Consider the following 52,031-nt stretch of genomic DNA (forward strand, 5'->3'; position numbering starts at 1 on the left):
ACCTCGCCAGGTCTATGCAAAGCTGCTGAATGCAGTAGAGAGCGGTCATATATCCTTTGCGCAGGCCACCACATTCAATCTTGACGAATATTGCGGTCTCGCTGGTTCGCACGCGGATTCTTTTGCGGCCTATATGTATCGGGAATTGTTCGACAAGGCGGACTTCGATCAGCAAAGGATCAATCTGATTGACGGAGCTGCGCAGGACGAGACTGCGGAGGCGGCGCGTTATGCACGTCTGCTTGGCGAAACCATGATAGACTTGCAATTGCTTGGTATCGGCTCGAATGGCCACATCGGTTTTAACGAACCAGGATCAGTCCGAACCAGCAGGGTGCGGGTTGTTCAACTGTCCGAAGAAACGCGCGCCGCCAATTTGCCGACACTAATCGAGCTTAAGACTGTGCCGACGCGCGCCATTACTATGGGTATTGCCGATATTCTCGACGCGAGTGAGATTGTCATTCTCGCGACCGGACAAGCCAAAGCGGAAGCGGTGCGGAAAAGCATTCAGGAAACACCAGGGGACAGTTGCCCGGCATCACACTTGGCCAGCCATGCTAACGTTCACTGGTTCCTGGACTATGCTGCGGCTAGGTTGCTTTAATCTTTAACCATATTATCAGCCGCTAAACGGCAATCATTTCAAGCACGCTTCGCGAATTGCCCCGGACCTACGTACAGGATCATATATTCGGAAAGAGTGGGCTATGCCGCAATCAATGGGCCCTTGAGATGAACTGATCTACCAGAATCCACTGCGCTTATAGAATCTCAAACATATCAAAGACTGGTTATCTGAACCAAATTTCCAGATCGCGCAATGATCCTTGACCTTGCCCCGTTGAAATAATCCATTTTGAAGTAAGCTCTGGCCCATTTGAGGTGCTCCCCGATTTTGGGCCATCGGGAGCTGGAATTTTCCGGGGTTTTGGCTCAGGTCGGCGTGAGGGCCGATGAGCCGTTCATGAGCGAAATCGGCACCTTGTTGCCGATCGCGCTATGTGGCCGGAACTCGTTGTAGTCTCTCCGCCAATCCTCCATCTTCGCCCGTGCGTCGTCAAGGCTCATAAACCAATGAGCGTTTAGACATTCAGCCCGGAACTTGCCATTAAAGCTCTCGATGTAGCTGTTGTCCGTGGGCTTGCCCGGCCGCGAGAAGTCGAGCACGACGCCTCTGTGATATGCCCAGAGATCAAGATCACGAGAGATGAATTCGCTGCCGTTGTCTACCCGAATGGTGGCTGGGTAGCCGACCTGGCGACATACCCTCTCAAGCGTCTGAACGACATCCTCACCCTTGTAACTGAAGCGGGCATCGACTGCCGGCGAAAAGCGTGAAAATGTATCAACCACTGTCAGAATCCTGATTTTGCGGCCGGTAGCCAATTGGTCGTGTACGAAGTCCATCGCCCAGACATGGTTAGAATGGGTCGGTTCCGTGCGGTCGGCTCGTAGCTTAGCCTTGACCCGACGCTTGGGAACCTTGTTGCGGAGCTGGAGGTCCATCTCCTTGTAAAGACGATAGATTCGCTTCGGATTAACAGGCCATCCATCACGCCTGAGCAGGACATGGACGCGACGATAACCGTAGCGCACGCGCGTTTGGCAGATGTCCCTGATCTTCAGCTTTAGTTCGGCCTGCTCGCCACGTCTGGACTTGTAGACATAGAGCGACCGGTCAATCTTCAACACCGAGCATGCACGCCGGATCGAAACCTTCCAGTCCGCCTTGACTGTGTCGACAAGCTTGCGCTTGCGGGCAGGCCTCAGAGCTTTTTTGACAGAACATCCTGGAGCATGGCCTTGTCCAGTGAGAGATCCGCCACAATCCGCTTCAGCTTGGCATTCTCCTCCTCAAGCTGCCGCAGTCGCTTCATCTCCGAGGGCATCAGGCCCGCGTATTTTTTACGCCAATTGTAGAACGTCGCATCCGAAATGCCTGCCTTGCGGCAAACCTCACCAATCGGTGTTCCATCCTCCGCCTGCTTCAACACAAATGCGATCTGCGCTTCCGAAAATTTGGACGCCTTCATCGAATTCTCCTCTTCTTCCCGTCAGGGATCATAAGTGGAAAATTCCAGTTCAAAATGGCCTAATTTATTGGGGGCACGTCACATTGAGAGGACCAGAGAATGAAGCGCAACCGTTTTACAGACGAACAGATCATCGGCATTCTGAAGGAGCACGAGGCGGGCACGCCGGTCTCGGAGCTCTGCCGCAAGCACGGCGTCAGTGATGCGAGCATCTACAAGTGGAAGGCCAAGTTCGGCGGCGTGGACGTATCCGAAGCCAAGAGACTGAAGACGCTGGAAGACAAAAACACGAAGCTGAAACGGCTCCTGGCAGATGCCATGCTCGACAACGCCGCTTTGAAAGACCTTTCGGGAAAGAAGTGGTGACGCCCGCAGCAAGGCGGAAAGCTGTCGCTCATCTGATGGATCACCACCAGATGAGCGAACGGCGGGCGTGTAAAGCCATGGGCTTTTGCCGTATGACGATCCGTTACGAAACCAGGCGCAACGATGACCATGACCTTCGCGAGCGGATGAAGGCGCTGGCGCATGAACGTCGCCGCTTTGGATATAGACGCCTTCATGTGCTGCTCAGGCGTGAGGGTCACCTTGTGAACCACAAGCGGCTCTTCCGGCTCTATTGAGAGGAGAAGCTGACGGTACGCAAGCGTGGCGGGCGTAAGCGGGCGATAGGCACCCGAGCGCCGATGTTGATCCCGACGGCTGCCAATGACCGCTGGTCGCTGGACTTCGTGTCCGATCAGCTCACCGATGGCCGCAGGTCACCCGCCCCCGCCCTCTCCCTGCAATCGGAGAGCTGGTTCGGTCGGGGGCTGATCCGCGGTGTCAGTGTGGCATGTCTGAGTAGACGAGACGACTCAATTGGACATTTCTACTTTGCACAGCGGCGGACATTTCAACTCCTCTGCCACATTGTATGTAGCCGGGGTGGGTTCAAGCTTGAAGTGCGACTTGCGAATGATACCAATGGGTTATCAGTCACAAGGAAGATGCAATGGAACGCTCCTAATCCCATATTGATCTCGATGAACGTCGTAAGAACGCCCGCCGGCGAACGCCCGCCGGCGAACGGCCGGGCTGAGTGTTGATGCAATCGCAGAGCAGCTCGACCGGCATCGCTCAACGATCTTTCGTGAGATCAAACGCAACACGTTTATCGACAAGGTCGTGCCAGATCTGACCGGCTACTACTGCATGACTGCGCACGACATGGCGTGCGAACGACGTGCGAAACTGCGCAAGCTGCCGCGGTTCTCTCACGTTCGACAATCGGCGATCGAACGTATCATGCATGGTTGGTCGTCGCAGCAGATCGCTGGCCGTAGCCCAGGATCACGGAAAACTCAGCACCGGTTCCAGCTGAAATATCAACCTCGATTGATGCAGACGACCTTGGGCTGAGTCATTTCCTCATAAGCGAAGCGAACGCCTTCGCGTCCCATGCTGCCGTATTTGAAGCCGCCGAAGGGCATGGCATCGAAGCGATAATCGGAGCTATCGTTGATCATCACGCCACCTGCCTCAATCCTGTTTGCCGCGTCGAGCGCAACGTTGATATCGCTGGTGAAGATGCCGGCATGTAGGCTGTATTCGGGGTCATTCGCCATCTCGATGGCTTCGTCTATGGTCTCGAACGGAGCCAGCATCACAACTGGCGCGAACACTTCCTCACTCCATAGCCCGCAGGTCCGGGGCGTGCCTTCGAGCACCGTCGGATGATAAAGCGACCCTTCGCGACGATGACCGCAGAGAAGAGTAGCTCCAGCGGCAATCGCGTCATTGACAGCAGCTTCAGTCCGCTCGGCTGACTGGCCGGAGATCATCGGACCGACATCGGTGTCGTCGCGCAACGGATCGCCAGCCTTGAGCTTTTTGGTCCCAGCAACGAAGGCATCGCGGAAACGTTCATAGATAGCCGTCTGCACCAGGATGCGCTGGGCGCCGATGCAGTTTTGGCCAGCCGCCCAAAACGCGCCGGAGACGCAGCCCTCGACCGCTTTATCGAAGTTACAGTCATTCATCACGATGACGGGGGCATTGCCGCCCAATTCCATCGCCAGCTTTTTCAGCCCAGCCGTGCGACTAATGGCTTCGCCGGTGGCAAATCCACCTGTAAACGATACCATGCGCACATCGCGGGATGTGATCAAGGCAGTGACCAGTTCCCTGTCACCGTGCGCAATGGTGATGACATCGCGTGGAAGGCCGGCTTCGAAAAGGGCATCGACGAGATTGATGGCGGAGAACGGCGTCAAATTCGACGGCTTCAGTAGCACTGCGTTGCCGCCTGCGATTGCCGGACCGAGCTTGTGCGCGACCAGGTTCAGCGGATCGTTATAGGGGGTGATGGCGGTGATGATACCGAGCGGTTCCCGCGTGAACCAACCCTGGCGCTGTTCTGATCCGGCAAATGCATCGAAGGGGATGACCTCACCTGCGTTGCGCTTTGCCTCCTCGGCAGAGAGTTTTAGCGTATTGACGCAGCGACTGACTTCCTTTCGTGCCTGAACGATCGTCTTTCCGGCTTCGCGTACGATCGTCTCGGCAAAGGCATCGCGGCGGCGCTCGATAAGTTGTGCAGCACCTTCGAGGATGCTTGCCCGCTTGTGCCGCGGCAGGTTGCGCGAGAGTTCGGCCCCGCGACGGGCACGAGCGATGAGTTCGTCGACGTCGGATGCCTCCGTTGTGTCGATCGATCCGATCAGAGAGCCGTCAAACGGACTGTAAACAGATATAGGCGGCAGGCCCGCTTTGATATGAAGTTTGGCAGCGGTCATAGGCCAACTTCCCTTTCCCTGATGAAGCGCCGGCATGAGCGGCGGGTATGGTCTTCGGGCAGGGTGAGGTCTTATCCCCGCCCTGTGCCCTTTGATGTGGTCGACAATGACAATCTGATTGCGACTGGCTGTTCAACGATGGCCTGGAAAACGCAAGCCGCTCTCGGTCAGAGCTTCTGGCCGTCGCGCACCAGTTCGTCCATGACCGAGCGCACGGCCTTCTCGGCAATCAAGACGATCTCGTCGATCTCTTCCTTGGTGGTGACCAGTGGCGGTGCGAAGCCGAGGATGTCGCCATGCGGCATTGCACGGGCGATCAGACCGCCCTCGCGAGCTGCCTTCGAGACGCGCGCCCCCACCTTCAGCGACGGATCGAAACGGGTCTTGCTTTCGCGGTTACCGACGAACTCGATGGCACCCATCAGGCCAACACCACGCACCTCGCCGACGATCGGCAGCTGAGCGAACTTCTCCTTCAGCTGCGCCTGGAAATAGGCGCCCACGTCGCGAGCATTGCCGGGCAGATCTTCCTTCTCGACAATATCGAGTACGGCGTTCGCCGCGGCTGCGCCGATCGGATGGCCGGAATAGGTATAGCCATGCGAGAAGGCGCCGACCCTGTCGGCCCCGTCTTCCAGCACCTGATAGACCTTCTCGCCGACGATCGCAGCCGAGAGCGGGAAGTAGGCAGACGTCAGGCCCTTGGCAACCGTGATCAGATCCGGCTCGATGCCATAATGCTGCGATCCGAACATGGAACCGGTGCGGCCAAAACCGGTGACGACTTCGTCGGCGATCAACAACACGTCATGCTTCTTGAGCACCGGCTGGATAGCCTCCCAATAGCCTTCCGGGGGCGGCGTAATACCGCCTGTGCCAAGCACGGGTTCCGCGATGAAGCCGCCGACATTATCAGGGCCAAGCTGTTCGATGAGCTGGTCGAGCTCAAGGGCTCGGCGGGCGGAGAATTCCCGCTCGGTCTCGCCAGGATTGGCGCCCCAGTAGTGATGCGGCACGCCGGTATGGGTGATCTGCGGCAAGGGAAGGTCCATATGGTCATGATAGAAGCTCATGCCGGTCATCGAACCGGAGACGACGCTGCAGCCGTGATAGCCGCGATCGCGTGAGATGATCTTCTTCTTCGTAGGCTTGCCGCGCAGGTTGTTATAGTACCAGACGAGCTTGGCCTGAGTTTCGTTGGCATCCGAGCCGGACATGCCGTAGAACACCTTGCTCATCTTGCCCGGTGCCATCTTCACCAGACGGTCTGACAGAATCGCAAGTTCGTCGGTAGTATGGGCGGCATAGGAATGGTAATAGGCAAGCCGGTAGGCTTGGCGCGAGATCGCCTCGGCCACCTCGGTTCGGCCATAGCCGACATTAACGCAGTAAAGGCCGGCAAAGCCATCAATTAGCTGATTGCCGTAGGCGTCCTGGATCCGGATGCCCTTACCCGTCTCGACAATCGTCGGCTCGCCAAGCTTGCCGCTGGCAAAGTCCTTCATCTGCGTGAACGGATGCAGGACCGAGTTGCGGTCCTTATCGGCGATGTCTTTGATGTTGATGGTCATTGTGAGCCCTTCCGTAGCAAGATGATGTGAAGCGGCGGAAGGCAGCGTGATATGCTCCGCTGATTCCCCGATCGATATTGAATGGTGGCAATATGCTCCCAGATCAACGCAGATTGACGGCGGATCTGATGCCGTCTATGCAGAAAATCGGCAAATATGAACGCCAGCTGCAGGATTTATCGCCCATGGAACTCGACCGCGCAGACCTTTCGCTTCTCAACGCCGTTCAAAAGAACAACAAGCTCACGTCCGAGGAACTCGCAGAACGAGCGCACCTATCGCCGACTGCCTGCCAGCGCCGGCTCAAGCGATTGCGCGCCGAGGGCGTCATCGAGGCTGATGTTTCGATCGTGTCTCCGAAAGCCGTCGGCAGGCATGTAACGGTCGTCGTTCTCGTATCGCTTGAGCGGGAGCGGGCTGACATTATCGATCGCTTCAAGGCAGCCATCAAGAACACGCGCGAAGTGATGATCGGCTACTACGTGACCGGCGATGCGGACTTCCTGCTTGTAGTTACTGCAAAAGACATGGAAGACTACGAACAGTTCACGCGTCGCTTTTTCTACGAAAACAATGACATCAAAGGCTTCAAGACGATGGTAGTCATGGACCGCGTGAAAGCCGGGTTCGCCTTCCCGATTGAAGACTGAGAGCGTTTCTTAAACGGGCCTAAATGTCGTCTTGTCATGCCCCGCGCTCGTACAGCCTTATGCCCATCGCCAGAGAGAACTGCCGCCGTTGGCGGCATCAAGCAGTGGGGATCGGCCGTGAGGGCTCCCGGCGCAGACTAGGGGACTATCTCGAGATGAAGTATCTTTTCATGGTGGCCAATAGCGACAGGATGGCGGGCAGGCGAAGGATGTGAGGACGGGCAACTTTCGCACAAAAAGTGACTGCCGTTGGGACCTGTCCAACGGCAGCCTAGTCGCTTGGGAGACGCTTTGTGTGCTCCGTCAAAGGCAACAATAAACTTGACCGAAACCGATCATACTTCGAGCTGACTGACACATGGCGGCGTTTTCGGTGTAAATGATGCGTAAACCTGTATTCTTTCCGGCAGAAACGCAGGGTTCCGCTCCGGCGTATTGTCAACTCGCCGGGAGCCTTTCCCGGCGTATCTAGTCTGAGCGTTGGTCATCTTTCTCGGACCGTTGACTTGGAAGTAGTCACCGGACAATGGCTAGGCGTTTCGTTCCGTCTTGGCAAAGTGCGGCGGCCCAATCGGTCAGTGCACGATCAGATCCCGATCGCCTCATAGGCTTCAGCGATCTGCCGAATCGAGGCGACATAAGCCGCAGTCCTATAATCGCCAAGTCCGACTGCTTCTCCAAGAGATCCCCAATCCGTGCCCAAGTGCTGCGCATGACGTCTTCCAGACCCGAACGAACGAGGTCAATCTCCGCGCCGCCTTCGAGGAACTCGTCACACCTCTCGGCCGCAAACTTCTTTCCGGTGATGCGTTCGAGCGCTGTAGCGATTGTCTGGTTACGCCGCTCGCGCCGGCACCGTTCCATCAGGCAGAGGGGAATATGCGTCAGGTTCTTAACCCGCTCGAAGTAGCTAACGATGACGCCACCGGCATTAACACAGATATCCGGAAGAATGGTCAAACCACGGGAGCGCAGGATCTTGTCCGCCTCGAAGCTGACGGAACCGTTAGCCGCCTCCACGACTAGGTGTGCCTTGATGCGTTTTCGACATGAATGGCATTTTCCATCGCCGCTGGAATGAGAATGTCACAGGGCTGTTCGATGCCGGTCATATCGCCGACAAAGGAGTTGGCACCTTCAAAGCCGAGAATGCTGCCAGTGCGGATTTAATGCTGCTTGAGCACCTCGATGGGGAGACCCTCGGTATTGGCGACATAGCCGTCTCGTTCAGCAACAACGGTGATGCGTGCGCCGTCCTCTTCGGACTGGAACTTGGCGGCGTGATAGCCGACATTGCCGAAGCCTTGCACGATGACCGAGACACCCTTCAGATCGCGTTGGCCGTCGAGCCCGACTGTGCGAGTGTCGCGAAGAAAGCTCTGGATGGCGAATTGGACGCCCCTGCCCGTGGCTTCCGTGCGTCCCGCGATGCCGCCTTTCGACAAGGGCTTGCCGGTGACGCAGGCGCGCGCATTAACGACATCGGTCGGATTGGCACGACGGAACTCAACCATCATCCAGGCCATTTCGCGTTCGCCGGTGCTGATATCGAGAGCCGGAACGTTAACGCCAGGACCGATCAGGCCGCGCTTGTTGAGCTCCTGGGTAAAGCGGCGAGTGATGCGCTCGAGTTCCTGAGGTGTCCACTCGCGGGATCGACTTCAGCGCGTCCTTGGAACCGCCGAAGTGAACGTCGACGAGCGAGCATTTCAGCGTCATCAGTGCGGCCAATGCATCGACCTCTTCGGCATCGGCATTGGATGCGTAGCGGATACCGCCCTTGACCGGTTCGCAATGCTCGCTGTGGACCGAGCGCCAGCCGATGAAGCTGTATGCGAGGCGATCGCCCTCGCAATCCATGCTGCTGTGTTTGAAGTCGCCGAAGGGCATGGCATCAAAGCGGTAGTCAGAGCCAGTGGTGGGCAAGCCCTTTCGAATCTCGCATCGGCTAGTTTCCAAACCACCCCGTCGGCAGACGCTTCGTGAAGAGCCAGCGTACGTTAGACGTGCAAGAGCTCCAAACAATACCGGATAGTAAGCTCTGTGGTGGGGATGAGAACCTTATCAGAAACTCCAAAGGTAGGGGTGTGCACCCCAGTCTCATTGCCTGGCTCTCGGCTGCCAAACCAGAAATAGATCGATGGCACGCAAGCAGAGTAGTACCCAAAGTCATCGCTGCCCGAGGTCGGAGGCCGTTCAACATACCTATCTTCGCCCTCTCGTTGAACGACGAGTTTTCGGAAGCGTTCAACCATAGCTAGATCGTTGAATACGAGAGGGTCCCCGGATTGGGAGGTGAAACTTGCCTTGCCTCGGTGCATGACGGCGACGCCCTCCGCCACCTCCCGAACCCGTCGCACCAGCAACTGACGTCGTTCCAGACTACTTGTTCGGATTGTTCCTGACATGACCACAGACGGGCAGATTATATTCGATGCCTCTCCTCCTCTAATTGTGCCGAGAGTAACGACCGCGCCGTCGTCAACCGGCATTTCGCGGGAAACCACCTTCTGGACCTCGTTGATAAAGGCACCTGCCATAGATATGGCATCAACACCGAGATGCGGCTTTGCGCCATGCGCCATAGTTCCAATCAGTTCGACTGCAAACTGATCGGCCGATTTTGTAACTGCTCCCGCACGTGCGCCGTAGGATCCAGCTGGAATCTCCGTATTGACGTGAAGTCCGACCGCCGCATCGAATCCTTCAAGCAGTTTTTCCTCCACGACGGTACGGCCACCAAGCGGTTCGGCCTCTTCTGCTGGCTGAAAAAACACGCGTACTTTGCCGGAAAACGCTTGCCGCATGCGGTGGAAGGCAAGAGCGGTGCCCAAAGCGATCGAAGCGTGCATATCATGGCCGCATGCATGCATCACCCCCGGTACCTGCGATCTGTACGTCAGGTCATTTCGGTCTTCCTGAATTGGCAAGGCATCTATGTCTCCTCGTAGGGCGATCGATCGGTTTGGGCCGGGGGAGAGCCCAACAATATCAATGTAAACTCCGGTCCCATGAAACGTTTTCGCGCCGGTCAGGCCGAACTTCTCAAGAGTTTCCAAAATCCTCTTTTGCGTTTTCCATTCCTGGTTCGAGAGTTCTGGTTCGCGATGCATCGCATGACGCATCGCGCAGACCGCTTTGCGTTCTAGTTCTGCAAGCACGTTGTCGGTGGTCACGTTCATGATAATCTCGCCGTCAGTTTGATTGGGCATCACGCTTTTTGCTCCCATCAATTATCCGCAAGGGCGATCTCAGCCAATACTGCTTCGTCCAAGGGCGTATCGTAGGTGTTTAGTATAAACCCCAGCACCGAATAGAAGCCGACCGTCGCCATGAGGTCTAATACCGCCTGGACCCCCATTGATTTGGACAGTGCGCTCTCAATATTTGGAGGTAACTGGGCTCGGTCGAATAATGCATCGACAGCTCCGGCAATCATTCCGTCCTCTCCGTCGGGCGAGCCTTGCATAGACAGAATTCGCGCGTCGGAGATTCCAAGCTTGCGGGCTCGGCTCACATGATGAGCCCACTCATAGCCTGAACCAATCCGGTGTGCTGCCCTCAAGATAACGAGTTCGGACCGTACCTGCCCCAGGGCGCTCTCTTTGACGATATGTTGGCGGAGCGGGGCCCACGCTTGCAGCAGCGCTGGGTGGTGGGCCATGGTGCGATAGACGTTCAGTTCGCCTGCGAACCCAGCGTTCATATTTGCGATTTCGGCGGGCCAGTGGTCGTCACTAATCGGCGCACAGCGAGATGTCATGGGGAATTCCTTCTTGGCCCAAACCCTTATCCTGCAACGGCCGCGTCTATTGCTGCAGCAAGCCGATCAATAATCATGTCGATCTGCTCAGCTTCGATGATATATGGTGGCGCGAGCAAGACATGGTCACCATGCACCCCATCGATAGTGCCGCCCATTGGGTAGCACATCAGCCCTCGCCGCATCGCCTCCTTCTTTATCCTCGAATTGATCTTGCGAGCGGGATCAAAAGGCTGCTTTGTGTCCTTGTTCGCCACAATCTCGATCCCACGAAAAAGGCCGCGACCGCGCATATCGCCGACGTAAGCAGATTGGCCGAGCGCCGCATCAAGGCCAATCTGTAAGCGATCTCCCATCCTAACGACGTTTTTCATCATTTCTGGACGCCTCAAGATCTCGACAACTTTATTGGCTGCCGCGGCAGCAACCGGGTGACCGATGTATGTATGCCCGTGCTGAAACAACCCCGACCCCTTCGCGAATGCGCGATAGATCGTATCTGACAGCATCACCGCGCCAATTGGCTGGAAACCGCCCCCTAGGCCCTTAGCGATCGTCATCAGGTCGGGGACGATGCCTTCTTGCTCAAACGCAAACATGGTGCCGGTGCGACCCATACCGCACATAACTTCGTCGAGTATAAGCAAGATGCCGTATTTATCGCAAATTTGTCGAACCAGCTTGAGGTAGCCGGCTACAGGCGTCACGGCACCCAGAGTAGCTCCCACCACTGGCTCAGCCACGAAAGCCATGACTGTGTCCGCTCCGAGCTCGATAATCTTCGCCTCGAGCTCTGCAGCAAGACGCGCCCCATAAGCTGCGGGCGTTTCGCCCGTTTGCATGTCGCGATATGCATAGCACGGCGAAACATGGTGGGTTTCCGGCAAGATGGGCTTAAACTGCGCGCGACGCCAGGCGTTGCCGCCAGTTGCTAAGGCTCCGATTGTATTTCCGTGGTAGCTTTGTCGGCGCGCAATAATATGACGACGCTGGGGCTGGCCGATTTCAACAAAATACTGGCGAGCCATCTTCAGTGCAGCCTCGACAGCTTCCGAACCACCTGAGACCAAGTATGCATAGTCGAGCCCCTTCGGCGCTAGCTCAACGAGTTGTTCGGCAAGCTCTTCCGCCACATCAGTCGTGAAAAATGATGTATGAGCGTAAGCTATCCTCGCCATCTGCGCCTTCATCGCGTCCAACACCTCAGGATGGTTGTGGCCGAGGCAACTCACAGCGGCCCCGCCGGACCCGTCTATGTAGGTGCGGCCATCGCTATCGGTGATGTAGATTCCTTCTCCTGCTACGGCTCTTGGCATTGGCGAACCGATGGTTCGATGGAGGAGTTTCGTCATCGTTTTCTCGCGGATTGGATTCAGCAGGCGTTCCGGTTCGCCTTCCACCAATTTACATACTCAAAAGCGGTATGCAACAAATGTTTTAATTTCTCAAAATATGATACATTTGTGTTTGTGAATTGCGCGGTTCTGCGGCTGGGGCCAAAATCGCTACCCATTCGGCATATCATTTGACTTTCGCACCCATCAACGAGATGGTTCGGATGACTTACTTCATCAAAAACGAGGCAAATGTTGCAAAAGGGACCACTCCATAATTTGATTGTCGAGCGATTTGACGATATGTCGATACAGTTGCAGCAGGCTGCCCGACACATTCTTGAACATCCGCAGGACGTAGCATTGGTGTCTATGCGTGAGCTCGCCCGGAATGCAGACGTGCAACCTTCCACGATGACGCGCTTGGCTAAATTTCTAGGTTTTTCCGGGTATGAAGACTTTCGCGGTCAATATGCGGATGTCATTCGGGTTGGTACAGACGGTTTTGCGGTTCAGGCCTTGCAGCGGAACGGCAGCGTCACGGATGGTGAGGAACTGGCGCAACGGATGCTTCAAAGTCTGTCCGCTCAAATTGCGCGCCTGAACGAACCCGGTACCCTTTCGCGGCTCAGCAAAATCGCCGATCACTTGAGCGGAGCTCGAAAGATTTTTGTTCTCGGTTTACGCTCTTGCCACTCGGTTGCTTGGCATTTCCATTACGTAATGACTTTGCTTGGTGAAAAGACCATTCATCTCGACGCACCCGCCGGCACGAGCGGCGATGCACTCATGCGCGCGACCGCCGAAGATGTTTTGCTGACTGTTTCGATAAGCCCCTATTCACTGCATACTCTTGAACTCACTGAGGTTGCCCGCGAAAAAGGGATGGGAATAATTGCAATTACTGACAGCGAGGTCTCACCTTTGGTGGCAATCGCCGATCACGTGGTCTTCTTCCCGACGGAGAGCCACACATTTTTTCATACGCTCACACCAGCCTTGGCCGTTTCAGAGGTTCTTTGTGGTTTGCTGGCAAGCAAAGACCGCACGGCGGCTCTTGATGAACTTAGACGCGCCGACAGCCATTTATCCGCGATGAACACATACGCATCGGTAATTCCCCGACGGAAAATCTGATTGTTGGCCGTACGAATGCACTTGTTGACTTGTTAACTTACGTTCTGTGGGACGCGCGGCAGGTAGAAGACCGCAGCAATTCCCTGATTTGCCAGATCACCTGCTTCATCCTCGGAGCATGATGCTAAAATCGTCATTGGACGAGCTCACGCCGGTGCGGTCCCCCAGTGCAAACCATTACATCGGAGACGACCGGCTAATGGTCAATCCTCGGAACTCATACGAAGCGAAGAGTGCGCGGATATTCGCGCGATTGGCTGATCTTGCGGTCGGGGGCGGTCCAGTTCCGGTCAACTATGATTTGGACTCGCTGAGCGTGTCCGGACCAATTCAACCGAAGCTTTCGAATTGTTTCGAGCTGCTAAGCACGAGTCTCGCTTCATTCTATCACACCATTCATTCTGATCACCCCAACGCCATTCTCGAAAGCAATCCGTGTGCCGTAAGGTTCGGAAAGTTTTTGCAGGCGATCTAAGATCATCTCAGCTTTCGCAGCAGATGCGAGACTAGGAATTCCTCGGTTCGCGAACCTTTTGGAGTGACCGAGTTCAACGGGGTACAGGCGCAACTCGGCGAGTCTGTTCTCCTCGAAGCGACTGATCGCTATGACGCTTTCGTAAAAAACTGGGTCGCTGAAACCGGGTGAAGTTTCGTAGCCCGATGACATTTCGGACACGGTCACGTCAGCGTCTGTGGCGTCGATCAAGTCCTTGTCATAGACTTCGTACATGTCAGCGCCCACAGGGGTCCGAAGATCGTCCATCATGAAATTGCCAAGGCTATAGAATATCGGCCGACCCTTATAGATTTCGATACCCCGCAATCGGTGCGGTCCGTGTACGATGTAAGCATCAGCCCCTGCATCGACAGTACGATGTGCGAATTCTCTCTCGTAATCCGCCGGTTCTTCACTCCAATTTCCCGGTTCATGCCCGTGATTTGTAAAGATGCAGAAGTCAGAAAACTGCTTGCCGCGACGAATATTTCGGAGGATGTTCGCGACGTCCCTAGAATTAGGCTCATAGGAATACCCGGGCCGCTCACCGGCTCTGAAAGCCACATTCGCAACCTTAACTTGGTCTGACTGTCTACCGGATCGCCCAAAGTTCGGCAGTGAATCGCGCACAATCCGGAGGCTGTCGAGCATTTTGGGCTCCACAACGATACTCCTCGCCAATCGGAGAGTGTTGATCCCAGGCCTGCCCGGAGCTTCGCCCGCTGCGTCGCAGGCACGTGACAAAGGTGTGAACGTGGATGCGGACGATACCAACCCTACCCGTCCTTTGGTTGTTTCTACAAAACGTGCGGCACCAGCCTGTGACAGATTTTCGCCAACACCGGCGTAGGCAATGCCATTTTCCTCGAGCGCGCGGCACGTAAGGCGCATGCCTTCTACGCCCCAATCGAAAGAGTGGTTGTTTGCGCAGCTGACCAGATTGAACCCCATCGTCCTTAGATCAGGCCCAGTTTCTGGCAAGCTGACATGATACGCTCCGCCATACTCTGCTTGCGGGCTTCCTTCGAAAGAGCGAATGTCGAAGATGTTGGTTTCCAAGTTACCGAACGTCACATCTGCAGCTTGCAAGATCTCAACAATTTGCGCAAAGCCTGGGTGGCAGCTGTTTGTTAATCGACGCGACACAATAAGGTCGCCCACTGCGACAAGCGTAAAGCCGTCCGCGATATTGGTTTCGAGAGAACCCGCCACGTCGTAGCTGTTCAGTTCCGGCCCTTGTTCGTCTCTATCTGCATTTTGGTCCGCGTTCATACATTCTCCTGATAGCCTGCACACTAGAGGCGCCATAGAAATATTCTGGTGTGATTTGAGGGCGTCGAGGGACGTCCCCTATCGCTGGTCACTGACTAAGGAGCAGTGCCTCGGTTACATTGTCAGAATTCTCACGAATGGGAGCCCGTACATGACATGCGACAACTCGACCATCTGCCACCGGATTCAATGTCGGAACGTCCCGCATGCATCGGTCGACTGCTAATGGGCACCGTGGGTGAAACGCGCATCCCGTCGGCGGATTCACGGGGCTTGGAACTTCTCCTTCCAGGCGCGCTTCCAGACCGCGGTGAGTTGGGTCAGGCACCGGAGCGGCCGCGATCAATGCTTCGGTGTAGGGATGCACAGGATTTGCAAATAAATCTTCGCACCTGGCGAGTTCCACGATGCGCCCCAGATACATAACTGCCACCTTGTGACCGATATGCTCGACGACGCCAAGGTCATGCGAGATAAAGACGAAAGCAATGCCTAGCTCTTGCTGGAGATCCATAAGCAGGTTCAGGATCTGCGCTTGGACAGAGACATCGAGAGCCGAAACCGCCTCGTCGGCTATGATGATTGCCGGTTTAAGGGACAAGGCCCGTGCTATGCCGAGACGCTGGCGTTGCCCTCCCGATAGCTCGGAGGGAAGCCGGTGCATGATCTCCGGAGCAAGACCCACCTGTTGCAAGAGCTTTGCCGCCAGCGCCTCGCGCTGCTTTCGGCTCAGGCGCTCGAAGTTCTCAACTGGTTCAGTGATGATCTGGCCAGCCGAGAGCCGCGGGTTTAGCGATGAATAGGGATCCTGGAACACCATCTGCATTCGACGACGTTGATTTCGCAGCTCGTGTTTCTTCAGGCTTGCAATGTCGACGCCTTCAAGAAGCACACGGCCTTCGGTTGGGTCGATAAGGCGCATCAGGAGCCGTGCGATCGTCGACTTGCCGCAGCCGGATTCACCGACGATGCAGAGGGTCTCCCCTGCATCGACGGAGAATGAGACGTCCTGGACAGCCCTGATGACCGGAGCGTCTCTCTTCGAAAAGCCGCCGCTAAGCGGATAGTGCTTCGTCAAGTTCTCGACCGTAAGCAGTGGACCTTTCATACGCTCTGCACCTTCTCTACATGCCAGCAGGCGGCGGCGTGACCCGGCCCGTGCTCCTCCAGAACTGGCGTTTTCTCCCTGCAGATGTCCGTCGCAAACGAACACCGCGGGGCAAAGCTGCACCCGATGATAGGGGCACGCAGACTGGGTACGATCCCTGGGATTTCCGGCAGGCGACGTTCCTTTCCCCGACGCCTGTCGGGAACAGAACGCATGAGTGCCTTGGTGTAGGGATGCATGGGTCGCGCAAAGAGATCGATGACCGTCGCCTGCTCAACAATCTGCCCGGCGTACATCACAATGACGCGCTGACAGGTTTCGGCGACAACGCCGAGATCGTGAGTGATGAACATCACCGAGGTGCCGGTTCGTTCTTTGAGATCGACGATCAACTTCAGGATCTGCGCCTGAATCGTCACATCCAGAGCCGTCGTAGGCTCGTCGGCAATCAACAGCTCCGGTGAACAGGCAAGCGCCATGGCGATCATTGCACGTTGACGCATGCCGCCCGACATCTCATGCGGATAGTTCTTCAGCCGGCGCTCGGGGTCCGCGATACGGACCAGACGCAACATCTCCTCAGCCTTCGTCATTGCTTCAGAACGCGAAACCCGAGTGTGTATCTCAACGGCTTCGGCGATCTGTCGCCCAACAGTGTGAACCGGGCTCAGGCTGGTCATCGGGTCCTGGAATATCATGGCAATCTTGTTGCCACGAATTTTTCGCATTTCACGATCTGAAAGCTTAAGCAAGTCTTGTCCGTGGAACCGAACCTCGCCGGCAACCGTCCGAGCAGTGATCTTTGGCAGCAGGCGAAGTATGGACAGAGAGGTGACGCTTTTTCCGCATCCCGATTCGCCAACGACTCCGAGCGTTTCGCCTTTGCGGACCTGAAAGCTCACGCCACCGACAGCGCGGGTGATGCTGTCTTCGCCAAAGAAGTGCGTTTCAAGATCGCGAACGTCAAGCAGGACGTCGTTGTCAACAATATTCAGTAATTTCATATCAACGCCTCCGCTTCGCGCGCGGATCGAAAAGATCGCGCAAGCCGTCCCCGAACAGGTTGACAGCCAGCACAGTGAGGGCAAGGCAGATGCCGGGGGCAAAAAGCGTCAGCGGAGCAATGGAAAGATAGAGGCGCGAGCTGGAAATCATATTCCCCCAACTTGGAATCTCGGGCGGCACGCCAATGCCCAGGAAGCTTAAGCCGGCCTCGGTCAATATTGCATTTCCGCAGACAATTGCACTTTGAACCATGAGTGGCGGAAGAGTGCTTGGAACAACGTGGCGCCATAAGATCTTTGGAAGACGAGCGCCACCGCAAACAGCCGCCTCGACGTATGGTCGCTCCCGCACGCTTAGAACAATCGAGCGAACAAGCCGGGTCACGCCCGGTATTTCGGGAATCGCGATTGCCAAGATCAAAATTCCAATTCCAGAACCAGTTAACGAAATTAGCGCAATTGCCAGGAGAATGGTCGGAATCGACATCAAGGCGTCCATGAAGCGCATGACCAAATTGTCAACGGCGCGGGTGTAGCCAGCCACAATGCCGATCATCAGCCCAGCCAGGGCTGCTGCTAGGGCTGATGCCAGCCCAACCATGAGCGATATACGCGCGCCGTAGATGGTCCGGACTAGAACATCACGACCGAGGTTATCGGTGCCCAGCCAATGATCACTGGATGGGGGCTGCAGGCGAGCGAAGGGATCCATTCTCCCCGGATCACCAACATAGAACGGAGCAAAAAGTGCAGCAAGGATCAGGAGAACAAGGAGCCCACCGCCAGTTAGGACCAGAGGGTGGCGTCGCGCAAGCACTGAGATACGAAATCGTTCTTGCGCGCCAGGTTGTGCTGGTGATGTTGATATAGCCATGTCAGTACCGGATTCGCGGGTCGATGAGCGTGTAAGCAAGATCGACCATGAGATTGATCAGGACATAAAGGCCCGAGACGATAATTAGAACGCTTTGGATGATGGGATAATCCCGCCCGTTGATGGCATCGACAACGAGGCGACCGATGCCCGGTATGTTGAAGACGGTTTCCGTGAGGACGACTCCGCCGACGAGACCCGCGAAACTCAATCCAACTGCGGTCAGGATTGGCACTCCAGCATTTTTCAAGGCATGATGAAACAGCATGGCATAGGACGACGCACCTTTGGCTGCGGCCGTTCGCATATAATCTTCTGACAATACCTCAAGCATGCTTGAACGGGTGATCCGGGCGATAAAAGCAATGTAGGCAAGGCTCAAGGTTAGTGTAGGCAGGATTAAATGTATGAACCAAGCTGTCATACCCTGACTTATCGGTTTATACCCCTGTACAGGCAGCCAATGAGTCTGGATTGCAAAGACGTAGACGAGAAAATAGCCGATCACGAATACCGGCACAGAAAATCCAACGGCCGAGAAACCGATGAGAATGCGGTCTGCTAAGCCCCCTGCCCGCCACGCGGCAAGAACGCCGAAGGAAATCCCAACGATAACGGAAAGAAATACCGTCAGCAGTGATAGCGAGATAGTGGGCTGAAGGCGTTGAGCAATTAGCTCAATAACAGGACGTCCAGAAAATATTGAGGTTCCGAGATTGCCGCTAATAATTTCCTGAACCCAACGCATGAACTGGGCCGCCAAAGGATCATTCAAGCCCATCTGGTCGCGGATGCCGGCGACCACCGCTTCTGTTGCAGTTGGACCGGCGATAATGACGGCGGGATCGCCTGGCGCAAATCTGACGAGCAGGAAAATAAACGCTCCGACCATCGCCATGACGGCGATGGCCGAGATCATCCTGCGGATGATGTAGAATACCATGGACTCACGCCTTTTCCATGTTCCACAACGCGACCCGGTTGATAGGCATCCCGACAATGCCGGTGAGTTCCTTGCGCCGGGCGACGGGCCTCAGTTCTTGTCCGAGTCTGATATCGCCGACGAAATCCCACCAGATTTTCTGCATTTGCCGGGCCAACACTTTGCGTTCCTCAAGCGTCTCAACATCCGGCCACTTGGCGCGAAGTGTCTCGTACTCCTCGTTCTTCGGCCAGCCATACCAAGCCTTTTCACCACCGGCATTCATGAAGATCTGCGATGTCGGATCGCTCATCAGGAAGTCGGTGTCGGTGGTCATAAACATGCTCCAACCGCCGCTATCAACGGGGCCCTTGTTTGTTCGGCGCTTAGAAAGCCCACCCCAATCGCTTGCACCGAGTTCAACATTCATCCCGATCTTCCGAAGGGAGTCTGCAAGAAGTTGCGAGGCATCTCTGTGTGCTGGCTGGGTAGAGTCCTGAAGAATCACGACTTTTTCGCCCGCATATCCCGACTCTTTTAGAAGTTGCGTCGCTTTTTCCGAGTCGCCTCCCTTCTTAAACCAACCGGTATTTTCGTCGTTCGAGTAGTGCGTGCTGTTGCCAAAAATCGACGTTACGGGAGTGCCGTAGAGCGGATCCGGAGCGATTACGCGCAAGAACGCTTCTTGATCGAGCAGGTGGAGAACCGCTTGCCGCGCTTTCACGTTGTTGAATGGCGGTTGAAGGAAATTCATTCGCAGGCACCAGTCCAAGCCGGATTCATTCAACACTTGGAGCTCTAGGTTCGGGTCAATTCCAATAACTGGAAACAGATCTGCGCTGGGCCGTTCGATGAAATCTATTTCACCTGCCTGCAGAGCGCCTACAGCAGTCTGAGGATCTGAGATTTGATCCCAAACGACCCGATCTACTTTTGCGATCCTCGCGCCTGCGTATCCGTCCTGCGGTTCTTTCCGCGCCACGTAAGCCTCGTTGCGATCATAGGTGAAACTGGCTCCAGGTCGAGCGAGATCCGTGTTGAATTTGAAAGGCCCCGAGCCGATATTTGCGGTCACCTGCTCAGTAGCAGCCTGTTTTGCATCCTTCTCACGCATTATAGCCAGGTAGTAGCCGCTGGATGCTCCGAGGATGTCTATCAATATTGGCAAGGGCTCCTTAAGAACGATCGAAAAGGCCTTATCGTCTTTCTTCAAAATGTCCTGCGCCCGCGACATGATCAACTGTCCGCCGGCATCGACCTGGGCCCATCTACGGACCGAAGCCACGCAATCGCCCGCGGTCACTGGTGTGCCGTCATGCCACTCCAGGCCCTCCCTCAGCTGAAACGAATAGGTCTTTTTGTCCTCAGATAGGGTCCATTTCTCTATCATCTGGGGCTGCGCCTTAAGCTGCGAGTCCAAGGCGAACAGCGTATCATAAATGGCCATAGCATGGCTGGCCGTGACGTCACTGGACGTGAAGATTGGGTCGAAAGCAGTTAGGGCGTCGCCCATAACCATTCGGATGTTTTTCGGGTCAGCTGAAGTTGTCTGCGCGCGGAGGATGGACGGGAGCGAGAGCGATGCTCCGGCTGCCATACCCAACTTCAGCGCGCTGCGTCGAGATATAATCATTGTTCATTCCCCTTTTTTCGTTGAAAGCTTTATATGCACTTTTTGATTGCATTGTTCTGGCAAACACTATGATGCACCAGTTGGTAGCTCGAACGGCCCTCCCTTCAATAACACTTGCCACCGCCCCGCGGCTTCTAATCTTGCTGCACTTTTTGGTCTGGAAACTGCATCTGTCGCAAAGCCATAACCCTCTTTATTGATATTTGCAACGCTTGTTTCATAATCTATTTTCTCGAACAATCGTTTCGAAAGCGCTCGATGGTGAGCCGCCTTGTACTGCAGACATCGATCGCCTCAAGCGTCGTACTCTGTCCGCCGCTGGAGCGAAAAGCATCGATTTAGGTGCAATCGCCTTGCGTCTGTTCACTGACCCAACGCGCCACTCTTCTTCGCTGTCCACGTGGCAATATAGTCCATGAGCGCAGGTGAGAGGCAGTCGTACGGTTCCAAACCGAGATCTTTAAACCTGCCTCGGATCCCGCTCATTTCGGACGGGTCGACACCGCCTTCTATAACCGATGACACGAAAGCGGCAAATGTCGGTTGCGGCCAGCCGTCGTTCTCAAACAATTCGGGGTGAATGAACGACAACCCCTGAAAGGCGTGCTCCCGTTCAACCGGACCATGCATGTGCGTTCCGCAAGCGTCGCATGCGTACCGCTGGATGAGAGCCGTTTTGTCGACGACGGCAAGTTTGTCGCCATTCTCAGCAACCGAGACGTTTTCGGTCGGTGCCACTGCAACAACTGAGAACGCGGCACCCGTTGGTTTCCAACATTTCGTACATCCGCAGGCGTGGTTATGCGCAATGCCGCCCACGACTTTGACCTTCACTGGCCTCTCTGAACACTTACAGACGAGAATGCCACCCTGATTATCGCTATCATGCCTGTGGATGTCGTTCTCGATAGACGGATGAAGAAGCCGAACGTTCATAGTTTCCTCCTGGTTGCCGCGAGCGCGGCTTGGTTATGCTTAGTAGACGATTACCGACCGGATCGATTTACCCTCATGCATTAGATCGAAGGCCGTGTTGATCTCTGGCAGTGGCATTGTGTGCGTGATGAGGTCATCGATGTTGATTTTGCCATCCATGTACCAGTCGACAATTTTCGGAACATCTGTTCTCCCCCGAGCTCCGCCAAAGGCGGTGCCTTTCCAGACACGGCCGGTCACGAGTTGGAAGGGGCGTGTTGAGATCTCCTTGCCGGCTTCTGCGACGCCGATGACAATGGATTCACCCCATCCTCGATGACAGCACTCCAGCGCCTGGCGCATGACATCCACGTTGCCTGTAGCGTCAAAGGAATAGTCTGCACCGCCGTCAGTTAAATCTTGAATCGCTTGTACGACCTTGTCGTTGCCGACCTCTTTGGGATTGACGAAGTGCGTCATTCCAAATTTTCTGGCAATTTCGGCTTTCGTCGGATGCAGGTCGACTCCGATGATCTTGTCGGCGCCGACCATGCGCGCGCCCTGAATGACATTTAGACCGATGCCGCCCAGGCCGAAGACGACAACATTTGAGCCGGCCCGCACCTTGGCCGTGTAGATCACTGCTCCGATGCCGGTGGTGACGCCGCAGCCGATATAACAAATCTTGTCGAAGGGAGCGTCTTCGCGAACCTTTGCGAGCGCAATTTCGGGCAGAACAGTAAAGTTTGAAAAGGTCGAGCAACCCATGTAGTGGAAAATCTCGCCGCTATCACAGGAGAAACGCGTGGTTTTGTCAGGCATAAGTCCCTGACCTTGAGTTGCTCGAATTGAGGTGCAGAGGTTGGACCGCTGGGAAAGACACGTTTTGCATTGCCGGCACTCTGGGGTGTAGAGCGGAATGACGTGGTCACCCGGCTTCAGTGTTGTGACCCCCGCGCCAATCTCACGGACAATGCCCGCACCCTCATGACCAAGAATCGCTGGAAATTTTCCCTCGGAATCAAGGCCAGAAAGCGTGTAAGCGTCCGTGTGACAAACGCCGGTCGCCATGACTTCGACCAAAACCTCACCCGCCCTTGGGCCGCCGATCTCGATGGTTTCGATCGAAAGAGGTCTATTGGCCTCCCACGCAACGGCTGCTCTGCTTTTCATCGATGGGGTCCTTCGGATTCAAAAGTGTCTGAATATGGCGTCTGCCAGTCCCACAGCCAACCAATTATCGCGATGCTGTGGATCTGCGTGGGCTGGTGAGAAGGTGCGGATCAGCCGTTTGCGCTATCAGATCCTCCGGAAGGTCGGGGTGCCTGGCGAGGACCTCGCGGATAGTCTTCCCGGAATTCAGCACCTCCTTGGCCAGTTCAGCGGCCCGCTCATAGCCGATCGCCGGCGTGAGTGCTGTGGCAACGGCAGTACTTGCTTCGAGGTGCTTGCGGCATGTCTCAATGTTAGCGGTGATTCCCGTCACACACTTTGTTCGGAGCACGTCGACGGCGTTGGTCAGAAGCTCAAGTGAATGCAGAATATTATACGCAATTACCGGCTCCATCACATTGAGTTGCAACTGCCCCGCTTCGGAAGCAATTGTAACAGTGAGGTCATAGCCGATGATCTGGAAGGCAACTTGGTTGACGACCTCTGGAACGACGGGATTGACCTTGCCCGGCATGATTGACGAACCCGGCTGGAGTGCGGGCAAGTTAATCTCGTTGAGGCCGCCCCGCGGTCCGCTGGAAAGCAATCGCAGATCATTGCAGATCTTCGAGAGCTTGGTGGCGGTTCGCTTTAACATTCCTGAGAAGAGGACAAATGCGCCGGTATCCCAACAAGCCTCGATCAGATTGCCGGCGGCAACGATTGGCAGTCCACATACCAATCGTAATTGAGCAACAGCTTCGGCCTGATATTCAGGACCCGTATTTATTCCTGTTCCGATTGCCGTTCCGCCAAGGTTCACCTCGTGGAAGAACGCGCCGATTTCACCAAGACGTGCAACATCCTCGCGCAACGTCGTTGCGAACGCCTGGAATTCTTGTCCCAAGGTCATTGGGACGGCGTCCTGAAGCTGGGTTCTGCCAAGCTTGATCACGCCCGAAAAGTGCTCCGCCTTGCTTTCTAGCTCGCTCGCGAGTTGGCCAAGAGCACGCTGCAGCGCTCCTTGGGAGAGTAGGATCGCCACCCGGATCGCCGTGGGGTAGACGTCGTTCGTAGATTGGGCGAGGTTGACGTCGTTGTTTGGGTGTAGGTCGGCATACTGTCCCCGCGGCAGCCCCATGATTTCAAGGCCCCGGTTTGCGATGACCTCGTTGACATTCATGTTGGTCGATGTGCCCGCCCCGCCCTGGAAGACATCGAGAGGAAATTCACCCATATGGTGCCCGGCGACAATTTCTTCACAAACCGCGCATATCACATCGGCTTTAGCGGCATCGAGGTCGCCGAGTTTCGCGTTTGCTCGCGCCGCTGCCATCTTGACGTAAGCCAGTGCCCCGATAAAGTTTGGGAAATGACTGATGGTGATGCCTGAGATCGGGAAGTTAGCAATTCCTCGCGCCGTTTGCGGCCCATAGTAGGCAGCCGCCGGAATGGATACGGGACCAAGCGAATCTTTTTCGATACGTTCGATTGTAGGAGCGCGGGTCATATGCTTGGCCTTTCGTGAATGGTCATCGGAAAATCACGTTTAGCGTTGCAGGATGACGACCGGTCCTCCTGCTACCCAAAGCGGTCGAAATGCCAGCGCGCAAATGCTTTCAGCGGCAGAAACTAGGCTGCCTGCGTCGATTGGCCATCTGCCTGACGCCGAGTGCGTATGACCTCTAAAAGGCGGTCAATGTCGGAAGCATTGTTGAACATTCCAAGCGAGATCCGCACTCCGTCACGTTCCGGCGAGACGCGGACGTCGAGGGATGTAAAGTAGTCCACCCATTCATCTGCAGGGAGTGCCGCCACATAGATGTGGGGCGCGCGAACGGCTCGGTCGCGAGGTCCTACCAATGGAATGTTCAATGCATCGAGGCCGGCAATGAGCCTGTCTCCAAGCTCGAAACAATGCGCCTGAATATTCTCCATCCCAATTTGGGCGATCAGATCAAGAGCCGCGTCGAGGGCGTGGATACCCGGAAGATTGAAATTTCCGATTTCGAATCTAGTGGCCGTGACCGCGACCGCCATGTCGTCGGGACGTGCGATGAAATCGGCAGGCGGATTCTTGAGACTAATCGCCGCCAGATAGGCCGGCTCCAATTCGGTCCGCGTTCGATCCCAGTAGAGAAGGCCCAGACCTTGAGGAACAAGCAAGCCTTTATGAGTGCCGCAGCCGATGAATGTTGCTCCAACTTTCTTTGCGTCAATAGGAACCACGCCGACGGCCTGCATAATGTCGATCGCGAAATAGAGGTTCCTTTCCTTGCAAAGGCTGCCTACGCTTTCGATGTCAAAGCGATGTCCGGCGTGAAAGGTAACATATGACATCGAGATCGCTTTTGTATTCGCATCAATCGACGCGCGAAAGCTGTCCGCATCGACCGTCTCTGTCATTTCGATGAAGCGAACCTCAACGCCCTTTTTCTTGAGGTTCAAGAATGCATAGGCATTGTTCGGGTGATCCCCATGGATCATCAGAACGTTATCTCCAGCCTTTAGCGGCAAGGCGTTGGCGGCGATGTTCATTGCCTCAGACGTGTTCTTTGTGAAGGCGATTTCTTCTGGCACCGCATTCAGGAGCTTGGCGACTTTGGCCCGGGTTGCCTCCATGCGCTCGATCCAGACGGATTTCGGGCCGGCCGTCTCGTAGCTTTCGTTCAAGAAGGCTTCAAGCGCGCGCTTGACGGGCGCGCACATCGGCGTCTGGAAGCCAGAGTCAAGGTAAGTCATCCTCTCGACGGCGGGGAACAACTTCCTCACCGCGGCTACGTCGTAGTGCTGCTTCATTTAATTCTCCGACTGGCAGGCAACCGCAGGCGGAGCTAGCCATTACATCCGTGCAAATTTGTCCGCCCCATCGGCGCCTCAAGTTTCGAGACAAGCGCCGAATTTTCGAGAGCGACACTCGGAGCATATTCGAAACCCTTTTTTGGTCTATAAATATATCGTAATATGGATTTTTTTGTTCCGTTTATTGAGAATTACATAGTTGCTGCCTGCTGTCGGGCCGCCGCGAGTGTGTCTTTCTAACTTTGTGGCGATGGCGTATGGCTCGACGCCGTGAGAAAGGCCGTTTGCCGTCACATTGGCAACGCGCGGCATTCTCAAACCGGTTTATCACTGCTATGATCGAAAATCGGAAAGGTTCTTTCCATTTTTCGATTTCCATCACTACGAAGCGGCGTATTAATGACTCCAGATATTCAAACCGATGGTCCGCTGGACAGGGCCTTCGCCATCCTCGACTTTGTCGCGGCTCAAATTAAAGCGGTCACAGCGGCAGAAATTGCCAAGAATCTCGATCTGCCGTTGCCGACTGCGCATCGGTTGATCAGCAATCTCGAGTTGCGTGGACTGCTGCAGCGTGCGGCGGGAACGAAACGCTTCGTGGTCGGGAACAACCTCGTGACCCTGGCAGGCAAGACGATAGGATCAGCGTTTCGAACAGCCCGACGACATGCCGTTCTGCAAAATGTTGCCGTAGAGATCGGCGAGCAATGCGAGATCGGGATCGTCAGAAATACCGCCGTCGTCTATGTCGACAGCGTCCGAGTGAAAGCCCCGCAAAGCCTACAATTTGACCCTGGTCACAGCGCTCCTCTTTACTGTACGTCGACCGGTAAGATCTATTTGAGCATGCTTGCGGCAAAGCCTCGAGAAAAGCTTGTTCGGGCGTTGCACCTGGAGCAGCACACTGACCACACGATAACGGATCCCGAGTTGCTTCTGCGGGTGTTAGAAGAGACCCGAAGAAACGAGTGGGCTCGCACGAATGAGGAATTTGTTAAGGGAGTGGTCGGCTGTGCTGTACCGATTCTAGCACCCGGCGGCACATTGATCGCTTGTCTTGGTGTGTCGGTTCCGGTGGCTCGAGTTAGCTTTGACGACCTCCAGAACTTTCGTGAACCCTTGGTCCGGGCAGCGAAGCTGTTGTCCGAGACGATACTGGAGACAAACGAAGCCACGGCCCAATCCGACGCATAATCGCGTTGCGCGCTTTAAACCCACCAGTATATGCGTACTGAAGATGGCAAGGAAGCAGCGCTAAATTATCTCCAAAGGCTAAGTGCCTAGAAGACTCACCCGGCTGGTCAAGTCATCACTCCGAAAAGTGCCAACGAGGATATGAGCGAGCCCGGCTCGAGGCTTAATCGAGCGCGTACAACGACCTGTTGTTTTTATAAAGTATCATTCTCGCACCCTCAATTGCTTCATCAAAGTCTAGACTCCCTCCAACGACATACTCCGTCAATGCCTTGGCGAGGTATCGCTTACCCCAGCGACCTGCGAGCCAATATAATTCCGGAACGTGAAATGCGTCGCTTGCATAGAGGATCTTGGACAGCGGAACGACCTCCATGACTTGCATATATCGCTGAAACAAGTTCTGGTGCACGAACGGCGTCATGATCGACAGTTCAAAATAGCAATTCGGATAAAGGTGACTGAGCCAGGCTGCCTTTCCCACCGAAGGGTATCCCGCATGGAGGGGGATAATTTTCGGCATGCGCATAACCCCGTCTCGATCAAACCGGCATACTTCCTCAAGGTAAAATGGATCTTGATTGCGAAGGATGACGGATGGTGCCTCGCCGTCACCCGTGTGGATTTGCATCGGCATGTCGCGCCTGAGGCATTCCTCAAGAGCAAGGGTAAAATTGTACCGCCTAAGATCCTTGGACAAGTTGTATTCCGACTGGCGGTCCATCGTCGGGATGTTGTGATATGACGCTCTCAGTGCCTGCCAGGATGCCCGAGCGATTTCCCTGTCATAAAGCGGTTCTATCAGTCCGATGTAGGGGAGAAGATAGGATTTCATCCCATAGGACTTTTTGCCATAGTTTCCCGTGCCATCGAGCAAATCCAGAAGGCGAGCGGTGTAGCGTTGCTCGTACTCCTCGAACGTGATTTCCAACGGAAAGAGCTCCTTCTGGATCATCTCAATTCGCGCCAGTCTGTTCATCCGACACGGTTGGATACCCTCTTCATACCGGTCGATCTCCGCGCGCGAGGCACCTTCGCAATAGCCCGTATCGACCATTACATTTTCATATCTGACATCTTGAAGCAGGCTGCTTACGTAACTCCAGTAGTTCTTTGAACGAGCATTCCTGGCTTCCATGACAGCTTCGAGATTTGGCTCGCAGCCCAGAAACTGCGCCATCTCTTTGACAAGGAACTTGACGAAGATACTTTGCGATATGTCACCAATGATCCCGTCGATCTTTTGTTGAATCCCATATTTCGCGTTGAGTTCGTGTCGAGCCCCCTCGTCAGCGACGAGCCATTGATCATAGACACCTGCAGGGAAATAGGCGGGAACAGTGTCCATCGCTGCCAAAGACATCCGCTCTAGGAAGCGCGTTGATGTCATGATTGGCTCGCGGTCGGTTACAAGATGGCAATGCGCATCATCGATCGGCAGCTCGTCGACCGCTTCGAAGATTTTCAGGAATTCTGGGTGCTGCTTTGAAAGGAAAGGTCCCAAGTGATTGAAATCTGCATCTGTTCTCGTAGCCATTTTATTCTCCATTTCCTGCGGGAAACCGTCAGACCTGCGGGTGCTTCAGATATCCGTCTTCAACCCTCATCGGCTGAGAGCTCGGCCAAGATTCTAATCCAGGAGCGGATCCCCTTTTGGAAGCTCGAGAGATCATACTTTTCATTCGGGCTGTGGTGTCGATTGTCGGACCGCGCAAAGCCAATTGGCAAGGAATTGATGGACAGCTTGCTTTGCATGACGCTGACGATTGGGATCGAGCCACCGGACCCAATCAGTACCGAGTCGCAGCCCCATTCATCTTTCAAAGCTGCGCGAGCGCGCCGCAGGTATTTGCTGTCACAGGGGATGACCGAAGCTTCGCTTGCGCCAAGTTCCGTGAACCTAACTGCGCAGTCGGCTGGGATTCTGCTGCGGATGTGCTCGTGAAACTTCGCCCGGATCGGATTAGGGTCCTGGCCATCTACTAACCGAAAGGATATTTTCGCGGTCGCCTTGGAGGGGATGATCGTTTTCAAACCATCGCCATAGTATCCGCCCGCCATGCCGTTGATTTCGCATGAGGGGCGTGTCCAAACCTGCTCCAGGACGGAATACGTTTGATCGCCGGCAGACTGAGATAGCCCGACGTTCTTCAGGAACGTGTCGGTGTCGAAATGGAGCTTATCAAACTCGGCCTTCAGCTCTCGGCTGGGTTCCTTGACGTCTTCATAAAACCCTGCGATCGCGACTTCCCCTTTCGCGCCTCGCAAGCTGGCAATCACCTCGGCCATAACCTGAATAGGATTGCGAGCAGCATTTCCGTATGCACCCGAATGCAAGTCACGATTGGCGCAAGTGATTTCGATTTCTTCTTCAAGCAAGCCGCGGAACATGACAGTGACTGCTGGAACCGCGTCATTCCAAAGATATGTGTCGCACAGCAGCATGATGTCTGCGCTTAATTCATCCCCAGCCTGATCCAGAAATGCATCCATGCTGGGGCTACCGCTCTCTTCCTCGCCTTCGAAGAACATGGAAACGCTTATGGGCAAGCTGCCTGTCACAGCCTTCCAGGCCCGACACGCTTCTATGAACGTTAAAAGCTGGCCCTTGTCGTCGGACGCACCACGCGCGACAATATGGGTTTCACCGCTCGACTGCACTCTTAGCTGTGGGTCGAATGGGTCTGCCTCCCATTCGTCAAGTGGATCGATCGGCTGAACATCATAGTGACCATAGAATAAGACATGCGGACCGCCAGAGTTCTTATGATGTGCAACAACGACCGGATGTCCAATTGTTTCCCGAACCGAAGAGGCAAACCCGATGCTCTCAAGTTCGCGCGACAACCATCTTGCCGCTTCCTGACATTTTCCCGCATAAAGTGGATCGCAGGAGACAGAAGGTATGCGCAGCAACTGAAAAAGCCGGTCTAAGCTGCCGCTCGTATTTGCGTCAGCATAGCTCAAAACCTTTTCCAAGCTCTGCGACTTTTCCTCCGGCATGTTCGCAGCAAATGCGCCATCCATTTTAGACATATATCTGTCCTTTCCCGTGTGAAGTTTAGCCAGCACGTTGTGCTTCTAATGCGCCGTTGAACCGTGAGACCCTTTAAAGAACGCCACCGCACCGTACTTTTTAGTGAGTGTCAAATAGCTCCTGTATCTTCACGGGGTCCTTGGTCTGGGTGAGCGAAAGCATCAACAGGATGCGCGCTTTCTGCGGGTTGAGCGTATCGCTGGTGATGAACCCAAGCCCATCGTCATCGACTTCATCATTGCGTTTGACATGGCCGCAGTTCACACGCGATGAGCGTAGGAAAGCCACGCCATTCTTCACGATTGCCGTGGCGGCTGGCCTTATCGCCAGAGGGAGGCTACCGCTGCCGGTGCCTGCCCAAACGATGCCTTCGTACCCTAACGTCGCAACTGCCTCGAGCATGTCCGGTGTCACGCCGACATGGCTGTAGACGATCGCAACACGTGGCAGGCGCGTTAAATCGGCTATGAACGCGGTGCCAAGCGTATGTTTTCGTTCCACGCGCCGATAAAAATGGGGCCGCCCAGCGACCACCTGGCCAAGAATGCCAAAATCCGGAGACTTGAATGCATCTAGATTGAAGTTGGTTTTAGAAACATCCCGGGCGGAGTGGATTTCAGAGTTCAGGACAACAAGAACGCCCCGACCTCTTGCCCCTGGCCAACCCGCGGCAACAATCCCATCGCGGAGGTTGGCCGCCCCGTCCGCGCCGAGTGAATAGGGCCTGCGCATCGCGCCAACGACGACCACCGGCTTGTCACTTTTGACTGTGAGATGCAGAAAGAATGCAGTCTCTTCCAGAGTATCAGTTCCATGCGTCACAACGATTCCATGGATCTGGTCGTCAGCTGCTGCCATGTTGATGCGGCGCGCCAATGCCAGCCAATGATCCGCAGTGACGTCAGGACTGGAAACTTGGGAAATCTGCTCTACGATAATACCTGCCTGATTTTGTATTTCGGGAATTGCGTCGAGCAGCGACTTTCCGGTCAACGTTGGAGCGTCGGGTGACGTTTGTGCGATCGACCCGCCTGTTGCCAGAACTAGAATATTTGCGTTTTGAATTCCCGTTGCCATCCTAAAGCCTGTTTCCAGCAGAACCCGCCTGGCAGGCCTACTAGAGTTCTGCAAAGTGTCCCGCGTTATCTAATTCAGTTCGATAGGCTAGTAATTGCAGTTGAGGCTGCAGCAATCGAACTGGTTGTTGCCAGCGCTAAAGAGCTACGAACTCGAGCCAGATCTGCAGCGCTCAGCTGGTCGTTCTCAGTGCTTCAACACACGAGACAGGAAGGTGCGAGTGCGCTCATTTGTCGGTTTGTCGAATATTTGTTCCGGCTCACCAACCTCTACAATCGCTCCGCGGTCCATATAGATGACGCGATCGGCGACCTCGCGAGCGAATGCCATTTCATGGGTCACGATCATCATCGTCATGCCCTCATTGCGCAGCTCGCGCATGACGTCGAGCACCTCACCGACCAACTCGGGATCGAGCGCGGATGTGGGTTCATCAAACAGCATGACGTGCGGCTCCATCGCGAGGGATCGTGCAATGGCGACACGTTGTTGCTGTCCGCCGGACAATTGGCCCGGAAACTTTTGTGCCTGATTTGCCAATCCAACGCGATCAAGCAGCCGCATCCCAATGGCATCGGCGTCTGCCCGGGACTTCCCACGAACGCGAATTGGAGCGAGCGTGACATTTTCAAGCACTGTCTTGTGCGGAAACAGATTGAATTGCTGGAACACCATGCCCACACCACGCCTGATCTGATGCAGGGCTTTGGCACCGCTGGATTCGAGATCTTCCGTGGTCGGCATGGAATGGCCGTCGACCGTCAATGAGCCGTCCTGATATGTCTCCAGACCGTTGACACATCGGATGAGGGTAGATTTCCCGGAACCGCTTGCGCCAATGAGCACCACAACTTCGCCTGCTGTCACCGACAGGCTGATATTTGCTAGTGCCTGGAACGTGCCATAGAATTTGTTGACGTTGGCGAACGTGACAATCGTCGGATGGGTGCCATCGGATTGGGTTTGCATTAACGAGCACTCCTTTGCATACGAGCTTCCATCCGGCGAGCTCCGAAGGTGATTGCTGAACCGATCAGGAAGTACACGGCGAACATAAAGACGTACACTTCGGTGACCGTGCCGCTCGAGGCCGGATCCGCCAAGATCATCTGGCCGGCTCGCAAAAAGTCGGTCAATCCGATGATGAACACCAGTGTTGCACCATTGAAGACGTCGAGCACGTTCCCCACTAGGGCGGGCTGAACAAATCGAATGGCTTGAGGCAAAACGATCTCGGTTGAGACTGTCCAATTTGACATTCCCAAAGACTTGGCCGCTTCTGCCTGCCCACGCGGCACAGCTTGGATGCCGCTGCGAACAAATTCCGCGACGTAAGCGGCGTTGAATATGGTGTAGCCAATCATACCACGAACGAGAGAGGAGACTGACCCGTCAGGCAAAAACAACGGCACCGTGATCCAGATCCAATAGACGACAAGGATCAAAGGAACTGAACGCATCACTTCGATGTACCCGGTGCAGCAGGCTCGTAGGCTTGGGTTACGACTGGCCCGGCCGAAGGCTAGCAGGACACCAAGCGGCAGGGATGCAGCTGAGACAATGACAGCGAGCATAAGGCTGAGAAGCAGGCCGCCCCAGCGATCAAATCCCGGAGGGGCTAAGACCAAAATTGCGGCTGCGCTCGCGACCAAGAAGATCAAAATCGGAAAACGACGTAGCTTGGGGAGCATCGTAGAGCCGAGCGCAACGGATACGATCCCAAGCATTACCCAAGTCCGCCATATGTCCTCCGGCGGATATAGCCCAACCAGCAGAAGGCGCCGGCTCTCGTAGATACCGCGCCAACGTGCATCGTAGAGTGCCCAACCTAGAAAGCGCGCCGATGCCCAAACAAGCAGCGCGAGCACAAGTATCGACAAAACGGAATCGAAGAGACTGCTGAAGAGGTTCCGTCGTATCCACAGGTACGATCTTGCCATCACCGTGCAGCCTCCAAAGTAACTCGTGCGTTGGCATAGCTGATGATGGCGCTGATTACCCAACTGAGCAGCAGATAAACAGCCATGACGATCACCACTGTCTCGAGACTGTGTCCCGACTGGTTTGCGACCGTACCGCTGACGTTGAACAGGTCAGGGAACCCAATCGCAATCCCGAGCGAAGTATCTTTGGTCAAGCTGATGTAGCGGTTTGCAAGGGACGGTAAAATAATTCGAAAGACTTGGGGAAGAATTACGTCTCGTATTGTGTTTCGACGGGATAGCCCGACAGAGGCGGCGGCTTCCCACTGCCCTTTCGGCAACCCTTCAATAGCGCCGCGAACGATCTCTGCAATATAGGCTGAGCTGTTGACAATGATGGCCGTGAGGATTGCAGACATCTCAGCTGATAACTGAATTCCCCCTGTAGCACCGAAACGTCCAACAATTGGCAAAGCCAGTTCGATGCGAAACCCTGCGGCAAAGCTCGCGGTAGCGGCCAAGATACCTGCGGCGAGCATCGACCACCGAAGGTGGGAAGAGAGGCGCAAAGAGCAGGCTGCCAACAGAAAAGCTATCGCCGCGACGAACAGAGCGAGAGCGCCAAAGCCGGATCCGCTAGAAATTTGAGGCAAAGGCAGAAACAGGCCGGACTGCCCAAAGACGAACCAAGTCTCAACATTAGCTGCATCGGTAACGGGCGCAAGCTGAAGAAAGAAGGCGAAGTACCAGAAAACCACCTGTATGAGCAGCGGGGTATTGCGAACAAACTCCACGACGATGAAAGCGCACTGCCGTATCAACCAGTTCGTTGACAGTCGAGCGACGCCGAAAACCACGCCGACCAGGGTGGAGAATACGACCGCGAGGATCGCTACCTTTATCGTATTGAACAATCCTGCCGTAAGCATCTGCAGGTTTGTGGACGCCGACGTGACCTCGGCAAACACCGGCCACCAGCCTTGCCAGACAGTTGCAAAACCTTCACTCATGTTGAACTGCGATGGTCGCGAAAGATAATCAAAGCTGAAGGAAATGCCCCGAGCCATCAAACTTTGCTGGATTGCTACGCCAACGGCAGCAACGAGGGCAATTGCAGCGATGACGATGCTGCCGTGGATCATCTTGTGGCGGATCCGAGCGCTACGCCGCCGTCCTGCTGATAGCGGCGTAGCCGGCTCGAGCCGTGCCTGCGTAAGGTTATTCATCATATCACGGCCCTAAGCAAAAACGTCCTGGCATTGTTGGTGCGGCGTCAAAGCCACAGGATCGAGTACAAGATGCCACCGTTTTTCGGGAGAGCATTAGGGGTCTTGTCGCGCTCTAGAAAGAGCGGTGTCTTCGGCCCGAGCGACCGGTTGTAGATTTCACCGTAGTTGCCAACTGCCTTGATAACGTCGGAAATAAAGCTATCCGAGACGTGGAAGTCGGCACCGAATCCGCCATTCACGCCAAGGAACTTCTGAATCGACGGATCCGCAGACTTCTTCATCTCGGCCAGATTCGTGCTCGTAATGCCCCAGTCATCGGCTTGAAGCAAAGCGTAGAGCGTCCAGCTCATCAGTTTTCTCCATTCGGGGTCGTTCTGAACGACAATTCCGGCAAATGGAGCTACTCCGAGCGTCTCTGGCAATATAACGTAGTCAGATGACTTCGGCGTGTTTCCCCGCCAAGCTGCCAGAGCCGATTTGTCAGTGTACATGGCGTTGCACCGGCCACTCGTCAGTCCAGAGAACAGTTTTTCGCTTGTGTCAAAAGTAAGGATTTTCGTATTCGTGATGTTGCGGGCTTTGACTTCTTGGGCAATCGTCGCTTCGCTGCCGGATCCCTGAGTAGTGCAGATCGCTGCACCAGAAAGATCGTTGATCGACTTCACACCGGACGCGGTGGTAACCATGAGGCCGCCGCCGTCGAAGAAATAGGGCGGAAGGAAATCGACTGCAAGGGCTGCTGCCCGGGAGGCAAACAGAGAAGTATGTGCGTAAACGATATCGACTTGGCCAGTTTGCACGGCGTTGAAACGGCTCTTATCCGTAACAACGACGAAGTTGACCTTGTCGGGATCACCTAAAACGGCGGCCGCAGCGGCGCGGCAAAGGTCTACATCAACCCCCTCCATCTTCGAGGTTTTCGGGTTGAGGTAGCCGAAACCTGGCGTGGTATTGTCGGTACCGCAATTGAGTATGCCACGCTGCTTCACATTCTCGAGTACAGAAGCGTGCGCCGATGTGGTTGCGAACCCGCCAAGAGTAAAAGCGGCGGCGATGTATGCGATTGTCGGTGTAAGACGCATGTGAGTTCCCCTATTTTTATTATGGACCCAGCTTTCAAGTTTGCACCAGACTGACGGTCAGAGTGCCTTCTAAAGAAGTCATAGCAACTTCAAAATGTCTACCATATTATCAATATTGGATATCTAACTTTCCGTTAAATGAGAATTACCCAAATCTGTGAAGGTCCGTGGGTGCTCGACTTGCTCTCAGAAACTTCAGAGCTTTCGGCGCTATGGTAGAATTAGAGGATCGGCGGACCAGCGATCCATTTTGATTGGCTTAGGCAAGGAAGGACGATAAGATCGCGGATCGTCAATTGCTCGTTTTCGGAAACGTGAGACACCAGTGGAAGCCTGCGCGCGTGATTAGGCGGTTGAATCAAAAAGGGTGCGTCCGGGCAAAGACAGTAAAACCGGAGAGGCGCGGAACCTGGCTCAGCAAGAGACCGCGAGCGGACTCAAGGAAGCCTCTTGCCGAGGCCTCAGCAAGGGATCAAACTAAATTGGGAAATAACACTTGCTTCCGCAGCCGGGTGACTAGCATCCAAACACCGGGTTCAATTGGAATATCAACCTACCCAGCGTAGGAATTTCCCAGGACAAGCTTCGCGTATTCGTTCATTTGCTGCACCGAAGGCGTCATCTTTGCCGAAGGAGCAAGGTGTTCGACCAGCTTTTCGATGCGCATCAGTAGCTTGCCATCTTGTGTGAACTGGTGCCTGAACACTGGAACGGGCTTTGCCGCCGCGATATAGGTGCGCTGCTCGCCGTCAAGTGTGCCTTTCGATAGCTGGATGTCCAGCATCAAACTCAACATCATATACGGTGCGGTGAACCATCCGAACGTAGTGCTTCCCAGGGAGTAAGCAATCACGGCTATCCGGTTGGGGTCGCGTTTGGTTGAGTAAAACTCAACCGGTTGAATGACATGTGGGTGATGACCCAAGAGGAGATCTACTCCCGCTTCGACCAGTGTGTGTGCGGCCTCGATCTGGCTTTCCCGGGGGAAGAACTCAAATTCCCAACCCCAATGGAGAGAGCCGACGATAAAGTCACACCCTTGCGCTTTGCAGTCCGCGATCTGTTGCCTCAGGAGCTCAAGCTCGGGAGCGACATATTTTGAGCATAGCTTGGCTACGTGAATGCGATGTTTTTGATCCGCTGGCAGCTCGAACCTACGAATTCCAAACGTTGCTGAGACAAATCCAGTTTTGATGCCATTGACCGTTACAATGCTTCCGCGGCCGTACGCCTCAATATCTCGCGGTGTGCCAATGCTCACGATCCCGTCTTCCTGGAGCAGATTTTGAGTTGTTTCCAAACCGATAAGACCAAGGTCAAACGTGTGGTTATTTGCTGTATTGAGAACGCTGAAATGTTTGCCGTTATGCTGCGTTAATGCCGAATACTGCTCCTTTGAGCAGCACATTGTGAATGAGCGCCCGTCACCCAAAGCTTCTTCAACGATGTCATCGTTTGCTACAACTGACTCGTAGTTGGCAAACGATAGATCCTTATCGAAAAGTGTCTCGGCCACGCTTGAAAATAATATATTCTTGGATTGCTCAAGGCCCTCCGCTTGAATGAGATCACCAGCGACACCCATTGTGAGTGAGCACTCGGTATAAAAGTCGCGAGGCAATGACACGACTGAGCTATCCCGGCTGTTCATCAACGCGCGAGCGCCCTCCTCTGGTTTGGCAATGGGTCGCGCGCTCTTATAGAACCAGTAAACTTCGTCACGGAAACCAAACTCGGCACCATCGGTTGCGGCGCCTGCAAGCGGAACATCCCAATAGTTGGCAAGCAAAGCAGCTTTCGCAGCCACTCCTATGAGACGCGCGTCCGGCCTGTAAAATTTGAAAGGAGTTACCGGAAGGCCAGACGGTTTGGAAATCATCGTTGGGTCTCTCATCCATCTCTTGACCGAAGGAACGGAGGCTTCAGAATTTCAGTGTGCAAAACTGTTATGCGCCCGGACGTGCCGAGATTTGTGCCTCTGTTCATCCAGAACACCACAATTTGATCCATACGTCTATGTGGCTTTATCGATAATTCTGCGGATTTATTTCGATTCTTGAGAATCCTGCAGCATGGTGGACATCGTAGTTTGATCAATCGGGGTGGAGACGGGCAAAAAGGCAGGCCGCGAAAGCCTGCCATTAAGGCGTTAACGGGGACACTCGCCGTGCGACGCAAAATTCGGCCGAAATTAAATCCATATTATTGTGGCGGACTTCGTGGTGAGGAGACGCACTGCCAGAAATAAACCTATTGTCCCCTGAAACGATGTCCTGCTCACGAGCACGTTGAACTTGGGGCCAGGAATGGATTGGCCGCGGGAGGGTTTGCCTCGAATGGCTATGGAGAGCATTCCCACGGTCAATATTCCATGCTCGCCTGCTTGGTGGCGGAATTCCTGTTTATCATTATGGGTGCCACACATGGAAAAGCGCCCGCCGGATTTTCGCCGCTGGCTATTGGTCTTGGTTTGACCCTTATCCATCTGATCAGCATCGACGTGACCAGCACGTCGGTCAGTCCCGCTCGAAGCACTGGCGTTGCGATATTTGCCGGACGATGGGCTTTGCAGCAATTGTGGCTGTTCTGGATAGCTCCGATCGCTGGCGGCAACGTCGGCGGACTGACTATAGTTGGCTGAGTTCAGAACCCAGCAGACAAGTCGTTGGCTCTGCGCCAGCCGAGTGACTGGGTGGCATTGTCTTACCTGTGCTTCTCTCCTGTCGTAAAGACCATAAGCGTGACAGATAACGCCTGAACCGCTGTGCAGCCCTTCCGCCAAGTCGGTGAGAGGCTGCTGTTTTGCTTCAGGGGGAGCGGTGCAAACCGAATTCCCCGCCAAATTGACCGGTCGGTATCCCCTAGGTTCTGGCGGCGGAGCCGGACGGTACGAAGTCGCCAAGGCGAACGATGTTGCTGGCGGGTTTGAGATGTGAGCCAAAAAGGCTGTACCCATCCCGGCCTCGCCTCTTCGCCTCGTAGAGCGCACGGTCCGCGTTCTCCAAGAGCGTCTCCGGGGTAACCAGGCTCCCCTTCGACGAGGCAATCCCGATGCTCACTGCGAGGCCCAACTGAAGGGTTCCCCACGAAAAAGTCGTGCCTTTTACGGCGCTCAGGATGCGCTCGGCGATAGCGGTCGCCTCCGCTGCCGTTGTGGCCGACAGAAGCAGGCTAAACTCATCCCCGCCGAGCCGGGCGAACGCATCGCCTGGCCGCAACTGTTTCGTGATCACGGCGGTGGCGTGCTTTAGGGCCGCGTCCCCCGCCGCGTGGCCATACTTGTCATTAATCACCTTGAACCGATCAAGATCGAAGAGTAGCAGGCTGAAATTGACGCCCTCCCGTTTCCTACAAATCTCGTTCAGGCGGTTCATGAACATCCGGCGATTGCCGACCCCTGTCAGCTCATCCTCATTTGCCAACCGCTCGATTTCCGTTTGCAACCGGTCAACAGTGCAAATGAGAAACCCGAAATTCCAGACGACCGCGGCAAACAAAAACACCAGAAGATCGATCGATGCGGACTGATAAATCTGGAGGTCAGGTCTCAAGCCGGTGACGATGAGCATGTTGCCGCCGGCGATGATGCAATGCGACAACCCGCCCATGACCATGGCTGTGCTGGCAATAACCGCGCCCAAGTCCCGTCGAGAGGGCCGCATCAGGTAAAGTGCAGTCAACGTGAGCGGGAGTGACTGAGCCAATGTGTAAACAGGATTACGGCCGTACCAAAGGTGAAACGTCGCCAACATCACAAGAACGCTGCCGCCGAGCAGGTATGAGACGTGGATCCATTCCACCTTTTCGCCGTGCAGGCGGCGAGCGCCAAACCAGTTTAGATAAAAGCCAAGGATGATGAAGCCGTTGCCCGCGACCGTGTTGAGCAAGAGACCGTTCTCACCCTGAAGAGAAAGGGCAATCCCGCCGACGGCGCTCGCACCGCTACCAGCCAGCCAATATCGTGCAGCTCGCATATCCCTGTATCTATAGGCAATCAAGCCCCAGATCAGGCAGTGCGAAAGATTGAGAAGCAGGACAACGAGGTAGAGCGTAAAGAAATCTGGCACGCGGCTTCCCTTTCGCAAATTATCGCAATGGCTATCCGCCTTAAATAAAAATGGCATGAACATTTTAAGATGTATTTGAGCGAAGCGTCACCTTTTTTGCTACCGATTGCCGTTCGACTGGGGGCGTGCTACGGGCGTGAAGCAGGGTGTCAAATTGAGTGCCTAGAGAAATATCCTCGAGTCCTTCGCGGTATAAGCCGAGTCATTGTCAGAGAGATGCTCGATGGCTTGCGCGGCTCGAGTTGTGCAGAGGCGTTTCTCAACTGCCTCCAGCATCATCTCGCGGTCGCAGGCGTCGATGATGAAGGCGAGACGAATGACCACGCCATTCCAGCAGGTGGACCCCAGACCGTCGGAGCACCAGCGCAGATTAGAGCGCATGACCGTGACCTTGTCATCATGGATGCGGCCTTTGCGAACGGCCGTATGTTTCTCCAGCAACATGGCATGGTTGGTAGCAACCGTGATTTTTCACTGGAACTCGATATATCTGTTGATTTCGACACAGAACTGAGCCGGTCAGGCAGATAAGGGAGTGCGGATAAAAAGTTGGACTGCTTCATGATTTAAGGCCGAGGCTCTCACGATATTCGACGGGACTGAGCGATCGTGATGGGCTTCCAGTCGCGTGGATAGAAGAGTTCGGTTTTCAACCGGCCGAAGAAGTCTTCGCAGGCGGCGTTGTCTTGCGAGCAACCCTGTCGGGGCATTGAACGAACCGGTTTCGCTTCGCTGATCGTGTTAGTCAGCCGGGTCACCGATAATGAGCTCCGCGAACCAACCGAGAACTGGTATCATTGATATGACTGATCCTCTTTTTTTTATCGTTCGTGCCTCTGAGGTGCAAAGCGTGCCAGTAACTGGATCATGCCCATCGCGCCCCACGTGATGGCGAACGACAGAATGACGAGTGCGGCAGGCTCATAGGCTTGTGCGACACCGACTTTTTGGATGTATGTCCCGAAGGCCGGGCGTGTAAGGAGGCTCGCCATCACGAATTCGCTGATGACGACGGCAAAGGTCAGGAACGCTCCCGACAGCACCGAAACAAGGATGTTGGGCAGGATGACCAACCGGATCACGGTGATCGGACTGGCCCCCAAGATCGTGGCTGCATCCGTCAGCGTCCGCGCATCGATCGCTTGCAACCCGCTATCGACCGCGCGGTAGAAGTAGGGCAGCGACAGAGTCATGTAACCGCAAACGAGAAGTACATTTGAACCCATCTCCGTACTCGTCAACGGCAGGACCGACGACGACGAGAAGAGCCTCAGATAGCCGAAGACAAGTACGATCGGCGGCACGACCAGTGGGAGCATCACGACGAGCTCAACCACCGGCTTCAACCAGGGCAATCGTAAACGGACGAAGTAGGCCATGGGAACGACGAGGACGACACCGAAGATGATGGTGCATATGGCGATTACTGCCGAGTACCCCAAGGTCGCAAAGAATTCTGGATCGGAGAAGACGGAGCGGTAGGCGTCTAGCGAGTAGCCGTCTCGCCGGATGCTTAACGAGAATTCCGCAGTGCTGATCAGCGGCAGTACGAAATAGATTCCGGCTACAGCGATCGCCGTCCAAAGTAGAAGACGTAGGACGGTCTTCATCGCATCCACCTTTCCGCACGTGCGCGCAGGACAAGATAGGCCGTGATAGCAAGTGCAACCACCAAGACCATGCAAAGCGCGAGGGCGGCCCCCAGCTGTTCGTTGTGCAGCACGTCGCCGCGAATTTGCGCGTAGAGCAGGATCGGAACAATGTTCACCGCGTAGCCCGTCAATGCGTAGGCGGTCGCAATGGCACCAAAGGCGTTGGCGAACAGAAGAGCAAGCGTTCCGAGCAGCGTTGGCCACAGCACCGGCAGGCCGATGTGCCGCCAATACTGCCAAGCTGTGGCACCGAGCATCTCGGCCGCTTCCCTGCACTCCCGAGGGAGCCTGTCGACGGCGGGCATCATGATGGTGAGGGCAATGGGGACTTGAAAAAACAGGTAAGTGAGCACCAATCCAGAAAAGCTGGCAAGGTCAAAGCCGGACGCGTAGAGGTTGATGCCAAATACCTGTCTCAGTACTACAGTCACCAAACCCAGTCTGCCAAAGGTGGCGATAAACGCGAAGGCCAGCGGAACCCCCGAGAAATTCGACGCAACGCCGCAAAAAGTCATGATGATCGTTCTAGCCTTCCGGTTGCCGATACCGCGGCCCACGATCAAGGCGAGGCTCAGGCCAAGGAGCGCCCCGAGCACAGCTGTCGCCGCCGAAATTTCGATCGAAGTCAGGAAAGCGTTTGCGATTTCGGAGGTCGCGAGGTCTGCGAAGTTGGCCAGTGTGATACGGCCCTGCCGATCGACAAATGCATTGGCGAGCAATGCTACAGTCGGCATGATAATCATAACCGCCGCAAACACCAAGAAAGGCAGCGTGCCGACCAGCGCTGGCCAATCTGGACGGGGTATACGTGGTATTCGTCGTCGCTCTGACGGCTTTCCGGAGCGGGAGTGTCCCGCACCGGAGGTGATCTTATTCGACGTCTGGTCCAAGTTACTTGCTTCCTGCACCAACTGTCGCGGTCCATTCCTTAGCGATCACGTCGCTTGCCTCCACAAGATGCCCCAGCTCCGGGAAGACCAAGTTTGATCCAGTTTGTGGCAGCTTCGCCATCATCTCATCGGTGATTTTGCCCGATTCGCGCATCGCGTCAAAGCGGATCGGGTGGCATAGACCCTTGAGGAAGCCGCTTTGCCCCTCGTCAGAATACAAATACTCCATCCAGAGTTTGGCTGCGTTCGGGTGCGGCGCATATTTGCTGATGGCTTGCGCATAGACGCCGGCGACTGTTACGCCTTTCGGCACGATTGTGTCGAGGGGCGGGTTACCCTTAAAGTTCTGGTTATAGGTGATGCCGTTGAAGTCCCATCGCGTCGTGATCGGAGTTTCGCCTTTGGCGATCGACGACGCCGTCCCAAAGCCGGCAACAAGATTGCCAGCGTCCTTCAACTTACGATAGAACGCCAGACCGGCTCTAGCGGCTTCCGCCCCGGGCTGGGCACCGGTTGCCAGACCGGCAGCGTAGATGCTCAGGATCGCATTGTTGGCCGTGCGGGGATCGGCGGGGATCGATACGCTTTTCCGATAGGCGGGATCGAGAAGATCGGACCAGTCGCCAGGAGATTTTGTAACGATGTCCTTGTTGATGATGAAGGCCAGCACTCCATAGTAGTCGCCGTACCAATAGCCGTCAGGGTCTTTGACAACGTCTGGAATTTCGTCCCAGGTCTGCACTTTGTAAGGTTGCAGGAGGTCATCCTGTTTTGCGGTGGGGCCAAAGACGAGGCCAATGTCGATAACATCTGGGGCTTGCGGACCTTTATTGTCCATATTGGCCTTGATCGTTGCCAACTCTTCACCCGAACCAGCGTTCGGATTGAGTTCGTTCACGGTGAGGCCGTACTTGTCCTTGAAGCCTTGGATCAGTGCGCCGTAGCCGCACCAATCATGGGACACTGCGATCACGGTAAGCTGACCTTCGGCCTTTGCCGCCGCGACGAGTTCATCCATGCCTGCCGCTTGTGCGATGGAAGGCAGTCCGATCAGGGACGCTACTCCATAATATGCCAGTCTCTTCCAGTTCATTTAAATTCCTTTCTTGAAACGCGGCGCGTTACTCCACCAGCAAGGCGTCGATCGCAAATCGGTATAGGCACGGCTGTTAACGGAAATGTGACATTACGAGGCTAAATTTGGTTTTAATTGATATTCCGAGATCGTGCAAGTCATTGACCGGTCGGAACAAACGCTTGACCAACCCATTAGCTTTTGCTGGATACAACGTCTCGCATCAAAAATCCTATTGATTTCAGCAGTGCGACACATGTTTAAAGTCGATGCTGCCGTAGTGGATTGACAGGCAGCTTAGTCTCGATTAATCCACAAAACATCACACTATGAATACCCAGCGATACTTACACTCAGATTGTTTGGGAATGGGAGGGCCCGTGGCGAGAATACCGGCAGCAAGTCGCATTAAAGCCATTGCAGACCTTCTGGAAGCAGAAGATGGTGTCAGTATCGCTGCGATGGCCGAGCGGTACTCGGTTTCTATGGAGACCATTCGCCGTGATCTCGCGAGCTTGGAAAAGAACGGGCTTCTCACCCGCGTCCATGGGGGCGCAATACCGACGGCGCGGGCCGCGCCTATCTCGATGCGCGTCAACAGCCTGAGTAACCAAAAGGCCTCAATCGGGGAATTAGCGGCAAAGCTGGTCGGACGAGACGGGTGGATCTTCATGACGCACGGCAGTACGACCCTATCCGTCGCCAAAGCCTTGGACGAGGGCAGTCCGATGTCGGTTATGACCAACATGCCTGCTATCGCGGAGGCCTTGCATGGCGGTGTGAAACATCGTGTCACGTTGACGGGCGGAGAATACGACTACGCCGATGGGGCGCTTACTGGCCAACAGGTGCTGGACGCGATTTCTGAATGTGTTTTCGATACCGTGATCATCGCCGCATATGGCATCCATCCAGTGCATGGTTTGGTTGAGTCGGGAAAATACCTGCAGTACATGAAGCGCTTGCTCTTCCAGCGCAGCCACCGCCGTATTGTCGTCGCGGACCACAGCAAGTTCGGAGCACCCGGCTCCTATATCTCGGCACCACTTTCCGAAATCGGGACGATCGTCACAGATGAGCCCCCCCCGCCCGTTTTTGACGAAGCCTTCAACGAGGCTGGCGTTCGAGTGATCTATCCCGCAACCGTTAAGGATTAGAACAATGCCCAATGAGGTACGCCACGTCGTGGTCATGGGGATCGACGGACTGCGACCGGATTTGGTCGATGACATAACGATGCCCAACCTTGTCGGCTTGGCGCGGGCCGGCACGTGGAGCACCCATCATAAGACGGTGTTTCCGAGCGAGACCCGCGGTGCGCTAACCGCCCTAGCAACAGGTTCTCCCGCTGAGACCAACGGGATCGCCGGAAATCAGTTCTATGTACGTGACGGGTTCCCTGAGCAAATATTCACCGAGACGACGCATGATTGGTACGCGGCCGATGAGCGGCTTGAAGGAAAGCTGGTTGAAGCGATTTCACTGTCGGAAACGCTCCACCGCGTTGGCAGACCCTTCGCGGTCATCGCGTCGAGCGGGCCCGGCGTCTTGCCCGCCCTGAACTGGAGAGGTGCCAAGCGCGATCAAGTCGGGTTTAATGTCCGCCATCCTCAGACGGCCCATCCGCATGCGTTTGCAGCGCGTGTCCACCGCTCGCTGAAGATTCCAGCAGGGGGCGTGTCCGCAGATGGCCCGAACGCTGCTCTGAAGGTCTTCGAGCAGGAAGTATGGCCTTACAGCAAACCGGCAGTCAGCATCCTGTGGTGCACTGAAGTGGATAGCGCGGCGCATCTCTACGGACTGGGATCCGATCAGCTGCGCGAGAAGATGCAGCATTGCGATGAAGTCGTCGGCGCACTTATGGCTTGGCGCGAGGCGCAGCCCGAACGCGACAGCATTGCGCTTTTGGTGGTCTCCGACCATGGTCACGTCACGATCGGCGGTCTGGTTTCCGTCGCGGATTCTTTATGTGCAGCCGGGTTCAAGGCGGCTGCTTCATTCGCAGACCCGGCGACCGACATGCTGGTGCGACCAGGGCGTGCCGCCGGCATCTGGCTGAGGAAAGACGATCCCATCTTGTTGCAAGAGGTGGCGAGCTTCATGACGGAGCAGGCATGGTTCGGTGGAGCCTTCAGCTGCGCGGGAGCGCCTGCGAGCAACCACGGTCGTGTCGAGGGAAGCTTGGCTTTGGAGCTGCTCGGTGCCGGCGGTGCCCGTGCGCCCGATCTGTTCGTCCATCTCGGGAATACGGTGGACGATGACGTAGCCGGCGATATGGGTTCGGTGTATTACGATGCTGGAGACTATGATCTGCGCCCGGGCGGCGGCACCCACGGCGGTCTGCATCGGGGCGAACTGTCTGCGGTTCTGGCCGGATACGGGGCAGGACTGGGACGAGGAAGGGTTTCCACGACGCCAAGTGCCATCACCGACATCGCGCCAACCATCCTGTCGCTGCTCGGCATTCCACAGCCGCGGACAATGACAGGCCGCGTGTTGCGGGAATTGACAATGGATGCGCCGGTCAAGATCGAGCCGGTGTCTGAAGAGTTCCGGTCCATCGGGACGCGGAAGGTGACAGCCTTATCTGGGATGAGGGTCATGGGGCACCTCTACATGAGCGAAGGCCGGATTGCTCGTGGCACTTAATCCTGTTTTTACTGCTCGTAGTGGTAGGAACGCAGCCTTTGCCAAAGGGATGCACGAGCTAGAGCGATAAGTAACAATCTTGATCTGCATTTTACCACCCTCAAAAAGTCAGAGGAGAGCCTTGCATCTCGATTTCCGTCGAGGACTAATCCGATAGAGCAAAGAAGGGACTCGGACGAAAACTTGGACCACCAGGAGGTCTGCGCATTGGTTGGATGACTCGCGCACCGAGGTTTTAAGAGCCCCAGAAACAGGCGGCGCTTGAGCGCTGCCGCACTTATCACCGCTATATCTCAACGACGATAAGACGCTGGCTTATCCAGGTCGTTGGACTTTAAATGCATGGGTTCGAGAGTCTTTTCCAGAAACGAGGACTTCAATGGTCGGTCGATCCTGCCGTCCGGACTATCCGATTGGTTGAAGCAAGTCGCGGTCCTTGCTCTTTGCGGTGGAGAGGAATTGCCCACGAAGTATCCGATCGGCTACGTCTATGCCACCCGACGTTATACAGCTGGCGGAATGAGCCGCTCGGTCATGAGTGCTGCCCCATCCATGAAACACCGCAACACCTTTGCGCCAGCGTCCGAGCGCGAATACATGAACTACCTCCTGGGTGATCCAAGTTTCCGTCCGAATCTAGTTATGTGCGCCTAACCAGCTTAGTTCCGTATGGTATCCTGGTCCTTCCACATGTGGAGGCATCTTACAATCAATGGACGTGAATAGTCGCAGGCTCCTTCGCTATCTTGCTCACCGGCATTACGGACGGTGTCGAGTATGCAGATAGTTTATCACCCCCCGAAAGTCGCTGAGGCCCTTCGACCCCAGCGCTTCACTTCATCACTGGCGCGATGTCAGATCATCGGGCAACTCGGCATTGTGGTAGTTGCGATAGATGTCGCGCAACACCTTATTGTCGAAATTGGTTTTGACCCATCCGTCGAGCCAGCCTTTCAGCGCGGTTTCACCCTTCGGAATCCCGATGCCAAGATTGGTTTCCTTCTGAGTGAACTTCACCTGCAAGGGATTACTCGTCATCTTCTTGTTGATCCCGTTGATGACCGCCGACTGGCTGGACAAGATATTGACTTGGCCGGAGACGACAGAAGTGATCAGTGTCGCGTCGTCCTCGAAGCGGACGACATCGGCACCCCTTGCCTTTGCCGTGATGTCCTGGTCGTTGGTCGTCGCGCGGGTCACACCGACGCGCTTACCGTCGAGATCTGCATAATCCTTGATCACGACGTCGGCCGGGCCAGCAACGACGAGAGCGAGCGTCGCGTAAGGGACCGAATAATCGATCGCCTTCTTGCGTTCCTCTGTGATGCCGAGCGAAGAAACCACCATGTCAGCCTTGCCCGTCTGTACCGAGGGAACGCGCGCAGCATTTGTGATTTCCACCAGTTCGAGCTCGACGCCCAGATCTTTGGCTATCAGCTTGGCGGTTTCGACGTCAGAGCCTGTCGGCTTCAGGTTTTCATCAACGAAGGAATATTCGGGGGTGCCCATCGCCACTGCGATTCGCACCTTGCCCGCCTTCTTGATATTATCAAGCACGTCGGCATTGGCGGCGGATGCAAAGGCCAGCAGGCCAGCTCCAGCGATAAGTGCCAGTTTCGAAATTATTCTTGTCGGCATATGAGACTCCTCTCTCGTTTACCTAATCCCGCGCTTGGCGCAGGCACTCCTCCATGGATTCAGAGCTCTTCGGCCATGAATTCCTTTAATTCCGGCGTCTGCGGATTTGAGAGGATATCAGCCCCTCCCGTCTCCCAAACTTTTCCGGTATGCATGTAGATGACGCGGTTGGCTGCCCGCTTGGCAAAGCCCATCTCGTGAGTGACGACGATCATCGTCATGCCGCCCCGCGCAAGATCTTCCATAACGCGCAGCACCTCGCCCGTTAGCTTCGGATCAAGCGCCGAGGTCACTTCGTCGAACAGCATCACCTTCGGCCGCATGGCGAGCGAGCGGGCGATCGCCACGCGCTGCTGTTGGCCACCCGAAAGCTGCTCGGGATAATTATCGATCTTCTCCGACAAGCCAACTTTGGCGAGAACCTCCCTCGCGATCTGGAACGCCTCGTCCTTATGCATCGACTTGACACGACGCGGTGCCAACATAATGTTTTCGGCAACCGTCATGTGCGGGAAGAGATTGTAGCTCTGGAACACCATGCCGATGTCGCGGCGCAGCTCCCTCAAATCTAGCTCCGGATCTTGTACGTGATGGCCGCAGACCTCTATCGTTCCGTCCTGGATCCTCTCCAACCGGTTGATGCAGCGAAGGGCCGTGCTCTTGCCAGAACCGGACTGGCCGATCAGCGCAACCACTTCGCCGGTGTTGATCTCGAACGAGACGCCTTTCAGCACCTCCAGGGCACCGAAGCGCTTGACGACATTGGTGAGTTTAACGACGGCCGGCATTGAGTTTCCTCTCGAGCGAACGGCTCCAGACCGACAGCGGAAAACAGACGCAGAAGTAGAAAAGCGCTGCAATGCCGAAGACCAGAAACGGCTGAAACATGGAGTTGTTGATGACCTGCGCTGCACGCGTCAGCTCCAAGAAGCCGACGACGGATGCGAGGGAGGTGTTCTTGACGAGCTGCACAAGGAAACCGACTGTCGGTGGCGTGGCGATTTTCAGCGCCTGTGGCAGGATGACGTCCCGCAGTGCCTGCCATCGCGAGAGCCCAAGGCATTCGGCAGCTTCAAATTGGGTCTTGGCTATGGATTCCACCGAGCCGCGCCAGATCTCGCCGAGATAGGAGCTCGAATAGACCATCATTCCGAGACCGGCGGCGACCAACGGCGGCACCGAGACGCCGAACACGCCAAGCCCAAAATATAGCAGGAACATCTGGATCAGCAGCGGTGTGCCTTGGACGATCTGAATATAGATGAGCGCCGTGCGCCGTAGCCAGCGGAAGCGCGATATCCGGGCCAGCATGACGAAAAAGCCGGCAAGGCCGCCAAGAATGAAGGCGAGCGCGGAGAGCACGACCGTCCAGAGCAGGCCGTCGAGCAGGTAGAAAAGGTGATTGGTCGAGAAAGCACCGAGCATCATCACCTCACACGCCGAGCCCGAGCCGGCGGCGGCGCGGGAATGCGATGAGGCCAAGCCCGAAAAAGGCAGCACGCATCAGATAGGTGATCGCGATGTAGAGAAGCGCCACGACGAAATAGGTTTCCAGCGAGCGGAAGGTGTTCGACTGGATGTTGTTAGCAATGCCCGTCAACTCCTCAGCCGAGATCTGCGAGCAGATCGAGGTTGACAGCATCATCAGAATGAACTGGCTCGAGAGTGCGGGATAGACGCGCTCGATCGCCGGCAGAAGGATGATGTCGCGGTAGATCTGGAGCTTCGAAAGACCTAGCGCTTCTGCGGCCTCGATTTGGCTCGGATGGATAGAATCCATGCCGGCGCGAACGATCTCAGCGGTATAGGCCCCGACATTGATGACCATCGCGAATACTGAGGCCGCGATGATTGGCAACCGGAAACCGATCGACGACAGGCCGAAGAAGATGAAGAATATCTGGACGATGAACGGCGTGTTGCGAACCGTCTCGATATAGATGCTGACAATGCTTCGCAGGATGGCTGAGTTCGAACGGCGGCCAATAGCGCAGGCTACACCGATCGCCATGCCGATGATAACCGCAAACACCGTGATCTCGATTGTCGTCAGAGCACCGGATAGAAAGTCCTGCCAGTAGGGCAACAGTGCCCCGAAATCGAACTGATAATTCATGATTCCTCCCTGCGCTCCGGGTTTTTCCGGTGCCAATGTTTTATTATGTGAGCCAGACGTCATCGACGGGGATGACGGTACCGTGAACGTCGTTCGATGCTTCCCGTGTTAGGAACAGGGCAGCCCGTCTTACCTCAGATCCGCGATGGCGATGTGGTCCATGTCGGTGAAGCTCTTGTTGTCACCGGCCATCGCCCAGATGAAGCTGTAATTCTTGGTGCCGACACCCGAGTGGATAGACCAGGACGGAGAGAGGACTGCCTGCTCGTTGGCGATCAGCATGTGGCGGGTCTGCTGTGGCTCGCCCATGAAGTGAAAGATGCGCTGATCGGCTTCCAGGTCGAAATAGAGATATGCTTCCATGCGCCGGTCATGGGTGTGCGATGGCATTGTGTTCCAGACGCTACCCTGCTCGATCATGGTGAAGCCCATGGTCAGCTGGCAGGACTGGCAGACTCCCGGGTGAATGAACTGGTAGATCGAGCGCTTGTTGGCGGTCGCCGCCTCGCCTGTGACCAGATGGCGGGCGTTGTCGCGGGTCAGGAGAACCGTCGGATGCGCCTGATGCGCCGGCGCAGAGACAAGGTAGAATTTTGCCGGGGTGCCAGCGTTGTCACTCTCGAAGAGGACATCCTTGGCACCCTTTCCAACATAGAGGCAAGCATATTTCGCCAGCGCATGGCTCTTGCCATCGACAATGATTCGGCCCGCGCCACCGACGTTCAGCGCGCCTAGTTCCCGCTCCGCCAGGAAGGTCTCCTGACCGATTTGGTTCGGTGCGCCAAGCGTCAGGCTTTCGCCGAGCGGCGTCACGCCACCAATGACCATGCGGTCATAATGCGAATAGGTGAGCCGAATCTCGCCGCCTGAGAAAATCGTCTCAACTAGAAAATGGCGGCGTAGCGTTTGAGTGTCGTAGTCGCGAACGGCCTCTGGATGGGAAGCATAACGGACATCGATCGTCATTGATTTTTCTCCTTCTCTTTTTTGGATGCCAGCGGAGAATTTGCATCCTCGATGTAATAGTTCGGATCCCAGAACACGGCCTTCTCGACTTCGCCGAGCAACTTGCCGAGGTGAAAGCCCATGGCGGCGGCGGCACCGGCCTTGTCTCCGGCCTTCATACAGTCGATTACTCCCGAATGCTCCTCGATGACGCGCGCAAGACGCCCTTCCTGCGGCAGTGTCAGCAGGCGGTAGCGATCGGAATGAACCTTCACCTGCTGGATGATCGCCCACATACCAGGGAAGCCGGCGATATCACTGATCAGCTTATGAAAATCGTTGTCAACAACGTGGAAGGACTCGAAATCACCATCATGCACGCAGGCTCTGAGATCATCTAGATTGCGCTCCAGTGAGCGAATGCCGGCCGGCGTTATCTTCTCGGTGGCGATAGAGACGGTCGTATCCTCCAGTGCCTTGCGCACTAGGATCGCCTCATAAAGTGCCCTGCGTGGAATTCGTGAAACAAAGGTCCCTGCTTGCGGAAAGACGTCAACGAGCCCATCGTCGGAAAGGCGCAGGATCGCCTCGCGGATTGGTGTGCGACTGACGCCGAACTGCGCCTGCAGTTCTTTCTCATTAAGAAGGTCCATCGGCTTGAGACGCAGTGAAATGATGTCGTTGCGTAGCGTGTCGTAAATCAGAGTTGCAGCGCGCGGGGCGGCTGCGCGCTCATAGGCGGGGTAAGTGACACCGGCGATCGAGCGCTTCTTGCGGGCTTCGCTCATCGCGTCATCCTGCGCATGTCAGCGATCATGTAGCCTAAGTTATACTTCACCCTTAGCCCCTCCCGTTGGCTCACATGAAGTAGTATATTAATATCCAAGTGAGCGCAAGCGAATCGAACCAACAATCATGAAAGTAGCCTTCCGTGCGAAACCGTTGCCAAAAGCAAATTCTAATCCTCAGGGTGCGATAGTTTTGAAGGATCCAGGCGAACGAACCGGGATTCTTTATGGCTTCAACTGCTAGTTTTGAGATTGGTCCGTTTTCCTGAGCTCGCGAAAGCGGGAAATTATTCCTGGCGGTCGAAAGCAGCGGCCTGATGAGAGGTTTATAGGATGGACAATGAGCCGGTAAAGCGATGGGCTTAGGCCGTGGATCTGCCAGTAATGGAGAAATTCGAGGCCCCTAGAAATCGCAATTACAAAAGTCCTGACGTGAAGAAATCGAACTTTCAACCTTTGTACCGACCTATCTAGCGCGTACCGGTGGAGTTCTTTAAAATTTTCAGATTTCAGGAATTCAGCGCATGTTGACTTCGTTCGAAGCGTTATCCGCAGTCAAATCTGAGCCCAACTCTCGGGTTGGAGGCCGAGATCCGGATAGAGCTTGTCAAATGCAACGATGTCGGCATTGAGCTCGACGATCATTCAGTCGCGAACCTGCATGACGATGTCGCGCACCGGCTTGTCCCGCAGACGGACCAGATGGCATTGACGGCCAGTTGTCATTAGATGCTCACCCGCCGGCACCAATGTGCGAGTTCGCAGCCAAACTTTCCCTGATGAAGGCGACATGGACACGATCCGCTCGCTGAAAATCTACAAAGAGGTCGGCTACAAATACATGATCATGCCCGATCATGTTCCGACCATCTCGGGCCGAGATCCGATCGGCGTCGCGTTTAGCTTCTGCTACGGCTACATCGCGGCGCTCCTCGAAGCGATGGATCGCGGACATATTTAACTATTTGGCGGCCGGGCCACGTCTGGCCGCGAACTTCCGCACAGTTTTTAAAAGGTTTCCGTCTGATGGATCATCTTCACAGGGACGTGCACGGACGCGCGTTGAACGTCACAATTTTTCCGACGCCGGAAGACGCGAGTACTGCGGTTGCCGAGCGTATCCTATCGGTAGTTCGCGCCAAGCCTACTGCAGTGCTGGGACTGGCGACCGGCCAGACACCTCGCCAGGTCTATGCAAAGCTGCTGAATGCAGTAGAGAGCGGT

41 protein-coding genes and 7 pseudogenes are annotated in these 52,031 nt (G+C 55.4%); 11 read left to right on the forward strand and 37 right to left on the reverse strand.

Annotated features, from left to right (window positions below; translation table 11 throughout):
- A partial coding sequence (locus DSM25558_RS22525; protein WP_077106920.1) for a glucosamine-6-phosphate deaminase occupies nucleotides 1-607 on the forward strand: 607 nt, incomplete at its 5' end.
- 329 nt (nucleotides 608-936) lie between these two features.
- Here DSM25558_RS22525 and DSM25558_RS22530 read toward each other — a convergent pair.
- Nucleotides 937-2,036 (reverse strand): IS3 family transposase gene (locus DSM25558_RS22530; RefSeq protein WP_103587761.1). Its coding sequence is split into 2 segments (ribosomal slippage): nucleotides 937-1,784 and nucleotides 1,784-2,036, totalling 1,101 coding nucleotides; the frame shifts between segments, so codons are not numbered across the junction.
- A 99-nt stretch (nucleotides 2,037-2,135) separates the two neighbouring features.
- Between DSM25558_RS22530 and DSM25558_RS28580 the strand changes: the two are divergent.
- Together DSM25558_RS28580 and DSM25558_RS22550 are read left to right on the forward strand one after the other, a co-directional pair.
- Nucleotides 2,136-2,797: pseudogene (locus DSM25558_RS28580) on the forward strand (transposase); the annotation flags it as partial.
- Between the two features lie 254 nt (nucleotides 2,798-3,051).
- Nucleotides 3,052-3,359: pseudogene (locus tag DSM25558_RS22550) on the forward strand (helix-turn-helix domain-containing protein); the annotation flags it as partial.
- Nucleotides 3,360-3,403: 44 nt separating this feature from the next.
- Here DSM25558_RS22550 and DSM25558_RS22555 read toward each other — a convergent pair.
- Nucleotides 3,404-4,813 (reverse strand): aldehyde dehydrogenase family protein, encoded by a 1,410-nt coding sequence (locus DSM25558_RS22555; protein WP_077106923.1) that lies wholly within the window; start codon nucleotides 4,811-4,813, stop codon nucleotides 3,404-3,406.
- A 167-nt stretch (nucleotides 4,814-4,980) separates the two neighbouring features.
- On the reverse strand, nucleotides 4,981-6,384 hold the full coding sequence (locus DSM25558_RS22560) for an aspartate aminotransferase family protein (RefSeq protein ID WP_077106924.1): 1,404 nt from the start codon (nucleotides 6,382-6,384) through the stop codon (nucleotides 4,981-4,983).
- Nucleotides 6,385-6,569: 185 nt separating this feature from the next.
- On the opposite strand from DSM25558_RS22560, the gene DSM25558_RS22565 reads away from it, so the two are divergent.
- Nucleotides 6,570-7,034 (forward strand): Lrp/AsnC family transcriptional regulator, encoded by a 465-nt coding sequence (locus DSM25558_RS22565; RefSeq protein ID WP_077106955.1) that lies wholly within the window; start codon nucleotides 6,570-6,572, stop codon nucleotides 7,032-7,034.
- A 586-nt stretch (nucleotides 7,035-7,620) separates the two neighbouring features.
- Here DSM25558_RS22565 and DSM25558_RS22570 read toward each other — a convergent pair.
- From DSM25558_RS22570 to DSM25558_RS22585, 4 genes and pseudogenes are all read right to left on the reverse strand, one after another.
- A pseudogene (locus tag DSM25558_RS22570) lies at nucleotides 7,621-8,867 on the reverse strand (Glu/Leu/Phe/Val dehydrogenase); the annotation flags it as partial.
- Between the two features lie 167 nt (nucleotides 8,868-9,034).
- Nucleotides 9,035-10,264 (reverse strand): M20 family metallopeptidase, encoded by a 1,230-nt coding sequence (locus DSM25558_RS22575; protein WP_371480414.1) that lies wholly within the window; start codon nucleotides 10,262-10,264, stop codon nucleotides 9,035-9,037.
- A complete protein-coding gene (locus tag DSM25558_RS22580; protein ID WP_077106925.1) occupies nucleotides 10,264-10,797 on the reverse strand; it encodes a carboxymuconolactone decarboxylase family protein in 534 nt (177 codons plus the stop codon). Before DSM25558_RS22580 ends, DSM25558_RS22575 begins: the two co-directional genes overlap by 1 nt.
- A gap of 26 nt (nucleotides 10,798-10,823) precedes the next feature.
- Nucleotides 10,824-12,149 (reverse strand): aspartate aminotransferase family protein, encoded by a 1,326-nt coding sequence (locus tag DSM25558_RS22585; protein WP_077106926.1) that lies wholly within the window; start codon nucleotides 12,147-12,149, stop codon nucleotides 10,824-10,826.
- Nucleotides 12,150-12,383: 234 nt separating this feature from the next.
- Between DSM25558_RS22585 and DSM25558_RS22590 the strand changes: the two genes are divergently transcribed.
- On the forward strand, nucleotides 12,384-13,268 hold the full coding sequence (locus DSM25558_RS22590; RefSeq protein ID WP_077106927.1) for a MurR/RpiR family transcriptional regulator: 885 nt from the start codon (nucleotides 12,384-12,386) through the stop codon (nucleotides 13,266-13,268).
- A gap of 379 nt (nucleotides 13,269-13,647) precedes the next feature.
- Here DSM25558_RS22590 and DSM25558_RS22595 read toward each other — a convergent pair whose 3' ends face one another.
- The 10 genes from DSM25558_RS22595 to DSM25558_RS22640 form a co-directional block, all read right to left on the reverse strand.
- Nucleotides 13,648-15,036: a CapA family protein gene (locus DSM25558_RS22595; protein ID WP_077106928.1), complete on the reverse strand. Its 1,389-nt coding sequence runs from the start codon at nucleotides 15,034-15,036 to the stop codon at nucleotides 13,648-13,650.
- A gap of 88 nt (nucleotides 15,037-15,124) precedes the next feature.
- On the reverse strand, nucleotides 15,125-16,144 hold the full coding sequence (locus tag DSM25558_RS22600) for an ABC transporter ATP-binding protein (protein ID WP_077106929.1): 1,020 nt from the start codon (nucleotides 16,142-16,144) through the stop codon (nucleotides 15,125-15,127).
- Nucleotides 16,141-17,148: an ABC transporter ATP-binding protein gene (locus tag DSM25558_RS22605; protein WP_077106930.1), complete on the reverse strand. Its 1,008-nt coding sequence runs from the start codon at nucleotides 17,146-17,148 to the stop codon at nucleotides 16,141-16,143. The genes DSM25558_RS22600 and DSM25558_RS22605 overlap by 4 nt, the downstream gene beginning before the upstream one ends.
- Before the next feature lies 1 nt (nucleotide 17,149).
- Nucleotides 17,150-18,022: an ABC transporter permease gene (locus DSM25558_RS22610; protein WP_077106931.1), complete on the reverse strand. Its 873-nt coding sequence runs from the start codon at nucleotides 18,020-18,022 to the stop codon at nucleotides 17,150-17,152.
- Between the two features lies 1 nt (nucleotide 18,023).
- On the reverse strand, nucleotides 18,024-18,965 hold the full coding sequence (locus DSM25558_RS22615) for an ABC transporter permease (protein ID WP_077106932.1): 942 nt from the start codon (nucleotides 18,963-18,965) through the stop codon (nucleotides 18,024-18,026).
- A gap of 4 nt (nucleotides 18,966-18,969) precedes the next feature.
- Entirely contained in the window at nucleotides 18,970-20,577 is a 1,608-nt protein-coding gene (locus DSM25558_RS22620; protein WP_077106933.1) for an ABC transporter substrate-binding protein, read from the reverse strand.
- Nucleotides 20,578-20,940: 363 nt separating this feature from the next.
- On the reverse strand, nucleotides 20,941-21,513 hold the full coding sequence (gene gfa / locus DSM25558_RS22625) for an S-(hydroxymethyl)glutathione synthase (protein WP_077106934.1): 573 nt from the start codon (nucleotides 21,511-21,513) through the stop codon (nucleotides 20,941-20,943).
- A gap of 39 nt (nucleotides 21,514-21,552) precedes the next feature.
- Nucleotides 21,553-22,665, reverse strand: coding sequence for an S-(hydroxymethyl)glutathione dehydrogenase/class III alcohol dehydrogenase (locus DSM25558_RS22630; RefSeq protein ID WP_077106935.1), 1,113 nt, complete (start codon nucleotides 22,663-22,665; stop codon nucleotides 21,553-21,555).
- A gap of 64 nt (nucleotides 22,666-22,729) precedes the next feature.
- Nucleotides 22,730-24,154 carry an aspartate ammonia-lyase gene (locus tag DSM25558_RS22635; protein WP_077106936.1) on the reverse strand — a complete coding sequence of 475 codons (1,425 nt, stop codon included), beginning with the start codon at nucleotides 24,152-24,154 and terminating at the stop codon, nucleotides 22,730-22,732.
- 122 nt (nucleotides 24,155-24,276) lie between these two features.
- On the reverse strand, nucleotides 24,277-25,443 hold the full coding sequence (locus DSM25558_RS22640) for an aminotransferase class V-fold PLP-dependent enzyme (RefSeq protein ID WP_077106937.1): 1,167 nt from the start codon (nucleotides 25,441-25,443) through the stop codon (nucleotides 24,277-24,279).
- Between the two features lie 402 nt (nucleotides 25,444-25,845).
- Between DSM25558_RS22640 and DSM25558_RS22645 the strand changes: the two genes are divergently transcribed.
- Nucleotides 25,846-26,640, forward strand: coding sequence for an IclR family transcriptional regulator (locus DSM25558_RS22645; protein ID WP_077106938.1), 795 nt, complete (start codon nucleotides 25,846-25,848; stop codon nucleotides 26,638-26,640).
- Between the two features lie 163 nt (nucleotides 26,641-26,803).
- Here DSM25558_RS22645 and DSM25558_RS22650 read toward each other — a convergent pair whose 3' ends face one another.
- The 8 genes from DSM25558_RS22650 to DSM25558_RS22685 all read right to left on the reverse strand — a co-directional run bounded on the left by DSM25558_RS22650 (nucleotide 26,804) and on the right by DSM25558_RS22685 (nucleotide 36,866).
- Nucleotides 26,804-28,177 (reverse strand): amidohydrolase family protein, encoded by a 1,374-nt coding sequence (locus DSM25558_RS22650; protein WP_077106939.1) that lies wholly within the window; start codon nucleotides 28,175-28,177, stop codon nucleotides 26,804-26,806.
- A gap of 59 nt (nucleotides 28,178-28,236) precedes the next feature.
- Nucleotides 28,237-29,643 (reverse strand): M20/M25/M40 family metallo-hydrolase, encoded by a 1,407-nt coding sequence (locus tag DSM25558_RS22655; RefSeq protein ID WP_077106957.1) that lies wholly within the window; start codon nucleotides 29,641-29,643, stop codon nucleotides 28,237-28,239.
- 133 nt (nucleotides 29,644-29,776) lie between these two features.
- Nucleotides 29,777-30,754 (reverse strand): asparaginase, encoded by a 978-nt coding sequence (locus DSM25558_RS22660; RefSeq protein WP_077106940.1) that lies wholly within the window; start codon nucleotides 30,752-30,754, stop codon nucleotides 29,777-29,779.
- 186 nt (nucleotides 30,755-30,940) lie between these two features.
- On the reverse strand, nucleotides 30,941-31,723 hold the full coding sequence (locus DSM25558_RS22665) for an amino acid ABC transporter ATP-binding protein (RefSeq protein WP_077106941.1): 783 nt from the start codon (nucleotides 31,721-31,723) through the stop codon (nucleotides 30,941-30,943).
- A complete protein-coding gene (locus tag DSM25558_RS22670) occupies nucleotides 31,723-32,481 on the reverse strand; it encodes an amino acid ABC transporter permease (RefSeq protein WP_244554280.1) in 759 nt (252 codons plus the stop codon). The genes DSM25558_RS22665 and DSM25558_RS22670 overlap by 1 nt, the downstream gene beginning before the upstream one ends.
- 212 nt (nucleotides 32,482-32,693) lie before the next feature.
- Complete coding sequence (locus tag DSM25558_RS22675) at nucleotides 32,694-33,905, reverse strand: ABC transporter permease subunit (RefSeq protein ID WP_244554281.1); 1,212 nt, start codon at nucleotides 33,903-33,905, stop codon at nucleotides 32,694-32,696.
- Between the two features lie 44 nt (nucleotides 33,906-33,949).
- Nucleotides 33,950-34,987, reverse strand: a complete 1,038-nt coding sequence (locus tag DSM25558_RS22680) for a transporter substrate-binding domain-containing protein (RefSeq protein WP_083716625.1) — start codon at nucleotides 34,985-34,987, stop codon at nucleotides 33,950-33,952.
- Nucleotides 34,988-35,540: 553 nt separating this feature from the next.
- Entirely contained in the window at nucleotides 35,541-36,866 is a 1,326-nt protein-coding gene (locus DSM25558_RS22685) for a CapA family protein (protein WP_077106944.1), read from the reverse strand.
- A 438-nt stretch (nucleotides 36,867-37,304) separates the two neighbouring features.
- Between DSM25558_RS22685 and DSM25558_RS22690 the strand changes: the two are divergent.
- A pseudogene (locus DSM25558_RS22690) lies at nucleotides 37,305-37,675 on the forward strand (aquaporin); the annotation flags it as partial.
- A 173-nt stretch (nucleotides 37,676-37,848) separates the two neighbouring features.
- Here the strand turns inward: DSM25558_RS22690 and DSM25558_RS22695 are convergent.
- The 6 genes and pseudogenes from DSM25558_RS22695 to DSM25558_RS22720 form a co-directional block, all read right to left on the reverse strand.
- Entirely contained in the window at nucleotides 37,849-38,961 is a 1,113-nt protein-coding gene (locus DSM25558_RS22695) for a GGDEF domain-containing protein (protein WP_159442520.1), read from the reverse strand.
- Between the two features lie 258 nt (nucleotides 38,962-39,219).
- Nucleotides 39,220-39,504, reverse strand: a pseudogene (locus tag DSM25558_RS22700) (IS3 family transposase); the annotation flags it as partial.
- Nucleotides 39,505-39,613: 109 nt separating this feature from the next.
- Nucleotides 39,614-39,829 (reverse strand): annotated as a pseudogene (locus DSM25558_RS22705) (IS3 family transposase); the annotation flags it as partial.
- A 46-nt stretch (nucleotides 39,830-39,875) separates the two neighbouring features.
- Nucleotides 39,876-40,664: an ABC transporter permease gene (locus DSM25558_RS22710; protein ID WP_077106946.1), complete on the reverse strand. Its 789-nt coding sequence runs from the start codon at nucleotides 40,662-40,664 to the stop codon at nucleotides 39,876-39,878.
- Complete coding sequence (locus DSM25558_RS22715) at nucleotides 40,661-41,449, reverse strand: ABC transporter permease (protein WP_143240219.1); 789 nt, start codon at nucleotides 41,447-41,449, stop codon at nucleotides 40,661-40,663. The genes DSM25558_RS22710 and DSM25558_RS22715 overlap by 4 nt, the downstream gene beginning before the upstream one ends.
- Before the next feature lie 148 nt (nucleotides 41,450-41,597).
- The gene (locus DSM25558_RS22720) at nucleotides 41,598-42,689 is read right to left on the reverse strand and encodes an ABC transporter substrate-binding protein (protein ID WP_077106947.1); all 1,092 of its coding nucleotides are present in this window, start codon (nucleotides 42,687-42,689) and stop codon (nucleotides 41,598-41,600) included.
- A 362-nt stretch (nucleotides 42,690-43,051) separates the two neighbouring features.
- Here DSM25558_RS22720 and DSM25558_RS22725 point away from each other — a divergent pair, with 362 nt between their 5' ends.
- The 3 genes from DSM25558_RS22725 (at nucleotide 43,052) to DSM25558_RS29855 (ending at nucleotide 45,974) form a co-directional block, all read left to right on the forward strand.
- Nucleotides 43,052-43,828 (forward strand): DeoR/GlpR family DNA-binding transcription regulator, encoded by a 777-nt coding sequence (locus DSM25558_RS22725; RefSeq protein ID WP_077106948.1) that lies wholly within the window; start codon nucleotides 43,052-43,054, stop codon nucleotides 43,826-43,828.
- 4 nt (nucleotides 43,829-43,832) lie between these two features.
- Nucleotides 43,833-45,320: an alkaline phosphatase family protein gene (locus DSM25558_RS22730; RefSeq protein WP_077106949.1), complete on the forward strand. Its 1,488-nt coding sequence runs from the start codon at nucleotides 43,833-43,835 to the stop codon at nucleotides 45,318-45,320.
- Nucleotides 45,321-45,662: 342 nt separating this feature from the next.
- Complete coding sequence (locus DSM25558_RS29855) at nucleotides 45,663-45,974, forward strand: hypothetical protein (protein ID WP_143239432.1); 312 nt, start codon at nucleotides 45,663-45,665, stop codon at nucleotides 45,972-45,974.
- Between the two features lie 186 nt (nucleotides 45,975-46,160).
- On the opposite strand, the gene DSM25558_RS22735 is transcribed toward DSM25558_RS29855, so the two are convergent.
- The 6 genes from DSM25558_RS22735 to DSM25558_RS22760 all read right to left on the reverse strand — a co-directional run bounded on the left by DSM25558_RS22735 (nucleotide 46,161) and on the right by DSM25558_RS22760 (nucleotide 50,807).
- Entirely contained in the window at nucleotides 46,161-46,958 is a 798-nt protein-coding gene (locus DSM25558_RS22735) for a transporter substrate-binding domain-containing protein (RefSeq protein ID WP_077106950.1), read from the reverse strand.
- 59 nt (nucleotides 46,959-47,017) lie between these two features.
- Nucleotides 47,018-47,746, reverse strand: a complete 729-nt coding sequence (locus DSM25558_RS22740; protein ID WP_077106951.1) for an amino acid ABC transporter ATP-binding protein — start codon at nucleotides 47,744-47,746, stop codon at nucleotides 47,018-47,020.
- Nucleotides 47,730-48,383 (reverse strand): amino acid ABC transporter permease, encoded by a 654-nt coding sequence (locus tag DSM25558_RS22745; RefSeq protein WP_062451825.1) that lies wholly within the window; start codon nucleotides 48,381-48,383, stop codon nucleotides 47,730-47,732. The genes DSM25558_RS22740 and DSM25558_RS22745 overlap by 17 nt, the downstream gene beginning before the upstream one ends.
- Nucleotides 48,384-48,390: 7 nt before the next feature.
- Nucleotides 48,391-49,074 (reverse strand): amino acid ABC transporter permease, encoded by a 684-nt coding sequence (locus tag DSM25558_RS22750; protein ID WP_077106952.1) that lies wholly within the window; start codon nucleotides 49,072-49,074, stop codon nucleotides 48,391-48,393.
- Nucleotides 49,075-49,203: 129 nt separating this feature from the next.
- Nucleotides 49,204-50,040 carry a 5-dehydro-4-deoxy-D-glucuronate isomerase gene (kduI, locus tag DSM25558_RS22755; protein ID WP_077106953.1) on the reverse strand — a complete coding sequence of 279 codons (837 nt, stop codon included), beginning with the start codon at nucleotides 50,038-50,040 and terminating at the stop codon, nucleotides 49,204-49,206.
- The gene (locus DSM25558_RS22760) at nucleotides 50,037-50,807 is read right to left on the reverse strand and encodes a GntR family transcriptional regulator (protein WP_077106954.1); all 771 of its coding nucleotides are present in this window, start codon (nucleotides 50,805-50,807) and stop codon (nucleotides 50,037-50,039) included. Before DSM25558_RS22760 ends, kduI begins: the two co-directional genes overlap by 4 nt.
- 766 nt (nucleotides 50,808-51,573) lie before the next feature.
- Between DSM25558_RS22760 and DSM25558_RS22770 the strand changes: the two are divergent.
- A pseudogene (locus tag DSM25558_RS22770) lies at nucleotides 51,574-51,768 on the forward strand (mannonate dehydratase); the annotation flags it as partial.
- Nucleotides 51,769-52,031 lie beyond the last annotated feature (263 nt).

Source organism: Agrobacterium sp. DSM 25558 (assembly GCF_900100825.1).
In the GTDB taxonomy this organism is placed as follows: domain Bacteria; phylum Pseudomonadota; class Alphaproteobacteria; order Rhizobiales; family Rhizobiaceae; genus Agrobacterium.

Excerpts from the sequence above, each read along its gene's own strand:
- DSM25558_RS22555 (WP_077106923.1), bottom strand. The coding sequence starts at position 4,813 with ATGACCGCTGCCAAACTTCATATCAAAGCGGGCCTGCCGCCTATATCT.
- DSM25558_RS22560 (WP_077106924.1), bottom strand. The coding sequence starts at position 6,384 with ATGACCATCAACATCAAAGACATCGCCGATAAGGACCGCAACTCGGTC.
- DSM25558_RS22565 (WP_077106955.1), top strand. The coding sequence starts at position 6,570 with ATGGAACTCGACCGCGCAGACCTTTCGCTTCTCAACGCCGTTCAAAAG.
- DSM25558_RS22575 (WP_371480414.1), bottom strand. The coding sequence starts at position 10,264 with ATGGGAGCAAAAAGCGTGATGCCCAATCAAACTGACGGCGAGATTATC.
- DSM25558_RS22580 (WP_077106925.1), bottom strand. The coding sequence starts at position 10,797 with ATGACATCTCGCTGTGCGCCGATTAGTGACGACCACTGGCCCGCCGAA.
- DSM25558_RS22585 (WP_077106926.1), bottom strand. The coding sequence starts at position 12,149 with ATGACGAAACTCCTCCATCGAACCATCGGTTCGCCAATGCCAAGAGCC.
- DSM25558_RS22590 (WP_077106927.1), top strand. The coding sequence starts at position 12,384 with ATGTTGCAAAAGGGACCACTCCATAATTTGATTGTCGAGCGATTTGAC.
- DSM25558_RS22595 (WP_077106928.1), bottom strand. The coding sequence starts at position 15,036 with ATGAACGCGGACCAAAATGCAGATAGAGACGAACAAGGGCCGGAACTG.
- DSM25558_RS22600 (WP_077106929.1), bottom strand. The coding sequence starts at position 16,144 with ATGAAAGGTCCACTGCTTACGGTCGAGAACTTGACGAAGCACTATCCG.
- DSM25558_RS22605 (WP_077106930.1), bottom strand. The coding sequence starts at position 17,148 with ATGAAATTACTGAATATTGTTGACAACGACGTCCTGCTTGACGTTCGC.
- DSM25558_RS22610 (WP_077106931.1), bottom strand. The coding sequence starts at position 18,022 with ATGGCTATATCAACATCACCAGCACAACCTGGCGCGCAAGAACGATTT.
- DSM25558_RS22615 (WP_077106932.1), bottom strand. The coding sequence starts at position 18,965 with ATGGTATTCTACATCATCCGCAGGATGATCTCGGCCATCGCCGTCATG.
- DSM25558_RS22620 (WP_077106933.1), bottom strand. The coding sequence starts at position 20,577 with ATGATTATATCTCGACGCAGCGCGCTGAAGTTGGGTATGGCAGCCGGA.
- gfa (WP_077106934.1), bottom strand. The coding sequence starts at position 21,513 with ATGAACGTTCGGCTTCTTCATCCGTCTATCGAGAACGACATCCACAGG.
- DSM25558_RS22630 (WP_077106935.1), bottom strand. The coding sequence starts at position 22,665 with ATGAAAAGCAGAGCAGCCGTTGCGTGGGAGGCCAATAGACCTCTTTCG.
- DSM25558_RS22635 (WP_077106936.1), bottom strand. The coding sequence starts at position 24,154 with ATGACCCGCGCTCCTACAATCGAACGTATCGAAAAAGATTCGCTTGGT.
- DSM25558_RS22640 (WP_077106937.1), bottom strand. The coding sequence starts at position 25,443 with ATGAAGCAGCACTACGACGTAGCCGCGGTGAGGAAGTTGTTCCCCGCC.
- DSM25558_RS22645 (WP_077106938.1), top strand. The coding sequence starts at position 25,846 with ATGACTCCAGATATTCAAACCGATGGTCCGCTGGACAGGGCCTTCGCC.
- DSM25558_RS22650 (WP_077106939.1), bottom strand. The coding sequence starts at position 28,177 with ATGGCTACGAGAACAGATGCAGATTTCAATCACTTGGGACCTTTCCTT.
- DSM25558_RS22655 (WP_077106957.1), bottom strand. The coding sequence starts at position 29,643 with ATGCCGGAGGAAAAGTCGCAGAGCTTGGAAAAGGTTTTGAGCTATGCT.
- DSM25558_RS22660 (WP_077106940.1), bottom strand. The coding sequence starts at position 30,754 with ATGGCAACGGGAATTCAAAACGCAAATATTCTAGTTCTGGCAACAGGC.
- DSM25558_RS22665 (WP_077106941.1), bottom strand. The coding sequence starts at position 31,723 with ATGCAAACCCAATCCGATGGCACCCATCCGACGATTGTCACGTTCGCC.
- DSM25558_RS22670 (WP_244554280.1), bottom strand. The coding sequence starts at position 32,481 with ATGCTTGGGATCGTATCCGTTGCGCTCGGCTCTACGATGCTCCCCAAG.
- DSM25558_RS22675 (WP_244554281.1), bottom strand. The coding sequence starts at position 33,905 with ATGATGAATAACCTTACGCAGGCACGGCTCGAGCCGGCTACGCCGCTA.
- DSM25558_RS22680 (WP_083716625.1), bottom strand. The coding sequence starts at position 34,987 with ATGCGTCTTACACCGACAATCGCATACATCGCCGCCGCTTTTACTCTT.
- DSM25558_RS22685 (WP_077106944.1), bottom strand. The coding sequence starts at position 36,866 with ATGATTTCCAAACCGTCTGGCCTTCCGGTAACTCCTTTCAAATTTTAC.
- DSM25558_RS22695 (WP_159442520.1), bottom strand. The coding sequence starts at position 38,961 with ATGCGAGCTGCACGATATTGGCTGGCTGGTAGCGGTGCGAGCGCCGTC.
- DSM25558_RS22710 (WP_077106946.1), bottom strand. The coding sequence starts at position 40,664 with ATGAAGACCGTCCTACGTCTTCTACTTTGGACGGCGATCGCTGTAGCC.
- DSM25558_RS22715 (WP_143240219.1), bottom strand. The coding sequence starts at position 41,449 with ATGATTATCATGCCGACTGTAGCATTGCTCGCCAATGCATTTGTCGAT.
- DSM25558_RS22720 (WP_077106947.1), bottom strand. The coding sequence starts at position 42,689 with ATGAACTGGAAGAGACTGGCATATTATGGAGTAGCGTCCCTGATCGGA.
- DSM25558_RS22730 (WP_077106949.1), top strand. The coding sequence starts at position 43,833 with ATGCCCAATGAGGTACGCCACGTCGTGGTCATGGGGATCGACGGACTG.
- DSM25558_RS29855 (WP_143239432.1), top strand. The coding sequence starts at position 45,663 with ATGGGTTCGAGAGTCTTTTCCAGAAACGAGGACTTCAATGGTCGGTCG.
- DSM25558_RS22735 (WP_077106950.1), bottom strand. The coding sequence starts at position 46,958 with ATGCCGACAAGAATAATTTCGAAACTGGCACTTATCGCTGGAGCTGGC.
- DSM25558_RS22740 (WP_077106951.1), bottom strand. The coding sequence starts at position 47,746 with ATGCCGGCCGTCGTTAAACTCACCAATGTCGTCAAGCGCTTCGGTGCC.
- DSM25558_RS22745 (WP_062451825.1), bottom strand. The coding sequence starts at position 48,383 with ATGCTCGGTGCTTTCTCGACCAATCACCTTTTCTACCTGCTCGACGGC.
- DSM25558_RS22750 (WP_077106952.1), bottom strand. The coding sequence starts at position 49,074 with ATGAATTATCAGTTCGATTTCGGGGCACTGTTGCCCTACTGGCAGGAC.
- kduI (WP_077106953.1), bottom strand. The coding sequence starts at position 50,040 with ATGACGATCGATGTCCGTTATGCTTCCCATCCAGAGGCCGTTCGCGAC.
- DSM25558_RS22760 (WP_077106954.1), bottom strand. The coding sequence starts at position 50,807 with ATGAGCGAAGCCCGCAAGAAGCGCTCGATCGCCGGTGTCACTTACCCC.